47 protein-coding genes and 4 pseudogenes (1 of these 51 cut by a window edge) are annotated in these 56,827 nt (G+C 73.9%); 28 read left to right on the top strand and 23 right to left on the bottom strand.

The genetic code is table 11. The features are described from left to right. Positions 1 to 107: 107 nt before the first annotated feature. Positions 108 to 1,529 carry a cytochrome P450 gene (locus tag ACSMXW_RS23060; protein WP_485798968.1) on the bottom strand — a complete coding sequence of 474 codons (1,422 nt, stop codon included), beginning with the start codon at positions 1,527 to 1,529 and terminating at the stop codon, positions 108 to 110. Positions 1,530 to 2,337: 808 nt separating this feature from the next. On the opposite strand from ACSMXW_RS23060, the gene ACSMXW_RS23055 reads away from it, so the two are divergent. Continuing rightward, positions 2,338 to 3,567 (top strand): serine hydrolase domain-containing protein, encoded by a 1,230-nt coding sequence (locus ACSMXW_RS23055; RefSeq protein ID WP_485798966.1) that lies wholly within the window; start codon positions 2,338 to 2,340, stop codon positions 3,565 to 3,567. Between the two features lie 290 nt (positions 3,568 to 3,857). Beyond that, on the top strand, positions 3,858 to 4,520 hold the full coding sequence (gene msrA, locus ACSMXW_RS23050) for a peptide-methionine (S)-S-oxide reductase MsrA (protein ID WP_485798964.1): 663 nt from the start codon (positions 3,858 to 3,860) through the stop codon (positions 4,518 to 4,520). 236 nt (positions 4,521 to 4,756) lie between these two features. On the opposite strand, the gene ACSMXW_RS23045 is transcribed toward msrA, so the two are convergent. Both ACSMXW_RS23045 and ACSMXW_RS23040 read right to left on the bottom strand, forming a co-directional pair. Next, a complete protein-coding gene (locus ACSMXW_RS23045) occupies positions 4,757 to 5,296 on the bottom strand; it encodes an SRPBCC family protein (protein WP_485798962.1) in 540 nt (179 codons plus the stop codon). Between the two features lie 242 nt (positions 5,297 to 5,538). Further along, a pseudogene (locus ACSMXW_RS23040) lies at positions 5,539 to 5,847 on the bottom strand (ArsR/SmtB family transcription factor); the annotation flags it as partial. 161 nt (positions 5,848 to 6,008) lie between these two features. Between ACSMXW_RS23040 and ACSMXW_RS23035 the strand changes: the two are divergent. Further along, positions 6,009 to 6,656 (top strand): ClpP family protease, encoded by a 648-nt coding sequence (locus tag ACSMXW_RS23035; RefSeq protein WP_485798960.1) that lies wholly within the window; start codon positions 6,009 to 6,011, stop codon positions 6,654 to 6,656. A gap of 1 nt (position 6,657) precedes the next feature. Beyond that, positions 6,658 to 7,254, top strand: coding sequence for a ClpP family protease (locus ACSMXW_RS23030; RefSeq protein WP_485798958.1), 597 nt, complete (start codon positions 6,658 to 6,660; stop codon positions 7,252 to 7,254). A 204-nt stretch (positions 7,255 to 7,458) separates the two neighbouring features. Here ACSMXW_RS23030 and ACSMXW_RS23025 read toward each other — a convergent pair whose 3' ends face one another. After that, entirely contained in the window at positions 7,459 to 8,055 is a 597-nt protein-coding gene (locus ACSMXW_RS23025; protein ID WP_485798956.1) for a helix-turn-helix domain-containing protein, read from the bottom strand. Between the two features lie 162 nt (positions 8,056 to 8,217). Further along, a pseudogene (locus ACSMXW_RS23020) lies at positions 8,218 to 8,556 on the bottom strand (DUF1330 domain-containing protein); the annotation flags it as partial. Between the two features lie 129 nt (positions 8,557 to 8,685). Here ACSMXW_RS23020 and ACSMXW_RS23015 point away from each other — a divergent pair. Then, positions 8,686 to 9,024, top strand: a complete 339-nt coding sequence (locus ACSMXW_RS23015; protein WP_485798954.1) for a hypothetical protein — start codon at positions 8,686 to 8,688, stop codon at positions 9,022 to 9,024. A gap of 10 nt (positions 9,025 to 9,034) precedes the next feature. On the opposite strand, the gene ACSMXW_RS23010 is transcribed toward ACSMXW_RS23015, so the two are convergent. After that, a complete protein-coding gene (locus ACSMXW_RS23010; RefSeq protein ID WP_485798953.1) occupies positions 9,035 to 10,291 on the bottom strand; it encodes a L,D-transpeptidase in 1,257 nt (418 codons plus the stop codon). A gap of 358 nt (positions 10,292 to 10,649) precedes the next feature. After that, complete coding sequence (locus ACSMXW_RS23005) at positions 10,650 to 11,057, bottom strand: hypothetical protein (protein ID WP_485798952.1); 408 nt, start codon at positions 11,055 to 11,057, stop codon at positions 10,650 to 10,652. A gap of 109 nt (positions 11,058 to 11,166) precedes the next feature. Between ACSMXW_RS23005 and ACSMXW_RS23000 the strand changes: the two genes are divergently transcribed. Then, positions 11,167 to 11,517, top strand: coding sequence for a hypothetical protein (locus ACSMXW_RS23000; RefSeq protein WP_485798950.1), 351 nt, complete (start codon positions 11,167 to 11,169; stop codon positions 11,515 to 11,517). 376 nt (positions 11,518 to 11,893) lie between these two features. On the opposite strand, the gene hutH is transcribed toward ACSMXW_RS23000, so the two are convergent. The 5 genes from hutH to ACSMXW_RS22975 all read right to left on the bottom strand — a co-directional run bounded on the left by hutH (position 11,894) and on the right by ACSMXW_RS22975 (position 19,031). Further along, on the bottom strand, positions 11,894 to 13,432 hold the full coding sequence (hutH, locus tag ACSMXW_RS22995) for a histidine ammonia-lyase (RefSeq protein ID WP_485808235.1): 1,539 nt from the start codon (positions 13,430 to 13,432) through the stop codon (positions 11,894 to 11,896). A gap of 408 nt (positions 13,433 to 13,840) precedes the next feature. Then, positions 13,841 to 15,061, bottom strand: a complete 1,221-nt coding sequence (locus tag ACSMXW_RS22990; protein ID WP_485798948.1) for a GGDEF domain-containing protein — start codon at positions 15,059 to 15,061, stop codon at positions 13,841 to 13,843. A gap of 116 nt (positions 15,062 to 15,177) precedes the next feature. Continuing rightward, positions 15,178 to 15,975, bottom strand: coding sequence for an enoyl-CoA hydratase/isomerase family protein (locus ACSMXW_RS22985; RefSeq protein WP_485798946.1), 798 nt, complete (start codon positions 15,973 to 15,975; stop codon positions 15,178 to 15,180). Positions 15,976 to 16,231: 256 nt separating this feature from the next. Further along, complete coding sequence (locus tag ACSMXW_RS22980) at positions 16,232 to 17,317, bottom strand: adenylate/guanylate cyclase domain-containing protein (protein WP_485808234.1); 1,086 nt, start codon at positions 17,315 to 17,317, stop codon at positions 16,232 to 16,234. Positions 17,318 to 18,083: 766 nt separating this feature from the next. Further along, positions 18,084 to 19,031, bottom strand: coding sequence for a biotin--[acetyl-CoA-carboxylase] ligase (locus tag ACSMXW_RS22975; RefSeq protein ID WP_485798944.1), 948 nt, complete (start codon positions 19,029 to 19,031; stop codon positions 18,084 to 18,086). Between the two features lie 320 nt (positions 19,032 to 19,351). On the opposite strand from ACSMXW_RS22975, the gene ACSMXW_RS22970 reads away from it, so the two are divergent. The 4 genes from ACSMXW_RS22970 (at position 19,352) to ACSMXW_RS22955 (ending at position 22,598) form a co-directional block, all read left to right on the top strand. After that, entirely contained in the window at positions 19,352 to 21,094 is a 1,743-nt protein-coding gene (locus tag ACSMXW_RS22970) for an acyl-CoA carboxylase subunit beta (RefSeq protein WP_485798943.1), read from the top strand. Positions 21,095 to 21,122: 28 nt separating this feature from the next. Further along, the gene (locus ACSMXW_RS22965; RefSeq protein WP_485808232.1) at positions 21,123 to 21,377 is read left to right on the top strand and encodes an acyl-CoA carboxylase epsilon subunit; all 255 of its coding nucleotides are present in this window, start codon (positions 21,123 to 21,125) and stop codon (positions 21,375 to 21,377) included. Between the two features lie 99 nt (positions 21,378 to 21,476). Continuing rightward, entirely contained in the window at positions 21,477 to 21,599 is a 123-nt protein-coding gene (mmpB, locus tag ACSMXW_RS22960) for a morphogenic membrane protein MmpB (protein ID WP_485798941.1), read from the top strand. A 387-nt stretch (positions 21,600 to 21,986) separates the two neighbouring features. Beyond that, positions 21,987 to 22,598, top strand: coding sequence for a Maf family protein (locus tag ACSMXW_RS22955; protein WP_485798939.1), 612 nt, complete (start codon positions 21,987 to 21,989; stop codon positions 22,596 to 22,598). On the opposite strand, the gene ACSMXW_RS22950 is transcribed toward ACSMXW_RS22955, so the two are convergent. Then, the gene (locus ACSMXW_RS22950; protein ID WP_485798938.1) at positions 22,579 to 23,055 is read right to left on the bottom strand and encodes a hypothetical protein; all 477 of its coding nucleotides are present in this window, start codon (positions 23,053 to 23,055) and stop codon (positions 22,579 to 22,581) included. The two genes, ACSMXW_RS22955 and ACSMXW_RS22950, sit on opposite strands and share 20 nt — an antisense overlap. A gap of 656 nt (positions 23,056 to 23,711) precedes the next feature. On the opposite strand from ACSMXW_RS22950, the gene ACSMXW_RS22945 reads away from it, so the two are divergent. Then, positions 23,712 to 25,487 (top strand): acetyl/propionyl/methylcrotonyl-CoA carboxylase subunit alpha, encoded by a 1,776-nt coding sequence (locus tag ACSMXW_RS22945; RefSeq protein ID WP_485798937.1) that lies wholly within the window; start codon positions 23,712 to 23,714, stop codon positions 25,485 to 25,487. A 398-nt stretch (positions 25,488 to 25,885) separates the two neighbouring features. After that, a complete protein-coding gene (locus ACSMXW_RS22940) occupies positions 25,886 to 26,440 on the top strand; it encodes a TetR/AcrR family transcriptional regulator (RefSeq protein ID WP_485808231.1) in 555 nt (184 codons plus the stop codon). A 404-nt stretch (positions 26,441 to 26,844) separates the two neighbouring features. Here ACSMXW_RS22940 and ACSMXW_RS22935 read toward each other — a convergent pair whose 3' ends face one another. After that, the gene (locus ACSMXW_RS22935) at positions 26,845 to 27,819 is read right to left on the bottom strand and encodes a DeoR/GlpR family DNA-binding transcription regulator (RefSeq protein WP_485798935.1); all 975 of its coding nucleotides are present in this window, start codon (positions 27,817 to 27,819) and stop codon (positions 26,845 to 26,847) included. A gap of 172 nt (positions 27,820 to 27,991) precedes the next feature. Beyond that, positions 27,992 to 29,440, bottom strand: coding sequence for an NAD(P)H-quinone dehydrogenase (locus ACSMXW_RS22930; protein ID WP_485798933.1), 1,449 nt, complete (start codon positions 29,438 to 29,440; stop codon positions 27,992 to 27,994). 413 nt (positions 29,441 to 29,853) lie between these two features. Here ACSMXW_RS22930 and ACSMXW_RS22925 point away from each other — a divergent pair, with 413 nt between their 5' ends. The 4 genes from ACSMXW_RS22925 (at position 29,854) to ACSMXW_RS22910 (ending at position 35,571) form a co-directional block, all read left to right on the top strand. Further along, on the top strand, positions 29,854 to 30,291 hold the full coding sequence (locus ACSMXW_RS22925; RefSeq protein ID WP_485798931.1) for a gamma-glutamylcyclotransferase family protein: 438 nt from the start codon (positions 29,854 to 29,856) through the stop codon (positions 30,289 to 30,291). 364 nt (positions 30,292 to 30,655) lie between these two features. Further along, entirely contained in the window at positions 30,656 to 31,480 is an 825-nt protein-coding gene (locus ACSMXW_RS22920; protein WP_485798929.1) for a purine-nucleoside phosphorylase, read from the top strand. 284 nt (positions 31,481 to 31,764) lie between these two features. Next, a complete protein-coding gene (locus ACSMXW_RS22915; RefSeq protein WP_485798927.1) occupies positions 31,765 to 33,507 on the top strand; it encodes a phospho-sugar mutase in 1,743 nt (580 codons plus the stop codon). A 678-nt stretch (positions 33,508 to 34,185) separates the two neighbouring features. After that, the gene (locus tag ACSMXW_RS22910) at positions 34,186 to 35,571 is read left to right on the top strand and encodes a hypothetical protein (protein ID WP_485798925.1); all 1,386 of its coding nucleotides are present in this window, start codon (positions 34,186 to 34,188) and stop codon (positions 35,569 to 35,571) included. 181 nt (positions 35,572 to 35,752) lie between these two features. On the opposite strand, the gene ACSMXW_RS22905 is transcribed toward ACSMXW_RS22910, so the two are convergent. Further along, positions 35,753 to 36,745, bottom strand: a complete 993-nt coding sequence (locus ACSMXW_RS22905; RefSeq protein ID WP_485798923.1) for a PH domain-containing protein — start codon at positions 36,743 to 36,745, stop codon at positions 35,753 to 35,755. A 765-nt stretch (positions 36,746 to 37,510) separates the two neighbouring features. Between ACSMXW_RS22905 and deoC the strand changes: the two genes are divergently transcribed. The 4 genes from deoC to ACSMXW_RS22885 all read left to right on the top strand — a co-directional run bounded on the left by deoC (position 37,511) and on the right by ACSMXW_RS22885 (position 42,140). Continuing rightward, positions 37,511 to 38,521: a deoxyribose-phosphate aldolase gene (gene deoC, locus ACSMXW_RS22900; RefSeq protein WP_485808229.1), complete on the top strand. Its 1,011-nt coding sequence runs from the start codon at positions 37,511 to 37,513 to the stop codon at positions 38,519 to 38,521. A 5-nt stretch (positions 38,522 to 38,526) separates the two neighbouring features. Then, on the top strand, positions 38,527 to 40,149 hold the full coding sequence (locus ACSMXW_RS22895; protein WP_485798921.1) for an aldehyde dehydrogenase family protein: 1,623 nt from the start codon (positions 38,527 to 38,529) through the stop codon (positions 40,147 to 40,149). Further along, complete coding sequence (locus tag ACSMXW_RS22890; protein WP_485798919.1) at positions 40,142 to 41,185, top strand: aldehyde dehydrogenase family protein; 1,044 nt, start codon at positions 40,142 to 40,144, stop codon at positions 41,183 to 41,185. Before ACSMXW_RS22895 ends, ACSMXW_RS22890 begins: the two co-directional genes overlap by 8 nt. A 322-nt stretch (positions 41,186 to 41,507) precedes the next feature. Continuing rightward, the gene (locus tag ACSMXW_RS22885) at positions 41,508 to 42,140 is read left to right on the top strand and encodes a uridine kinase family protein (protein WP_485798917.1); all 633 of its coding nucleotides are present in this window, start codon (positions 41,508 to 41,510) and stop codon (positions 42,138 to 42,140) included. A gap of 292 nt (positions 42,141 to 42,432) precedes the next feature. Here ACSMXW_RS22885 and ACSMXW_RS22880 read toward each other — a convergent pair whose 3' ends face one another. Next, complete coding sequence (locus ACSMXW_RS22880; RefSeq protein ID WP_485798916.1) at positions 42,433 to 43,161, bottom strand: SigE family RNA polymerase sigma factor; 729 nt, start codon at positions 43,159 to 43,161, stop codon at positions 42,433 to 42,435. Positions 43,162 to 43,557: 396 nt separating this feature from the next. Here ACSMXW_RS22880 and afsQ1 point away from each other — a divergent pair, with 396 nt between their 5' ends. The 5 genes and pseudogenes from afsQ1 (at position 43,558) to ACSMXW_RS22855 (ending at position 48,071) form a co-directional block, all read left to right on the top strand. Beyond that, positions 43,558 to 44,235: a two-component system response regulator AfsQ1 gene (afsQ1, locus tag ACSMXW_RS22875; protein WP_255955886.1), complete on the top strand. Its 678-nt coding sequence runs from the start codon at positions 43,558 to 43,560 to the stop codon at positions 44,233 to 44,235. After that, a pseudogene (locus ACSMXW_RS22870) lies at positions 44,232 to 45,911 on the top strand (ATP-binding protein); the annotation flags it as partial. The gene afsQ1 and the pseudogene ACSMXW_RS22870, both read left to right, overlap by 4 nt. A gap of 260 nt (positions 45,912 to 46,171) precedes the next feature. Continuing rightward, entirely contained in the window at positions 46,172 to 46,804 is a 633-nt protein-coding gene (locus ACSMXW_RS22865) for a hypothetical protein (RefSeq protein ID WP_485798914.1), read from the top strand. 232 nt (positions 46,805 to 47,036) lie between these two features. Next, positions 47,037 to 47,558, top strand: a pseudogene (locus tag ACSMXW_RS22860) (VanZ family protein); the annotation flags it as partial. 312 nt (positions 47,559 to 47,870) lie between these two features. Beyond that, entirely contained in the window at positions 47,871 to 48,071 is a 201-nt protein-coding gene (locus ACSMXW_RS22855) for a PspC domain-containing protein (RefSeq protein ID WP_485798912.1), read from the top strand. A 95-nt stretch (positions 48,072 to 48,166) separates the two neighbouring features. Here the strand turns inward: ACSMXW_RS22855 and ACSMXW_RS22850 are convergent, their stop codons facing one another. After that, positions 48,167 to 48,463, bottom strand: coding sequence for an ATP-binding protein (locus tag ACSMXW_RS22850; RefSeq protein ID WP_485798910.1), 297 nt, complete (start codon positions 48,461 to 48,463; stop codon positions 48,167 to 48,169). A gap of 146 nt (positions 48,464 to 48,609) precedes the next feature. Further along, on the bottom strand, positions 48,610 to 49,782 hold the full coding sequence (locus ACSMXW_RS22845; protein WP_485798908.1) for an adenosine deaminase: 1,173 nt from the start codon (positions 49,780 to 49,782) through the stop codon (positions 48,610 to 48,612). Between the two features lie 111 nt (positions 49,783 to 49,893). Between ACSMXW_RS22845 and ACSMXW_RS22840 the strand changes: the two genes are divergently transcribed. Next, positions 49,894 to 50,667: a prolyl oligopeptidase family serine peptidase gene (locus tag ACSMXW_RS22840; RefSeq protein WP_485798907.1), complete on the top strand. Its 774-nt coding sequence runs from the start codon at positions 49,894 to 49,896 to the stop codon at positions 50,665 to 50,667. 246 nt (positions 50,668 to 50,913) lie between these two features. Here the strand turns inward: ACSMXW_RS22840 and ACSMXW_RS22835 are convergent, their stop codons facing one another. Continuing rightward, entirely contained in the window at positions 50,914 to 51,867 is a 954-nt protein-coding gene (locus ACSMXW_RS22835) for a LysR family transcriptional regulator (protein ID WP_485798905.1), read from the bottom strand. Between the two features lie 302 nt (positions 51,868 to 52,169). Here ACSMXW_RS22835 and ACSMXW_RS22830 point away from each other — a divergent pair, with 302 nt between their 5' ends. Together ACSMXW_RS22830 and ACSMXW_RS22825 are read left to right on the top strand one after the other, a co-directional pair. Then, positions 52,170 to 53,510: an MFS transporter gene (locus ACSMXW_RS22830; protein ID WP_485808228.1), complete on the top strand. Its 1,341-nt coding sequence runs from the start codon at positions 52,170 to 52,172 to the stop codon at positions 53,508 to 53,510. Between the two features lie 261 nt (positions 53,511 to 53,771). Then, positions 53,772 to 54,782 carry a sigma-70 family RNA polymerase sigma factor gene (locus tag ACSMXW_RS22825; protein WP_485798903.1) on the top strand — a complete coding sequence of 337 codons (1,011 nt, stop codon included), beginning with the start codon at positions 53,772 to 53,774 and terminating at the stop codon, positions 54,780 to 54,782. Here the strand turns inward: ACSMXW_RS22825 and ACSMXW_RS22820 are convergent. The 3 genes from ACSMXW_RS22820 to ACSMXW_RS22810 form a co-directional block, all read right to left on the bottom strand. Then, on the bottom strand, positions 54,675 to 55,061 hold the full coding sequence (locus ACSMXW_RS22820) for an STAS domain-containing protein (protein ID WP_485798901.1): 387 nt from the start codon (positions 55,059 to 55,061) through the stop codon (positions 54,675 to 54,677). The two genes, ACSMXW_RS22825 and ACSMXW_RS22820, sit on opposite strands and share 108 nt — an antisense overlap. A gap of 40 nt (positions 55,062 to 55,101) precedes the next feature. Then, the gene (locus ACSMXW_RS22815; RefSeq protein ID WP_485798900.1) at positions 55,102 to 55,698 is read right to left on the bottom strand and encodes a Uma2 family endonuclease; all 597 of its coding nucleotides are present in this window, start codon (positions 55,696 to 55,698) and stop codon (positions 55,102 to 55,104) included. Positions 55,699 to 55,794: 96 nt separating this feature from the next. After that, a protein-coding gene (locus ACSMXW_RS22810; RefSeq protein WP_485798898.1) for a thymidine phosphorylase crosses the window boundary here: on the bottom strand, positions 55,795 to 56,827 show its 3' portion. Its footprint extends 266 nt past the window's final position; the window shows 1,033 of its 1,299 coding nt (coding positions 267-1,299); the start codon falls outside the window, past its right edge — the gene reads right to left on this strand; its stop codon occupies positions 55,795 to 55,797.

Raw genomic sequence — 56,827 nt, 5'->3', positions numbered from 1 at the left:
GACGCGCTCCGCGGTCCTTGAGGGACGCGCTCCGCACTCCTTGGGAGAGGGACTGGAACGGAGGGGGCGCCGGACGAGTGGATTCACCGAGACCGGCCGGTGGAACGTCATCCGGCGGCGGGTGCCGGTGCCTCCCGGCCGGCGCCGGTGACCGCCGGGACCGGCCGTCGCCGCAGCCGCATCGGCAGTGCCCGCGGCGCCAGCACGCTGCGCGGTGCGGTCCGCACCCTGCCGGGCACCGGCACGAGGTCCCAGCGCGCGGCGATGGACGCCAGGGCCAGCGTCGCCTCGGTGAGGCCGAAGCCCTCACCCACGCACCGCGTCGGGCCCGAGCCGAACGCCAGGAAGCTGCCGCGGGGCACGCCCGGCGCGCCGTCCGCGCCGCGCCGCCACCGGTCGGGCAGGAAGCGGTCCGGGTCGGGGTGCAGGTCGGCGCGGTGGTGCACGACATAGGGGCTGTAGACGACCATGCTGCCCGCGGGGATGCGCCGCCCGGCCAGCTCGGTGTCCCGTACCGCCGTGCGGGGCAGCACCCAGGCCGGCGGGACCACGCGCAGCGTCTCGCGCACCACGCGTGCGGTGTGCTCAAGACGGGGCAGGTCCTCGAAGGACGCCGTCCGGCCGGCGAGCACGGCGTCCGCCTCCGCGTGCAGCCCGGCCCGCACCTCGGGCGCGCCGGCCAGCAGGTGCAGCGACCAGGTCAGCGCGGCCGAGGTGGTCTCGGCGCCCGCGAGGACGAGGACGGCGACCTGGTCGTGCAGTTCCTGCTCGGTCAGCGCCCCGCCCTGCTCGTCACGGGCGGCGAGCAGCGCGGACAGCAGGTCGTGTCCGTCCGTCCCGGTGCGCCGGCGCTCGGCGATGATCCGGCTCACCTCGCTGCGCCAGTGCCGCAGCGCGCGGACGTACCGGCGGTTGGCGGGCAGGGGCAGCTTCTCGACGCCCGGCAGCAGCGCGCGGCTGTACGAGCCGCGCAGGAACACGTCCAGGCAGTCCCGCAGGGTCGTGGCGGACGCCGCGTCGAGCCCGCGCGAGAAGAGGGTGCGCACGGCGACGGCGGTGGTCAGCGAGAACATCTCCCGCACCACGTCCACGACCCGGCCGTCCGTCCAGCCGTCGAGCGCCGCGGCGATCTCCTGCCGCATCAGGGGTGCGTACCCGCGCACCCGGTCCTGCCGGAACGCCGGCTGCAGCATCGGACGCTGCCGGACGTGGTCGGCGTGCACGCAGGTCGCCAGGCCGTTGCCCATCGCCGTCCGGATCCGCTCGAACACCGGCCCGACGCGGTCGAACGTCTCCTGGTCCGCCAGCACCTGCCGCGCCAGGTCTGGCCGGCAGAGCAGGAAGGCGCGGCGTCCGCCGAGCCGGATCTCCACCACGTCGCCATGGTCCGGGAGCCCGCCGAGGAAGGCGAGCGGACGGGCGTAGAGCTGCGGAAGGTGCCCCAGCAGCGGCCATGCGCCCGGGGCGCGTCCGTACCGCACCCCGCCCGCCGGTACCCCACCCGTCGGTACCGCGCCGCACGCCGTCATACGACTCCCCTCTGGCTCCGCAGGGCTCCTGTGGCTCCGCGGGGCTCCTGTGGCTCCGCAGGGCTCCTGTGGCTCCGTCGGGCTCCCGTTGCTCCGTCGGCTGCCGCCACCCCGGCAACGGTGGCCGCCCGCCGCCTCGGCCTCAGTATCCGGTCCGCCCGCCCCACGGCCCAGAGGCCCGGCGGCCGAACAGTCGGCTTCCGGCCACACGAAAGGCCCGGGGCGAAGACCCGGGCCGGGGACCTGGAGAGGACGGGAGGAGCGGGAAAGCCAGGAAAACCAGGAAAGCGGGATGGCACGGAGCGGATGACACAGCACAAACGGCCTCCGGAAGGCTGCGATCCGCACTTTCGTGCTTCTCACAACTCCACCGGAAGCCGCCTTGGCCGGTGCCGCGACATCGGTTCCGCCGAGGGAACCTCCGCCGTTTACCCGGTCTGATATCCAGGATTGCCCCGATTTGTCCTCTAGTCAAGTGAGGGTCACATGCCGCCCTGGATGCCGCGCAGGGTGCCGTCCAGCAGGCCGGGACTGGTCCCGGGGCCACGTCTTACAGTTGCCCGCAAGCGGTACGTGAAGACCCCCTGGCGTGCCGCCCGGCGCGGGGGCCGCATGCGGCGGGTTCCGGCCCCCGATGACCAGCGCACCGCAGGCACTCCGGCGGCCCCCTGCCCGCCGCCCTTCTTCCCGTCCCCCACCCGCAGGGATACCGTCCGGACGGTATGACCGGCGCCACCGCTTCGGCGTAGGGAGCGAACACGCGACCGGTTCTGCGTACGGAACGAGCAGAGGTACGGAGGAGGAGACCATGGGTGATTTCGGTGTGGAGGCGGACCCCGGTGAGCTGGGGTTCGATGCGGGGCGGCTGGAGCGGATGGACGGCTTCTTCCGGCGGTACGTGGACGACGGGCGGCTGCCGGGGTGGCTGGTGGCGGTCAGCCGGGCGGGCCGGATCGTCCACCTGTCGTCGTACGGGCACCGCGACGTGGCCTCGGGACGCCCGGTGGAGGCGGACACGCTGTGGCGCTGGTACTCGATGACCAAGCCCGTCACCTCGGTGGCGGCGATGATGCTGCACGAGGAGGGCGCCTTCCAGCTCACCGACCCGGTCAGCCGCTTCATCCCGTCGTTCGCGGACCTCAGGGTCTTCAAGGACGGCAGCGACCTGAAGCCGGTGACCGAGCCGGTGACCGAGCCCGTCGCCATCTGGCACCTGCTCACCCACACCGCGGGCCTCACCTACGGCTTCCTGCGGGCTCACCCCGTCGACGCCATGCTGCGCGCCCGCGGCTTCGAGTGGGGCGTGCCCGCGGAGTACGACCTGGCCAGGTCCGTGGACTCGTGGGCGAGGATCCCGCTGCTCTTCCAGCCAGGCAGCGAGTGGAACTACTCGCTCGCCACCGATGTGCTGGGCCGGGTGATAGAGGTGGTCTCGGGACAGCGCCTCGACGAGTTCTTCCGCACCCGGATCTTCGAGCCCCTCGGAATGACCGAGACCGGCTTCCACATCCCGGAGGGCGCCGAGGAGCGGCTGGCGACGCTCTACGTGCCCGGCGCAGGCGGCATCACCGCCACCGGCGCGCCCGCCCGGAGCCTCACCGAGACGCCCCGCCATCTGTCCGGGGGCGGCGGCCTGCTCGGGCCGGCCCGCGACTACCACCGGTTCAGCCAGATGCTGCTGGGGCGCGGCGCCTGTGACGGAGTGCGGCTGCTCGGCTCCCGCACGGTCGACTTCATGACCCGCAACCACCTGCCCGGCGGGGCCGACCTGGAGTCCTTCGGGCGGCGGCTGTTCAGCGAGGTGCCCTTCGAGGGGACGGGCTTCGGGCTCGGCTTCTCCGTCGTGGAGAACCCGGTGGCCCTGCACGGTCTTGCGTCCAGGGGCGAGTACGGCTGGGGCGGCGCGGCGAGCACGGTGTTCTGGGTCGACCCGGCCGAGGAGCTGACGGTCATGTTCTTCACCCAGCTTCTGCCGTCCAGCACCTATCCGATACGCACCCAGCTCAGGACCCTCGTCCAGCAGGCGCTGGTGGACTGAGGGCGGCGGCCGGCCCGGAACGGGGGTGCGGGCCGGGGGACCGGGGCGGGGCCCGGAGCGGGTCCGGGGCGGGGTCCGGCGCGGGACCCCGCCCCGGGCACCGCAGCCGGACGGGGGCCTGGCCGGGCCGGGTTCGAGGGCCTGGCCGGGATGGGACGGCGCGGGGCGACAGGGGGACGACGGGACGGTGGCACGTCCGGGCGGGGTACCGCCGGGGCGGCGGTGTCCGGAGAATGGGGGTGGGGCGTGGGAGGCCGCGCCCGGCCGGTGCGGGGAGCGGAGGGAGCGTCATGGTGTTCGCGCGGAGTCGGGAGTTGCGCATGCCCACGCCGGAGGAGGCGCCGCCGGGGCGGGCCGCCCTGGCCTACCAGGTCCCCGAGCGCCACACCGTGCTGGGCACCCCGCTCCTGGGCCCCTACCCGGAGGGCTTCGAGGTCGCCGGGTTCGCCCTGGGCTGCTTCTGGGGCGGGGAGCGCGCGTTCTGGCAGATCGCCGGCGTGTGGACGACCCTGACGGGGTTTCAGGGCGGTTTCACCCCGCACCCGGTGGACGACGAGGTGCGCACCGGCCTGACCGGGCACGCGGAGACGGTGCGGGTGGTCTTCGACCCGGCGAAGGTGGGCTACGGCGACCTGCTGCGCGTCTTCTGGGAGTCGCACGACCCCACCCAGGGCTTCCGCCAGGGCAATGACGTCGGCACCCACGTCAGGTCGATCCTCTTCACCCACTCCCCCGCGCAGCAGGCGGCGGCCGAGGAGTCCCGCCGCCGTTACCAGCAGGCCCTGTCCGCGGCGGGGTACGGCAGGATCACCACCGAGATCCTGCCCGCCGGTGACCACCCGTTCTACCCGGCCCAGGCCCTGCACCAGCAGTACCTGGACAAGAACCCCTGGGGCTACTGCGGCGCGGGCGGCACGGGAGTCGGGCTGACCGGCCCCTCGGCCGCGCACTGAGGCGCCGCGCGCCCGACGGGAGTACGACCCGACACCCGCCCGACACGGGCGGTCCTCGCCCGCCCCACGAGAGCACGACCCGGGCCCGCCCGGCGGCCACCGCCCTCCCGGTAGCCGGACCGGTGGCCGCGCCCGTCCTGGGCCGTCTCCGTCCGGTGGCCGTGTCCTGTCCGGTGGCCGAGCCCTGTCCGGTGGCCGAGCCCTGTCCGGTGGCCGGGCGGCGGGGACGGGCCCGCCTAGGTGTTCTGTCCCGGGACGGGCGCCCCCGACGGCAGGCCGGCGGCCACGTACTCCTCGTAGGACTTCTCCCAGGGTGCGGTCACGCCGCTGGGCGGGCCCTGCGACGAGCCGCCCGACGCGCGGGCGTCGAGTGCGCGGAGGCAGACGTCCCAGCCGGCGGCGTTGCGCGCCGCGGCGTTCCGGGCCTCCAGGACGTCGGTGAGCGTGAAGCGGGTGCGCCGGTCGCCGAGCGGCTCCAGGTCGAAGCGGAGTTCGTCGCCGCCCCAGGTGAACGAGAGGTGGCGGGGCGGATCGACGGCGAGCACGCGCCCCGTCGTGCGCACCTCGGGCATGTGCGGGTCACCGGAGAAGGTGATCGTCCCGCCCGGCGCGAGGTCGAGGGTGACCTCGGGGGAGGGGAACCAGTGGGCCAGCTCCGCCGGCTCGGTGACCAGGGACCACACCCTGGCGATCGGGTGGTCGTAGACGCGCTCGGAGCGGACCGCGGGGCGGCCGTCGTCGAGTTCGAGGTAGCTGCCCGGGTTGATGGTGGTCATGACTGATCAGCGCCTTTCTCTTCCCTGACGGTGCCCTGGCGCGCGCGGGCCTCGGCGGCCGGGCGACGACCCCGCGGCGGGGTGCGGTCCCCGGCGGTGGCGGAGCGGCCCGCGCCGTCCACCCCGGCACCGTCCACCCCCGCACCGTCCACCCCCGCACCGTCCACGCCCGCGCCGTCCGCCTCGGCCTCCGCCCCCGCCCCCGCCCCGGCTTCCGTCGCCCCGGCCGCGTCCGTCGCCGCCACCGCGTCCAGCCGCCGTCCGAGCGCGTCCAGACCGGCGTTCCACAGGCGGCGGTAGGGCGCCAGCCAGGCGTCCAGCTCGGCCATGGGGGCGGGCTCGATGACGTAGAGCCTGCGCTGCGCGTCCGGCCGGACGCGTACGAGACCGGCGTCCCGCAGCACCCGCAGGTGCTTGGACGCGCTGGGCTGGCTCAGCCCGCACGCCTCCGCCAGCTCACCGACCGGGTAGGGCCCGGTCAGCAGCCGGCCGAGGATCGCGCGCCGGTTCGGATCGGCGAGTGCGCTCCACACCACGGTGTCCGTGTCCATGAGACCAATATGCCTCAGCAGGAATATAACCGTCAAGGAATACATCCCTCTGCCCAGAGCGAATCTGCCCCCGGCCGAGATCCCTGCCCTCCCCGCCCGGCCCGGCCGACAGTGGAGGACGACGGCCGCGGCGTTCGAGCCGCGCACACCCGAGGAGGCCCATGTACTCGCTCAGCACCCACCGGGAACCGCGTGCGGAGGACGGCGACACGCCGCCGTCCCGCTTCGACGACGTCCTCGCCGAGCAGTTGCTCGCGCAGCGCATCGTCCTCCTGGGCACCCAGGTGGACGAGGTCTCGGCCAACCGGGTCTGCGCCCAGATCCTGCTGCTCTCCGCGGAGGATCCGCGCAGCGACATCAGCCTGTTCATCAACAGCCCGGGCGGCACGGTGCACGCGGGGCTCGCCATCTACGACACCATGCAGCTCATCCCGAACGACGTCTCGACGCTCGCCATGGGATTCGCGGCGAGCATGGGCCAGTTCCTGCTCACGGCGGGCACCCCGGGCAAGCGGTACGCGCTGCCACACGCGCGGATCATGATGCACCAGCCGTCCGCGGGCATCGGCGGCACCACCGCGGACATCGCGATCCAGGCCGAGAACCTGGAGTTCACGAAGAAGACCATCGAGGGGCTCAACGCCGAGCACACCGGCCAGAGCAAGGAGACCATCACCCGCGACGGGGACCGCGACCGCTGGTTCACCGCCGAGCAGGCGAAGGAGTACGGGATGGTGGACCACGTGGTCGCCAGGCTCGACGACGTACGGCCCGCCACCTCGCGCCGACGCCTCGGACTGGGGAGCTGACATGGGCCAGTACACGATCCCGAACGTGGTCGAACGCACTCCGCACGGCGAGCGCTCCTACGACGTCTTCAGCCGGCTGCTGACAGAGCGGATCATCTTCCTCGGCACCGAGATCGACGACGGCGTGGCCAACGTGATCATCGCCCAGCTGCTCCATCTGGAGTCGGACAGCCCCGAGCGGGAGATCTCCCTCTACATCAACTCACCCGGCGGCTCGTACACCTCGCTCATGGCGATCTACGACACCATGACGTTCGTCCGGGCGCCCATCCACACGTACTGCGTGGGGCAGGCGGCGGCGACCGCGGCGGTGCTGCTGGCCGGCGGGGACAAGGGGCGGCGCTTCGTCCTGGAGCACGCCAGGGTGCTGCTGGGCCAGCCCGCGAGCGGCGGGCGCCAGGGGATGGTGTCGGACCTCGCCCTGCAGGCCAAGGAGATGCTCCGGATCCGTTCTCAGGTGGAGGAGGTGCTGGCACGCCACTCGGGCCACGACGTCGCGACGCTCCGCGCCGACATGGACCGCGACAAGTTCTTCACGGCCCGGGAGGCGGTGGCGTACGGGCTCGCGGACGAGGTCCTGAGCCGACGGGTTCTCTAGGGCGTGTCGTTGGATCACCGGATCGTTGGTCTGATGATCCAACGACACGCCCTGGCCCCGACGTGCCGGGTCTCCGGCTCCGACGTGCGGGCGCGCCCCGAAAGGGCCGAACCGCGCGGCCGACCACGACGAGACCCGTCACGTCGCCACCGCTCCGAAGGGGCGCTCTCCGCCGTCTCCCGGCCGCCGGCCGGGAGACGGGCGTCAGGCGGCGATGGACAAGCGGACCTCGCCGGGCCTCGCGCCCGCGTCCGGCCCCGGGCGGAGGGCACCGTCGAGCCGGTGACGGGAGGTCACCCGGAGGGCCGCGGGGGACGCGGACGCCGTCGGGGCGGTACCGGGGGCGGCCCGGCGGCGTGGAGCCGGCCGCGCCAACTCGCCCTGGACCAGCGCGAGCAGATCCGCCAGGCCGAGCCCCAGCGCACGGGCGGCGGCCGCGAGGATCTCGGACGACGCCTCCTTGCGACCGCGCTCCAGCTCGGAGAGGTACGGCATCGAGATCCGCGCCGCCTCGGCCACGTCCTTCAAGGTGCGTTTCTGCGCGAGCCGCTGACGGCGCAGGACATCGCCCACGACGTCCCTCCACAGCGGCTCCCTGCCGGGCAGACCCGGCTCACCGCCGCGCTCGCCGTTTGTGCCACCCGCGCCACCCGTGCCGCCCGGCCGGGCGGGCCCCGGCGCGGCGGGCGGGCGCACCACCGGACCCACCGGGCGCAGGGATCCGGCCGGCTGGCCGGTACGGGCCGGGTGCACCGGGCGGAACGGGATGACACGGGCTCGGTTCGGCACGTCGTTGCTCACGTTCTCAGGTTAGGAGGGTTGCGCCGGACGGGAAGCCGACGGCGTTCTGCCACCCGCGAAATCCCCGGCCGGACCCGGTCCCGGCGCACGGCCTGAGCCGGTCCCGGCGCACGGCCCGAGCCGGTCCCGGTCCCCAGCCGGGCCGGCCCCGTCCGGCGTTGAGGAAGCCGCCGCCCGCCTCCGGGCCGCCGTGGCGGAGGCGTCGTAGTCCGCCGGCACCCCGTCCACGAGGATCGCCTGCCCCGGCACGTGGTCCGTGCGCAGTGGCAGGATCTCCTGGTAGGCCGGGGAGTCGTACCACTCCCGCGCCACGGTGATGTCCGGGAAGGCGATGATGACGATCGTGCCGGGCCACGGGCCCTCCTTCACCTCCACCGTCGCCCCGTGCACGAGGAAGCGGCCCCCGTACGGGTCGAGGGTGGACTGGATCAGCTCCAAGTAGCGGAAGACGTCCTCGTGGGGGTCGGCCGGGTGCAGGTGGGCTATGGCGTAGGCGGTCATCGTGTTCTCCTCCTTGTCGGTCGATGGCCCGATCCTGCGCCCGGGCCGCCCGGCGCGTCGATTACGTCCGGGGTAAGGGCGCACGCCTCCTCGGACGGAGGACCCGGCGGGCACGACCGTGCGGCGTCGGTGCGCACGCTCCACGAGGGCCTGGCCGAGGTGATCGAGCCGGACCGAGCGGCGCTGCGGATCGCTCCGGACAAGCCGGCCGCGATGTTCCTCGGCATGGTCTTCATGCATCTGCGGGACGCCGCACCCGAGCCGGTACAGGGCCCGGCCGAACGGGTGGACGTCCTGCTGCGCGGGGCCGCCCCCGCGGGGACCGGGGCGGGCGAAGGCTCCGCGGCAGGCGAAGGCTCCGCGGCAGGCGAGGGTGACAGGGCATGGAAGCCGCCGGTGGCAGGACATGAAAGGGTGCCGTGTCCGGAATGTCCCCGGACACGGCACCCTGATCGCTCGCGCCGCTGAGCGCCGCCGCTCAGATCGCGGAGCCCGCCTTCCACTGGGCCCAGTCCAGGTTCCAGCCGTTGAGGCCGTTGTCCGGCTGGATGGTCTTGTCGCCGGTGTTGGAGACGACGACCACGTCACCGACCAGCGAGTGGGCGTAGAACCAGGCCGCCGGGGTGTTCGGGTCGTTCGCCCCCTTCTTGTCCTGCAGGCCCACGCAGCCGTGGCTGGTGTTGACGCTGCCGAAGACCGACGGGGCGCCCCAGTAGTTGCCGTGGATGAAGGTGCCCGAGCTGGACAGGCGCATGGCGTGCGGCACGTCCTTGATGTCGTACTCGCCCTTGCCGTCGTCGTCGGTGAAGCCGACCGTCGCGCCGTTCATCCGGGTCTCCTTGAACTTCTCGGAGATCACCATCTGGCCCTGGTACGTCTTGTGCTCGGGCGCGCCCGCGGAGATCGGGATGGTCTTGATGACCTTGCCGTTCTGGGTGACCTTCATCATCTTCGTCTTGGCGTCGACGAAGGAGACCTGGTTGCGGCCGATGTGGAACTGGACCGTCTTCTGCTGCACGCCGTAGACGCCGTTGGCGCCCTCGACGCCGTCCAGCGCCAGCTTGAAGGTGACCGTGGAGCCCGCCTGCCAGTAGTTCTGCGGGCGGAAGTCGAGACGGTTGGCGCCGAACCAGTGTCCGACGACCTCCTGACCGCTGCTGGAGGTGACGGTGATCCCCTTCTGCACCGCGGCCTTGTTGGTGATCGCCTTGTCGAAGTTGAACGACACGGGCATGCCGACGCCGACGGTGGAGCCGGCCTCGGGCGTGAAGTTGCCGATGAAGCTGTTGGCCGGGGAGACGGTGGTGAAGGACGCGTTCTCGTGGGCGGCGCGGCCCTCGGAGTCCTGGGCGGTGGCGGTGACCTTGTACGTCGTCGCCCGCTCGAGCTGGCCGCTCGGCTTCCAGCTGGTCTTGTCCGGCGATATCTGGCCGGCGACCTCGGTACCGCTCGCGGTCTTCATCGAGACGCTGGTGAGGGTGCCTTTCTTGACCGTCACCTGCGCGGCGTTGTTGATACTGGCGTTGTCCGAGCCGTCTTTCGGGGAAATAGTGATCTGGGCCTGCGAGGCCTTCTTGGCGGCCGCCTCGTCGACCTGTGCCTGCGACTTCCCGCCGCCGTCTCCTGCGGCCTTTCCGTCGTCGCCTTTCGAGTCATTGCAGGCGGAGAGCACCAGCACCCCTCCGAGCAGCGCGGCCACCGCCATGAGGCGCCTGCGCCGCTTGCTGTCCGTCATCACACGCATCTCCATCGTCGCCGAATGCCGAAAGAAGCAAGACGTCCCCGTAACCGTCAACAACGCCTCGTCTGCTTCATCCCGTTCCATTTCCGGCAGATTTGTGGCGCGCACCACTGATGTGGCGCGATCGTCAAGCTGTGCCTGGTGAGACGTCGGAAACCGGAGAGCGGTTGCGGTCCGGGAGTGTGATGTGCGCCCGGCCGCCGGAGTGCGATCCGCGCGGGACGTGATCGCCCGGCCGGCATCCCCGGCCGGAACCCTCGGCCCAGTTCCGTCGGCCGGATTCCACCGGCCGGATGCCGTGCCGCTCTCACGTCCGCTCGGCCCGGCCGTCCGGCACCGCCGCCCGAGTCCGCTAGTCCCCTCCGGTCTCGTCGTCTTCTCGGCCATCATCCACGCCCAGGCGCCAATCAGGCGAATCCGGATCGTAGTCGATCTCCTCACTGCTCCACGAGGCCTGTGCGAGGTCGACTCCGGGAACGTCGCCGACCAGGTCGAACGGATCGACGAGATAGGCCAGCGCCTCCGCCTCGTCCTGCTGCACGGCGGTGATCGCGTGGATGCGTTCCTCGGCGGACATGCCGTGCGTGTCCACCGCGGAGCCGCCGCCGTCGTCCGGGCCCGGGGCGCCGCCGGCTGCGGATTCCGCGGCGTCCTCCTCGATGCGCTGCAGGGCGGCGCCGGTGAGGGCGACGGAGTCCTCGATCTCGACCACCAGATCAACCCGCAGCCGGACAAAGCGTGATGTCTCAGAAGTGCCCATAGGACGGAGGGTACGACTCATTCCCCCCGCGGCTTTCCTGCGACCCGCCCCTTTCATTAGCATCGGTCACACGGTCAATTCGCCAGCGTCACAAGGGGATCGATATTCCGTGTCCGCCGCCCGCCGTTCGCTGCTGACCGCCACCGTGGCGGCGGTCCTGCTGGGTGCGCTGTGGTTCGTCCCCACGGCGCACGCGACAGCCGACGAGGCGGTCCCCGCGGGGTCCGCCGCGGCGCGCTCCGCACCGGCCACGCCGACCGCGGCACGGTCGTCCGCCACGGAGCCCTCCGCCGTGTACCGGGGCGGCGCGGCCCGCCTGGCCGACACCGGCGGCGTCGACACCACGCCGTACCTCATGGCCGGCACGGCCTTCCTCGGCCTGGGCGCGGCGTTCATCGTGTATTCGGTCCGCCGGGACCATGCGGAGTACGAGGTGGCCGCGGAGCCGGCGGACCTGTGACGCAGCCGCCCGGACACCCGGTCCCGCCCGGGACCCCGGGGTGCGGCGGCCCACTGCGGGGCTCGTCGCGACCGGTCGCTCCCCCACCGCCGTGAGAGCGCGGGAGGTACCCCCACCCCGCGCCCCTGAGGTCCGGCGCAGGGGCGCGGCCCGAGCGGCCCGAGCAGGAAGGGGCGCGGGGAACTGCGCGACCGGCCATCGCGACCGGCCACCCACCAGCCGGCGGCCCGGAACAAACCGAAAAGGCCCCCTTTGGACGGCGACGTCCCGCGAGCCCGCGCCGTGACCGGTCGCTCCCCCACCGCCCTGGGAGCGCGGGAGGTACCCCCACCGCGCCCCGTCGTGGGCCGTGGCGCCACCGCGCGCAGGGGGCCGGTCAGGCGAGGGGACCCGTCACCGTCTCGGCCGCGGCGACAAGCTCACCGTCGCGGACGAACCGTTCCGCCGCCGCCAGATCCGGCGCGAGGAACCGGTCCGGGCCGGGCCCCTGGATCCCGGCCTCCCGTACCGCCTCGATCACCGCCCGCGTCGCGGGCGCCGGCCGCAGCCCCTTGCGGAGCTCCACCGCCCGGGCCGCCGCGAACATCTCGATCGCCAGCACCCGCGCGAGGTTCCCCACCGCGGTCCGCAGCTTCCGCGCCGCCGACCACCCCATCGAGACGTGGTCCTCCTGCAGCGCGGAGGACGGGATGGAGTCCACGGACGCCGGCACGGCCAGCCGCTTCATCTCGCTGACCAGGGCCGCCTGGGTGTACTGGGCGATCATCAGCCCGGAGTCCACCCCGGGGTCGTCGGCGAGGAACGCGGGCAGCCCGTGGGAGCGGTTCTTGTCGAGCAGCCGGTCGGTGCGGCGCTCGGCGATGGACGCGAGGTCGGCGGCGGCGACGGCGAGGAAGTCCAGCACGTAGCCGATCGGCGCGCCGTGGAAGTTGCCGTTGGACTCCACCCGCCCGTCGCTGAGCACCACCGGATTGTCCACGGCCGCCGCCAGCTCGCGGCCGGCCACCAGCCGGGCGTGCGCGAGGGTGTCCCGGCCGGCGCCCGCCACCTGCGGCGCACACCGCACCGAGTACGCGTCCTGCACCCGCGGCGCGTCCCCCATGTGGTGTCCGGTGAGGCCGGATCCGGTGAGCACGGCGAGCATGTTGGCCGCGGCGGCCGCCTGCCCGGGATGCGGGCGGATCGCGTGCAGCTCGGGCGCGAGGACCTTCTCGGTGCCGAGCAGCGCCTCCAGGCTGAGGGCTGCGGTGATGTCGGCGGACTTGTACAGCGTCTCCAGGTCGTCGATGGCCATCAGCAGCATGCCGAGCATGCCGTCCGTGCCGTTCAGGAGCGCCAGGCCCTCCTTCTCGCGCAGCTCGACGGGGCTGATGCCGTGTTCGGCCAGCAGCTCGGCCGCGGGCCGCACGGCGCCGTCGGGCCCCTCCGCCTCGCCCTCGCCCATCAGGGTCAGGGCGCAGTGGCTGAGCGGCGCGAGGTCGCCGGAGCAGCCCAGGGAGCCGTACTCGTGCACGACCGGGGTGATGCCCGCGTTGAGCACGTCGGCCATGGTCCGCGCGACCTCCGGCCGGACACCGGTGCGGCCCGAGCAGAGCGTCTTCAGGCGCAGGAACATCAGCGCCCTGACCACCTCGCGCTCCACCCGCGGGCCCATGCCCGCCGCGTGCGAGCGGACGATGTTGCGCTGGAGCGCGGCGCGCAGGCCGGGGCCGATGTGGCGGGTGGCGAGGGCGCCGAAGCCGGTGGACACGCCGTACACCGGGTCGGGCTTGGCGGCGAGCGCGTCGATGACTTCCCGGGCGTCGGCCAGGGCGGCGAGCGCCGCGGCCGACAGCTCCGTCCTGGCGCCGCGCCGGGCGACCGCCAGGACGTCCTCGGCGCGGGTCCCGGTGGGCTCCACCACCACGGTATGCATAGTCATATTCAGGAGACTACGCATTGAATCAACTGCTGTCACGGGCGGGGCACGGTACGGATCCTTACGCCGTCCGGTCCCGCTCCGGCCCCGCTCCAGCCCCGGGTGGGTCGTCCGGCCGGGGCCCGGGGAGGCCTCCACCCGCCGGGTCGGGAGCCGCCCGAGGAAGGCGTCCCGGTGGTCCACTGCGGCCGTATCGCGGCCCACTCCGGCTGTCTCGCGGCCCACTGCAGCCGTATCGCGGCCCACTCCGGCTGTCTCGCGGCCCACTGCGGCCGTATCGCGGCCCACTCCGGCTGTCTCGCGGCCCACTGCAGCCGTGTCGCGGCCGGCCGCGCCCACGCGGCGGAGCCATACGACGCACCTGTCCCGCGCCGCCGCTCCCGCGCGGCCGGCGACCGGCCGCCCCTACCGTCGCCCCGTTCCGCCGGGGGACCCGCGGCCGCGGATGCGGCGGCGTTCGCCGGGTGGCGGAGCGGGGGCGTCGGCGAGGCGGACCACCGGGTCGTCGGGGCCCTCGCGGCCGGCCACCACCGGCCCCGTGGCGCGGGCCGCCTTGGCGCGGTACTGGGCGGCGTCGGCCAGCCGGAACAGCCGCCGCGAGGAGCGCAGCGGGCCGATCGGGTGGCCGGTCGACGCCACCCCGCACGCCACGCCCTCCCCGAGCCTGAGCTGACCCGCACGCCGGCACAGCTCGCCGGCGACACGCACCACGTCGTCCGCGGACGGCCCCACCGCGAGCAGGCAGAACTCGTCCCCGCCGAGCCGCGCCGCGAGCGTGCCGGGCAGCATGGCGCCGCACAGCGAGAGCACCGAGCCGAAGCGTTCCAGCAGCCGGTCCCCGACCGCGTGGCCCTGGGTGTCGTTGACCCGTTTCAGGCCGTTCAGATCGCAGACGACCAGGCTCACCACGGCCTTGTCGGTGCGGTGCGCCTCGATCGCCTCGTCGAGCCGCATGTCGACGGCCCGCCGGTTGGCGAGGCCGGTGAGCGCATCGGTGAAGGCCAGCCGGCGCGCCTCCTCCAGCTGCTCCGTCTGCGCGAGACCGGCCGCCACCACGCTGGCCAGCACGGTGGCGAAGTCCGCGTCGGACCGGTCGAAGACCGGCGCCCCGGCAGGACGGGCCACATACAGCTCGCCCCAGGCCCGCCCGTGCAGCACGATCGGCGCCACCACACAGCACCCGCGGCCCCGGCGGCGCAGCGCGGCGGCCCGGCCCCGGCTGCCGCCCGGCGCCCCGGCCGCGGCCCGCGCGCCCGCCCGCCCGTGCACGGCGTCCGGCGCGGGGCCCGCCGCGCCCTCCGCCACCGCCACCCAGGCGCGGGACTCCCGGGACTCCCCGCCGCCCGCCCAGCGCTCGTGCAGCAGCTCGGTGATCTCCGGGAACTGGTGCACCGGATACGCCTCGTCCTCGGGGAACTCCTCCTCACCCGGCGCGCGCTCGCCGGTGTTCACCAGCACCCGGAGCCGGCCCAGTTCGCGCTCCCAGACGGACAGCGCGGCGAAGCTGCCGCCCAGCGCACGGCGGGCGCCCTCCGCCGCCGCGCTCCAGGTCTCCCGTGGAGTGTGCACGGCCGCCATGCCCCGGGCCAGCTCCACCACGGCCCGCAGCCGCGCTTCCTCAGCCATCGTCCCAGGCTATGAAGGTTTGCCACATTTTGAGATATTCATACGGCGATCAGGTTCTCTGCCCCGCCACCGCTTGCCGTCCGCCCCAGGGCCTGCCGGGCCCCCAGACCGTCCGCCTACTCCCCCGGCCACTGCGGGGCGCGCTTCTCGTTGAACGCGGCGACGCCCTCCGCACGGTCCCCGGAGAACGCCACCGCGCGCCAGGCCGCGTCCTCCACCTCCAGGCCCGTCCGCAGGTCGAGACCGTGACCGAGGCGCAGCGCCCGCTTGGCGGCGCGCAGTCCCACGGGCGAGTGACCGGCGATCCGCGCGGCCAGGTCCAGGGCCTCCGCACGGTCCTCGCCCTCGTCCACGAGCCGGTCCACGAGCCCCAGCGCCTGGGCCTCGGCGGCCGCCACCCGGCGCGCGGAGAAGATCAGCTCGGCGGCGCGCGCCGCCCCGACGCGGCGCGGCAGCAACTGGGTGCCGCCGCCGCCCGGGATCACCCCGACGGACACCTCCGGAAGGCCCACCACGGCGGTGGGGTCGGCCACGATCAGGTCGCAGGAGAGCGCCAGCTCGAAGCCGCCGCCCAGGGCGTAGCCGTGCACCGCCGCGATGGTGGGCATGGGCAGCTCCAGGACGCCGGTGTAGGCGCCGCGGGCCAGCGGGCGCTGGCGCAGCAGCTCGGCGTCGGTGAGGGAGTTGCGCTCCTTCAGGTCGGCGCCGACGCAGAACGCCCGCTCGTGGCTGGAGGTGAGGACGACGGCCCGCACGTCGCGGTCGGCGCCGAGGTCCGCACAGGCCTCGGCGATCGCCAGCGCCATGGCCGTGGAGACGGCGTTCATGGCCCCCGGCCGGTCCAGCACCAGCTCGGCGACGTACTCGTGCCGCCGGACCCGGACGACGTCGTGGTAACTGCTCGTTGCGTTCATCGCGCTCTCCTAGGACGACCTGGCCGATGTGCCCCGCACCGTACGCGGCCACGCCCCGGCTGCGTGCACCAAGGCCCGCACCCGACGGACAGGGCCCGCACCCGACGGAGGGGCCGCTCCGGAAGGGGCGCGGGGAACCGCGCACCACCCCGACGAGCCCGCAGCCGGCCCCCGACAAGCCCGCAGTCGACCCCCGGCGGACAGCCGCGGACAGCCGCCGAGCCCCCGGCCGGAACGGCCGGGCGCGGCCCGCCCGCTACCCCCGCCGGGCGAGCAACCAGGGCTCCACGACCCCCAGCCCCCGCACCGGTCGCTGCCACATCGGCTGAAGCGCGAACCGGTAGGAGGGCGGCTCCTCGCCCTCCTTCTCCGCGGCGGCCAAGGCCTGCGCGGCATCCGCCTCGGAGGCCGGCGCCGCGCCGGTCCTGGTCAGCTCCGCGGCGAGCGCGCCGTCCACGAGGACGGCGTCCCGCGGCGCTATCGAGGTGAGCCGGCTCGCCAGGTTCACCGTGGTGCCGAAGACATCGCCCATCCGGGTGGTGACCGTGCCGAAGGCCATGCCGACGCGCAGCTCGGGCATCGTCTCGTCGTTGGCCATGGTCTCTATCAGGCGCAGCGCGATCTCCGCCGCGATGGCGGGGTCGTCCGTCGCGAACAGCACCTCGTCGCCGAGCGTCTTGATCAGCCGGCCGCCGTGCGCGGCCACCAGGTCGGCGGCGGTGGTCTCGAAGGCCTCCACCAGCTCGCCGAGTTCCTCCTCCTCCATCCGGCGGGTCAGCCGGGTGAAGCCGACGAGGTCGGCGAAGCCGACGGCCAGCCGGCGGTCGACCATCTCCTCGTCGTCCGCGGCCTGCACGACCCGGCCGGTGGCGGCGGCGAGCTGCCGCCGCCAGACGTACACCAGGAACTCCTCCAGCTCCGGCAGCAACAGCTCGACCAGCGGATAGGTGACCTCGGTGCGGGTCATGCCCGGCTCCGGGGGCTCGGTCAGGCCCTCCAGGAAGGAGTCGATCTGCCACTCGGCGAGACGCGCCGTGGTCTGGCCTGTGGAGCGGGCCACCTGCACCGCCATGGCCTCGCTCAGCAGCCCCGCCTCCACCAGGCCCGCGAGCCGCCGCAGCGCCAGTACGTCGGCCTCCGTGAGGGCCTTGGCCTGCCCGATGTCGGCGAAGCCCATGGCGCGCCAGAACCGGGAGGCCAGCTCCATGGAGACGCCCGCGCTGCGCGCCGCCTGGAACGGCGTGTAGCGGCGCTCGGCGCCCAGGATCAGCTGTTCGAGACGGAGGGCGAGCGGGTCACCGGCCTCCTCCTCGGGGTCTCCGGGGCGGTCGCCGCGGTCCACGCGGTCGCCGCGGTCCACGCGGTCGCCGCGGTCCACGCGGTCGTCTCGGTCCCTACGGTCGTCTCGGTCACCGCGGCCGGCGGCGGGCTCGCGATCGTGGCCGGGCTCGGGATCGGGATCACGGCCGCCCGGGTCCCCGTGCCCCTGGGCCTCACGGCGGTACCCGTCGGACTCGCCGGCCCGGTCGGACTCACGGAGCCGGTCGGACTCACGGAGCCGGTCGGACTCAGGGGACCCGTAGGACTCGTACGAGCCGTCCGCCTCATACGACCCGTCCGCCTCGTAGGACTCGTGGGACTCGTGGGACCGGTGGGGCTCGTGGGGCCGCTCGGGCTCGTGGGCGTGCCCGTGAGCCCCGGGTTCGTCGGGCTCACGGCCGAGCCCGTCGGGCTCATGGCGGTGTGCGGCGCCCGGCTCCGCGCCGGGGCCGGGCTCACCGGGGGTGCGGGGTGTGCCCGTGCCGGAGCCAGGGTCGTCGACGGTCACGCCTGCTGCCCTTCCGATCTGCCGCGGTCAGGTATCGACCGGCCCCAACTCTACTGAGCCGTTGCTCGGCGAGCTGGCCAGACCCGTGGTCCGACCTGCTCTTTCCGGCCGGGGCGCCAGGGGCGGTGACATCGGCGGCCATGCCGCCCGGCCGGTGTCGCGGTCCCGGGAACACACAGTACGTCAGGTGTGGGCTGGCTCACTCCCCCGCGACGGGCCGGGGCGCCCGGAGGAGGCCGCCGGGCGCCCCGGCGGAGCTGCCCGGCCGGCCGCGCGCCGGTCATGCCCCGCCGCCCGCCCCGCCGTCCTCCGTGCCGCCCTCCGCGGCCGGCCGCAGGTGCACGATGTCGCCGGCCCCGACCGGCTGCTGCACCCCGTCGGCGGTGGCCAGCACCAGCCGCCCGTCGCCGTCCAGGGCCACCGCCTCCCCGGTCAGGGAGCGGTCGCCGGGCAGCTCGGCCCTGACCCTGCGGCCCAGCGTGGCGCAGCCCGCCGCGTACGTCTCCTGGAGGCCGGAGGCGGCCGGATCGCCGTCCGCGTCCGTCCACGCCTCGTACCAGGTCTCCAGGGAGCGCAGGACGGCGCGCAGCAGCGGATCGCGGTCGGTGACGGTGGCGCCCGCGAGCGCGAGCGAGCCCGCGGTGGGCACCGGGAGCTCAGGGGCGCGCAGCGTCACGTTCAGCCCGATCCCGAGCACCACCGCGCCCCGCGCGCCCTCGGTGTCCGTCCCCGCCGCGCCACCCGCGCCGTCCTCCCGGGCTGCGCCGCCGGCGCGCTCCGCGAGGATGCCGCCCGCCTTGCGCTCCTGTCCGTCCACGGTGACCAGGAGGTCGTTGGGCCATTTGAGTGCCGTGTCGACGCCTGCGGTGCGGGAGACGGCGGTGGCGGTCGCGACGCCCGCGAGCAGCGGCAGCCAGCCCCACCGCGCCACCGGCACGTCCGGCTTCAGCAGCACCGAGAAGAACAGGCCGGAACGGGGCGGCGCGCTCCAGCGCCGGTCCAGGCGGCCGCGGCCCGCGGTCTGCTCCTCGGCGACCAGGACGGCGCCCTCGGCGAGGCGGTCGGCGCGGCCGGCCAGGTCGGTGTTGGTGGACCCGGTGGACGCGACGACGTCCAGGGCGCTCCACAGGGTGCCCGGCCGCACCAGGGCGCGTCGCAGCGAGGAGGCGTTGAGGGGCGGCCGGTCCAGGTCGGACCAGGGGCTGTCGTGGGCTTCCGGCGGCGTCATGCGGCCACCCTAGGGGGCTTCCGTGCGGGGTCCGGCCTACGGGCCGGGGGCACCGTGCCGGTGTGGCCAACGCCGCACTGCCGAACCGAATCCGCGCCGATACCCTACGAGTCGGTAGCCGGAGTTGATCGACGTGCCGTACGCGCGGTGTACGGCGGCCGGAGTAACGTCCGGAGCACCCCGTCCGCACCGACCCGGAAGGCAGGCCGCCAGCGCACGAGCCCGTCCCGTCGCCGTGATTCCCGCCCCCACCCCCCCACTGTCCAGCCACAGGCCCAGCCCACCCCCATGTCCCCGTCAGGCAGGGAGCCGTACCCCCGATGTCCGAGCCGGAAGAGCCCCGTCCGATCTCCCCCGAGACCGCAGGGTCCGCACAGGCCGCAGCGTCCGCGGAGGCCGCACAGCCCGCACAGCCCGCGGAAGGCACAGAAGCCGCAGAAGCCGCGCAGGCCGCCGGGCCGGCCGCGGCAGAGCCGGCCGCGGAGCCGGCGCCCGATGTCCACACCACCGCGGGGAAGCTCGCCGATCTGCAGCTCCGCATCGAGGAGGCGGTGCACGCGGGCTCGGCGCGGGCCGTGGAGAAGCAGCACGCCAAGGGCAAGCTGACGGCGCGTGAGCGGATCCTGCTGCTGCTCGACGAGGGCTCGTTCGTGGAGCTGGACGAGTTCGCCCGGCACCGCTCCACGGACTTCGGCATGGAGAAGAACCGCCCCTACGGGGACGGCGTCGTCACCGGTTACGGCACGGTCGACGGCCGCCCGGTCGCGGTGTTCTCGCAGGACTTCACGGTGTTCGGCGGGGCGCTCGGCGAGGTGTTCGGGCAGAAGATCATCAAGGTGATGGACTTCGCGCTGAAGACCGGCTGTCCGGTGATCGGGATCAACGACTCGGGCGGCGCGCGCATCCAGGAGGGCGTCAGCGCGCTCGGCATGTACGGCGAGATCTTCCGCAGGAACACCCACGCGTCCGGTGTGATCCCGCAGATCTCGCTGGTCGTCGGCCCGTGCGCGGGCGGCGCGGTCTACTCGCCGGCGATCACCGACTTCACGGTCATGGTCGACCAGACCTCGCACATGTTCATCACCGGGCCCGACGTCATCAAGACGGTGACGGGCGAGGACGTCGGCTTCGAGGAACTGGGCGGCGCGCGCACCCACAACACCGCCTCCGGCGTCGCGCACCACATGGCGAGCGACGAGAAGGACGCCATCGAGTACATCAAGTCGCTGCTGTCCTACCTGCCCTCGAACAACCTGAGCGAGCCGCCCGCCTACCCGGAGGAGGCGAGCCTCGCGGTCGGCGACGAGGACCGGGAGCTGGACTCGGTCGTCCCGGACAGCGCCGGCCAGCCGTACGACATGCACACGGTCATCGAGCACGTCCTGGACGACGCGGACTTCTTCGAGACGCAGGCGATGTTCGCGCCGAACATCCTCACCGGCTTCGGCCGGGTGGAGGGCCATCCGGTGGGCGTGGTGGCCAACCAGCCGCTGCAGTTCGCGGGCTGCCTGGACATCAACGCCAGCGAGAAGGCCGCGCGCTTCGTGCGGACCTGCGACGCGTTCAACGTGCCCGTGCTGACCTTCGTCGACGTGCCCGGCTTCCTGCCCGGCGTGGAGCAGGAGCACACCGGCATCATCCGGCGCGGCGCCAAGCTGATCTACGCCTACGCGGAGGCGACGGTTCCGCTGATCACGGTGATCACCCGGAAGGCGTTCGGCGGTGCGTACGACGTGATGGGCTCCAAGCACCTGGGCGCGGACCTGAACCTGGCCTGGCCGACCGCGCAGATCGCGGTGATGGGGGCGCAGGGCGCGGTGAACATCCTGCACCGGCGCACCATCGCCGCGGCCCCCGAGGTGGAGCGGCCCGCGCTGCGCGAGAAGCTGGTCCAGGAGTACGAGGACAGCCTGCTGAACCCGTACACGGCCGCGGAGCGCGGCTACATCGACGCGGTGATCATGCCGGCCGACACCCGCAGCCATATCGTCCGCGGGCTGCGTCAGCTGCGCACCAAACGGGAATCCCTTCCTCCGAAGAAGCACGGCAACATTCCGCTGTGAGCCGTTGTCCAGCCGCAAGGAGTCGTCGGTGATCAAGGTGGTACGGGGCAATCCGACCCCGGAGGAGCTGGCCGCCGCGGTGGCGGTGGTGAGGGCGAGGGCCGCAGCCCTCGCCCAGGCGCCGGCCCAGGCGCCGGCCCCGGCCGCGGGCTGGCCGGGTGACCGGTCCGCGCCGGGCGCGGGCGGCGCGCCGGCCGCCTGGGCGGACCCCGCCCGGGTGGCCCGGACCCGCCTGCCCGCACCGGGCCCGCGGGCCTGGGGCCGCACGTTCTGGCCGGCGTGAGGCCCGCCCACGCCCCCGGCGCGCGCGTGGGCGGCCGCGCGCGTACTTGAGTACGCGTACTCAGGCGCCCCGGCGGCCCGGCGCCGCAGGATCGACCGCATGCTGTGGTCAGACCCCGAGGACGAACCACCCGAGGAACTCCGCACCGCCCAGACCAAGCTCAGACGCCTGGGCCTGCTGCTGGCACTGGCCAGCGTCCTGGTGATGCTCGCGCTCTGGTAGACACACGGGGCACTGAGGGGGAGGAGATCGAGGACGAGCCCCGAGGGCGGTTCCCTCAGACGGCCCGCAGACAAGAACGAACCAGACCCGCCACAACCAAGCCCGTCCGGCGATTGAGGACGAGCCCGGAGGGCGATCCGCCCAGACGGCCCGCACACAAGAACCAACCAGACCCGCCACAACCAAGCCCGTCCGGCGATTGAGGACGAGCCCACAGGGCGATCCCTCCCCGGACAACCCGCGCGCTGCAAACGAAGGCGCCACCACCGACCCCGCCCTCACCCGACCACACCCTCACCCGGCCCCGTCTCACCCGACCACACCCTCACCCGGGGCCACACATACCGACCCGGCGCCGGACCACCCGGCGCCGATACGCTGGCCGCCATGAGTGATCCGCGCCGCCCCCTGGTTCTCGCCTCCCAGTCCCCCGCCCGCCTCGGCCTGCTCCGCCAGGCGGGCCTCGCCCCCGACGTGATCGTCAGCGGGGTGGACGAGGACGCCGTCTCCGCCCCCACCCCCGCCGACCTGGCCCTCGCACTCGCCGAGGCCAAGGCGTCCGTGGTCGCCGCACGCCCCGAGCTGACCAGGAGCGGCGCACTGGTGGTGGGCTGCGACTCCGTGCTCGACCTGGACGGCCAGGCCCTCGGCAAGCCCGCGGACGCGGAGGAGGCCACGGCCCGCTGGAAGGCGATGCGCGGGCGCACCGGCACCCTCCAGACCGGCCACTGCGTCTACGACGCGGCGACCGGCCGGCACGCCTCGGCCGTGGCCTCCACGGTGGTGCACTTCGGGGAGCCCAGCGACACGGAGATCGCGGCCTACGTCGCCTCCGGCGAGCCGCTGAACGTCGCGGGCGCCTTCACCCTGGACGGCCGCTCGGCACCGTTCATCGAGGGCATCGAGGGCGACCACGGCAACGTCATCGGGATCAGCCTGCCGCTGCTCCGCCGTCTGCTGGGCGAACTGGGCGTGGCGATCACGGACTTGTGGGCGTAGCCCCGCCGGTCCGCTTCAGCCACGCGGGCCGCCTCAGCCCGCCGGGCCACCAGGGCCGGTCCGCGCCCCGCTCGTCGTAGGCGATCAGGCTGAGCACGATCAGCCCCAGCACCACCATCATCAGGAGGAACGCGAGCCACCCGGCCAGGCCCACGGCGAGGGCGCCCAGCAGGCCGTGCACCACCGCGGCGCTGATCAGCAGGATCCGCCAGAAGCCGGACGGGCCCCGGTCGCGGACGGCGGCGCGCAGCAGGACGGCGGCGTTGAACAGGAGGTAGAGACCGGCGACTCCGCCGGCGATCCAGGTGGAGACGGTCATCGCGCGGGGGGCGAGCCCGGCCAGGGACATGTCCTGGCGGTCCACGACCAGACCGAGGAACCAGTTCAGCAGCCCCACGCCGATCGCTTCGAGTACGAGCACGATCGCCGCCACCAGCGCCACCGGTCTGCGTGCCACGGCGCCCACCCACTTTCGCTGCCGTCACCACGTCGGAGGTACCCCCGAGGGCCGGCGAGGCGGCCGGGGAGGTCCGGAACACCGCGCAGGCTACTCATGGGTACACACCCCGGCAAGGCCCGGGGACGGGTCTCGCCGGGGCACGGGCGAACGGACGGGCGCCGCCTCGCCGCACCCGGGAGGACACGCGCGCTCAGCACCGCTGTGCGGGAGGGGCGAGGGTGCTCCGTGTGACGGCGCCCAGCGGCATCGCCTGGCTCGGGGCCGGCGACCGGGTGGAGAGTGGTGACAGAAAACCCGTGTGCCGTAGTAGGGAACCCACAAAGAAACCCAATCAGCCGCAGCACGCTCTCACAGAGACCCAAGGCCCCTTCGACGGCTAAGGTTCCTCACAGGGAGCCTCCTACCAGGCGGAACAAGGGATTTCGCGGTAGGGGCGACGAGCGCTGCACGCTGCGTGTGGGGAACCTCACCCTTGGGAACAGGTCGAAAGCCCGTGTCGGCAGTCCCTAAAATCGGGGTGTTGCAGCGACGTCTTCGGCACGATGATCTGCCGGGCACCCGCTCGGGTGCACTGAGCCGGGGGTCCGGGGGATGTACCCCGGCAACGGGGTCCGGGGGTGTACCCCGGAATACAGAGCAAGGAGGGAGCCATCGTGCGTAAGGTGTTGATCGCCAACCGTGGTGAGATCGCGGTCCGTGTGGCCCGGGCGTGTCGGGACGCGGGTATCGCGAGTGTGGCCGTCTACGCCGATCCGGACCGCGACGCACTCCACGTCCGCGCCGCCGACGAAGCCTTCGCCCTGGGCGGCGACACCCCCGCCACCAGCTACCTGGACATCACCAAAGTCCTCAGCGCCGCCAAAGACTCCCACGCCGACGCCATCCACCCCGGCTACGGCTTCCTCTCCGAGAACGCCGACTTCGCCCAGGCCGTCCTCGACGCCGGCCTCATCTGGATCGGCCCACCCCCCACCGCCATCCGCGACCTCGGCGACAAAGTCGCCGCCCGCCACATCGCCCAACGCGCCGGCGCCCCCCTCGTCGCCGGCACCCCCGACCCCGTCACCGGCGCCGACGAAGTCCTCGCCTTCGCCGAAGAACACGGCCTGCCCATCGCCATCAAAGCCGCCTTCGGCGGCGGCGGCCGCGGCCTCAAAGTCGCCCGCACCCTCGACGAAGTCCCCCACCTCTACGAATCAGCCGTCCGCGAAGCAGTAGCCGCCTTCGGCCGCGGCGAATGCTTCGTCGAGCGCTACCTCGACCAACCCCGACACGTCGAAACCCAGTGCCTCGCCGACCAGCACGGCAACGTCGTCGTCGTCTCCACCCGCGACTGCTCCCTCCAACGCCGCCACCAAAAACTCGTCGAAGAAGCCCCCGCACCCTTCCTCACCGACGAACAGAACCGACAACTCCACACCGCCTCCAAAGCCATCCTCAAAGAAGCCGGCTACGTCGGCGCCGGCACCGTCGAATTCCTCGTCGGCAACGACGGCACCATCTCCTTCCTCGAAGTCAACACCCGCCTCCAGGTCGAACACCCCGTCACCGAAGAAGTCACCGGCATCGACCTCGTCCGCGAAATGTTCCGCATCGCCGACGGCGAAGTCCTCGGCTACGACGACCCACCCACACGCGGACACGCCCTCGAATTCCGCATCAACGGCGAAGACCCCGGCCGAAACTTCCTCCCCGCCCCCGGCACCGTCACCACCTTCACCCCACCCACCGGCCCCGGCGTCCGCCTCGACGCAGGCGTGGAAACCGGCAGCGTGATCGGCCCCGCCTGGGACTCCCTCCTCGCCAAACTCATCATCACCGGCGCCACCCGCGAACAAGCCCTCCAACGCGCCGCCCGCGCCCTCGACGAATTCCACATCGACGGCATGGCCACCGCCCTGCCCTTCCACCGCGCCGTCGTCCGCGACCCCGCCTTCGCCCCCGAACTCACCGGCTCCAAAGACCCCTTCACCATCCACACCCGCTGGATCGAAACCAGCTTCAACAACACCATCACCCCCTTCACCACCCCCACCGAAACCCCCGATACAGAAGACGACACCGGACGCGAAACAGTCGTCGTCGAAGTCGGCGGAAAACGCCTGGAAGTATCCCTACCCGCCAGCCTCGGCATGTCCCTCGCCCGCACCGGCCTCGCCGCCGGAGCCCGCCCCAAACGACGAGCAGTCCGCAAATCCGGACCCGCCACCTCCGGCGACACCCTCACCTCCCCCATGCAGGGCACCATCGTCAAAATCGCCGTCGAAGAAGGCCAGGAAGTCAAAGAAGGCGACCTCATCGTCGTCCTCGAAGCCATGAAAATGGAACAACCCCTCAACGCCCACCGCTCCGGCACCATCAAAAACCTCACCGCCGAAATCGGCGCCTCCCTCACCTCCGGCGCCACCATCTGCGAAATCAAGGACTGAGCCGGTCAGGTGTCAGGGCCTGTCCCCGAGGGCGGCCCGCGAGCCGGGGCCCGGTCGAGTGCGACTCGACCGGGCCCCGGGTCGTTCGGGAGGAGTCCCTCGGGTTGCCTGATGGGGCGTAACGGCCCCGCCGCGCCGGGTTACCGTGGAGGCGCACCCGCGCAGGGGGGTGGGCGCGTTGCGGGCCCGTTTCCCTGCGTCGTTCGCGTGTGCCCCGTCCCCGAGCACCGATGAGGACCCCAGCGGTGAGCAATCAGGTCCGCGAGCAGGACGCCGGTCATGGCGTCGCCGCGCGTATTCCGCCGGCTTCCGGCACCCCGGCCGGGCGGCCGGCCGGCCCCGTGCCCGCCTCCGCCCCCGGCCTGCGCCCCGCCTCAGCTCCCGGGCGGCGCGGTCCCATGCGGGCCGATGCGCGGCGCAACTACCAGCGGCTGCTCACCGCGGCCCGGGCGGCGTTCGCCGAGCACGGCACGGACACTCCGCTGGAGGACGTCGCGCGCCGCGCGGGCGTGGGCATCGGCACGCTGTACCGGCACTTCCCGAACCGGCACGCGCTGATGAGCGCGGTCTTCGAGGACGCGGTCGCCGATCTGCTGGCCCGCTCGCACGCGCTGCTCGACGCCCCGCGGCCGTGCCGGGCGCTGGTCGCGTGGTTGCGTGCCATCATCACGCACGCGAGCGAGTACCGGGGCCTGTCACACGCCCTCATGTCGGCCTCGCACGACGACAGTTCCGCGCTGCGGCGGTGCAGCAACCCGATGCGGTCGGCGGGGCAGGCGCTGCTGGTGCGGGCGCAGCGGGCGGGCGCGGTGCACGAGGACGTCTCCATCGGAGATCTGCTCCAGCTCACCAACGCGATCGCCCTCGCCGCCGAGGAAACCCCGGACGACCCCGGCCTCGCCGACCGCCTCCTCACCCTCACCCTCCGGGGCCTGACGACAGACCCCTGCTGACCCGCCCCAAGGGGGGCGCGAGGCACCGCGCGAACAACCCGACCGCACCCGCACCCGCACCCGCACCCGCACCCGCACCCGGCAACGAACCCCGGGAGCCACGCCGATGCCCAGGACAGGAGCGCGGGGAACTGCGCGAACAACCCCCACCGCACCCGCACCGGGCAACGAACCCCCACCGGACACAACCAGCCCCCCCAAAAAGGGGCGCGGGGAACTGCGCAAACAACCACACCCCACCCGCACCCGGCAACGAACCCCCACCGGACACAACCAGCCCCCCAAAAAAGGGGCGCGGGGAACTGCGCAAACAACCACACCCCACCCGCACCCGGCGACCGCCTCCACCCCCACACGGCGCCCCCCGAGAAGCAGGGCCCCCGGCCGGGGCGAGCCCCGGCCGATCAGCGGCGCCGCAGGTCCGCCACCCGGGCCCGCTCACCCCCCGGAGGCTCCCCACCGATCACAGGCGGAGCACTCCGCAGCGGCGCCCCCGACCCGGGCACCTGCCGCCGCGGCCCGGGCAGCGAGACGTCCCGCCGCGGCGGACGGGCCGCCGCAGCGGACGGCGGGGGCGCCGGCGCCGACTCCGACTCCGCGGCCCCCGCGACAGTGATCTGCACCCCCTGATCGGCCAGCGCCTGAAGCTCGGTCGCGGCCCGATCGTCATGCGCGGGCGGATCATCCGTGACCAGACGGGTGATCACATCGGTCGGAACGGTCTGGAACATGGTGTCCGTACCGAGCTTGGTGTGGTCGGCGAGGACCACGACCTCACCCGCGGCCTGCACCAGGGCACGGTCGACGCTGGCGGAGAGCATGTTCGACGTGGACAGTCCGCGCTCAGCGGTCAGACCGCTGCCGGACAGGAACGCCCGCGACACCCGCAGCCCCTGGAGGGACTGCTCGGCACCGCTGCCCACGAGGGCGTAGTTGGAACCGCGCAGGGTGCCGCCGGTCATCACGACCTCCACGCGGTTGGCGTGCGCGAGGGCCTGCGCCACCAGCAGGGAATTGGTGACGACGGTCAGGCCGGGCACCCGGGCGAGTCTGCGGGCGAGCTCCTGGGTGGTGGTGCCGGCACCCACCACGATGGCCTCGCCCTCGTCGACCAGGCCCGCGGCGAGATCGGCGATGGCCGTCTTCTCCGCGGTGGCCAGATGCGACTTCTGGGGGAACCCGGACTCGCGGGTGAACCCGCCGGGCAGGACCGCGCCACCGTGCCGGCGGTCGAGCAGCCCTTCGGCCTCCAGGGCGCGCACATCCCGCCGAACGGTCACTTCGGAGGTCTGGACGACACGGGCGAGCTCCCGGAGCGACACTGCTCCATTGGCCCGCACCATTTCAAGAATCAATTGGCGACGTTCTGCAGCGAACACGAAACTGACAGTAACCCGGCGACCGTCTGCTTTCAGCAGTTTCCGCCGAATAACAGAAGTTGTTCGCAACGTGCACCACGGAGTGGTATAAGCGTCTGGCACATTCACACAGTGCACACGCGGGGCGCACACACCGGCGGCTCGGGCGCCCCCGGGCGCCCCTTTCACGTGGTCAGCCGCCGTCCCCGGTCTTCCGGGTGTGCAGCTGCCGCGCCACCTCGGCGATCGACCCGGACAGCGACGGGTAGACGGTGAAGGTGTTGGCGATCTGTTCGACGGTCAGATTGTTGTCCACCGCGAGCGAGATCGGGTGGATGAGCTCGGACGCGCGCGGGGCGACGACGACGCCCCCGACCACGATGCCGGTGCCCGGCCGGGAGAAGATCTTGACGAAGCCGTCCCTGATGCCCTGCATCTTCGCGCGGGGGTTGCGCAGCAGCGGCAGCTTGACGGACCGGGCGTCGATCCGGCCGGCGTCGACGTCGGCCTGGCTGTAGCCGACGGTGGCGATCTCGGGGTCGGTGAAGACGTTCGACGACACCGTCTTCAGGTCCAGCGGCGCGACGGCGTCGCCCAGGAAGTGGTACATGGCTATCCGGCCCTGCATGGCGGCGACGGAGGCGAGGGCGAAGACGCCCGTGACGTCGCCCGCGGCGTACACGCCGGGCGCGGAGGTGCGGGAGACCTTGTCGGTCCAGATGTGCCCGGACTCCTCGAGCCGGACCCCGGCCTCCTCCAGGCCCATCCCTGCGGTGTTGGGGACGGCGCCGACGGCCATCAGGCAGTGCGTGCCGGAGATCACCCGGCCGTCCTGGAGCGTGACCTCCACGCGGTCGCCCACCCGCTTGGCGGACTGGGCCCGGGAGCGGGCCATCACGTTCATGCCGCGGCGCCGGAAGACGTCCTCCAGGACCGCGGCGGCGTCCGGGTCCTCGCCGGGCAGCACCCGGTCGCGGCTGGAGACCAGCGTGACCCTGGAGCCCAGTGCCTGGTAGGCACCGGCGAACTCGGCGCCGGTGACGCCGGAGCCGACCACGATCAGTTCCCGCGGCAGCTCGTCCAGGTCGTACACCTGCGTCCAGTTGAGGATCCGCTCGCCGTCCGGGCGGGCGTCCGGCAGCTCGCGGGGGTGGCCGCCGGTGGCGATCAGCACGGCGTCCGCGTGCAGGGTCTCCTCGGTGCCGTCGGCCACCCGGACGATCACCCGGCGCGAACCGTCGATGGCCTGCTGCCCGTCGAGGCGTGCGCGCCCGCGCTTGACGCGTGCGCCCGCGCGGGTGACGGCGGCCGCGATGTCGTGCGACTGGGCGAGCGCCAGGCGCTTGACCCGGCGGTTGACCTTGCCGAGGTCCACTCCGACGACCCGCGCCGCCTGCTCCAGGGGCGGGGTGTCGTCGGCGACTATGATCCCCAGCTCTTCGTAGGAGGAGTCGAAGGTGGTCATCACCTCGGCGGTGGCGATCAGGGTCTTCGACGGCACGCAGTCCGTGAGCACGGAGGCGCCGCCCAGGCCGTCGCAGTCGACCACGGTCACCTCCGCGCCGAGCTGCGCGGCCACCAGGGCCGCCTCGTATCCGCCGGGTCCGCCACCGATGATCACGATCCGAGTCACGTACCCCATTGTTCCGCACTCCCCGCCGCACCTCGCCCCGGGGCCCTTCCCCGCCCGGCTCCGGGGGGCGGCGCGGCCCGCCCTGGGCCTGTTCCGCCTCACGCGGAGCCGGCCGCCACGCCCCGGGGCCGTGCCGCGCCTCACGCGGGGCCCGGCCGCCACGCGGCGGGTCACTCCGCCTCGCCCGGGAACCACCCGGTCCCACCCGGTCCCGCCCGGTCCCGCCCAGAGACCGTCCCGCCTCGCCCCCGGGGCGATCCCACCCTCCCCGGGAGGCCTTCCCGCCCGGCCGGTGGCGTCCAGCCTCGCCGCCGTGGCCGTCCGCGTGCTCCCGCGGGAGCCACCGCGGGCGGGGCCGCTCGCCGGAACGGCCCATCTCCCGCACGGGGGCCGGGTGGCCACGCTGCCGTACCCTCGTCGCTATGTCGCTCTACGCCGCGTACGCGGGCAATCTCGATGCGCGGCTGATGTCCCGCCGCGCTCCGCACTCACCGATGCGCGCCACCGGCTGGCTGAACGGCTGGCGGCTGACCTTCGGAGGCGAGCACATGGGCTGGGAGGGAGCGCTGGCCACCATCGTGGAGGCCCCGGGATGTCAGGTCTTCGTCGCGCTGTACGACATCGCGCCGCCGGACGAGGACTCGATGGACCGCTGGGAGGGAGTCGGGCTCGACATATACCGCCGCACGAGGGTGCGCGTGCACACGTTGGACGGCGAGGAGCCGGCCTGGACGTATGTGCTCAACGGCTACGAGGGCGGGCTGCCCTCGGCCCGCTACCTGGGTGAGCTCGCGGACGCGGCGGAGTCGGCGGGGGCGCCGTACGACTACGTGATGGAGCTGCGCAAACGGCCCTGCTGAGCGTTGTCCACCCCGTCACGGGTGGCCTGGCGGCCACCGGCACCCCGCCAGGAGCGCGCGGAAACCACGCGCGCACCCCACCACCGGCCGGCGGCCCGAACACGACGGCGACAGGCGCCTTCGGACGGCGACAGGCGCCTTCGGAGGGCGACAGCCCCCTTCGGACGGCGGGGCCCCCTTCGGACGGTGACGACCCGACCGTCTCACCGTCGCCGGTCGCGCAGTTCCCCGCGCCCCTGCCAGGTGGCCGGGTCGCGCAGTTCCCCCCGCCACCACCAGGTGGCCGGAAGCCGCTGGAAACGGGGCGGGCCTCGATCCGTCCCGCATCTACGCGCGTAGGCCCCGACCGGCTACCCTCAACCACGTGAACGCATCTCTTCTCCCAGACGACATCCAGAGCGACCCCCACGCCGCCGCCGACGCCGCCGCCGCGCGCCTGCGCGGGCTGACCGGTGCCGACACCCACGACGTCGCCCTCGTGATGGGCTCTGGATGGGCTCCGGCGGTCGACGCCCTCGGCACCGCCGAGCACGAGTTCGCCGTCACCGAACTGCCGGGCTTTCCGCCGCCGACGGTCGAGGGCCACGTGGGCACGGTCCGTTCGTACCGCATCGGCGAGAAGCGGGCCATGATCTTCCTGGGCCGCACCCACTACTACGAGGGCCGCGGCGTGGCGGCCGTCGCGCACGGCGTGCGGACCGCCGCGGCGGCCGGCTGCAAGACCGTCGTCCTGACCAACGGCTGCGGCGGGCTCCGCGAGGGCATGTACCCGGGCCAGCCCGTGCTGATCAGCGACCACATCAACCTCACCGCCACCTCCCCCATCGTCGGCGCCACCTTCGTCGACCTCACCGACCTCTACTCCCCGCGGCTGCGCGCCCTCTGCAAGGAGATAGACCCCTCGCTGACGGAGGGCGTGTACGCGCAGTTCCCCGGGCCGCACTACGAGACCCCCGCCGAGGTGCGGATGGCGCGCGCGATCGGCGCCGACCTGGTGGGCATGTCGACGGCCCTGGAGGCCATCGCCGCGCGCGAGGCGGGCGTCGAGGTGCTGGGCATCTCGCTGGTCACCAACCTGGCCGCGGGGATGACCGGCGAACCGCTGAACCACGAGGAGGTCCTGCAGGCCGGACGGGACGCGGCGACGCGGATGGGCGGCCTGCTGGCACAGGTGCTGCCGCGCATCTGAGACCGCACGCCGGCACCGCACTCGACGCACCCTCCGGGACCGCACGCCGGGAGCACGCGCCCGGCGTGTGACGGCGCCCCGCAGGGGAACGGGGCCTGGCATCGGGGGCGTTGGCGCCTCCCTACGCGGCGCGCACGGGCGGTGAGCGCCCGCGGGCCGCGGCCCCGGCCGCAACCGGCTCCGTCGCATACGGCACCCTGCGTGTGCCGAAGAGAATGCGTCGGAGCCGGTCACACGTACCGCCGTACCGCCGGTCATACGTACATACGAGAGGCTGAGAACTGGTGCAGGACGAACTCATCGCACGGGCCGAGGCCTGGCTGGCCGAGGACCCGGACCCGGTCACCCGCAAGGAGCTGGCCGAGCTGATCGGGGCCGGGGACCGCGACGAGCTGGCCGCGCGGTTCGCGGGCACGCTCCAGTTCGGCACCGCGGGGCTCCGCGGCGAACTCGGCGCGGGGCCCATGCGGATGAACCGCGCGGTCGTGATCCGCGCGGCCGCCGGCCTGGCCCGCTACCTCACCGCCCGGCAGCAGGACGGCGACCCCGGTCTCGTCGTGATCGGATACGACGCCCGGCACATGTCCGCCGAGTTCGCCCGGGACACCGCGGCCGTGCTGACCGGCGCGGGCCTGCGCGCCGCGGTCCTGCCCCGCCCGCTGCCCACGCCCGTACTCGCCTTCGCCATCCGGCACCTCGGTGCCGTCGCCGGCGTGGAGGTCACCGCCAGCCACAATCCGCCCCGCGACAACGGCTACAAGGTCTACCTGGGCGACGGCGCCCAGATCGTGCCCCCGGTGGACGGCGAGATCGCGGCCGAGATCGCGGCGGTCGGGGCGCTGGCGGAGGTGCCGCGGCCGGACGGCGGGTGGCGGACACTCGGCGACGAGGTCCTCGGGGCGTATCTCGACCGGGCGGGCACCGTGCCGGCCGAGGACTCGCCGCGGAACGTCCGGATCGTGTACACGCCGATGCACGGCGTCGGCGGGGAGACCCTGCGGGCCGCCTTCGAACGCACCGGCTTCCCCGCTCCCGTGCCGGTCCCCGAACAGGCCGAGCCGGACCCCGACTTCCCCACCGTCGCGTTCCCCAACCCCGAGGAGCCCGGCGCGATGGACCTCGCCTTCGCCACCGCGCGCGCCCTGGCCGCCGGGGCGGGCCCGGACGCCGGCGCCCCCGACCTGATCATCGCGAACGACCCCGACGCGGACCGCTGTGCCGTCGCGGTGCCCGACGCCTCCGCCGCGGCCGGCTGGCGCATGCTCCGCGGCGACGAGGTGGGCGCCCTCCTCGCGGCCCACCTGGTCCGCCGGGGCGCGGGCGGGGACGCGAGCGCGGTCGCGTCGGCCGGCCCCCGGGACACCTTCGCCGCGTCGATCGTCTCGTCCTCGCTGCTCGGCCGGATCGCCGCGGCCGCCGGCCTGCGGCACGAGGAGACGCTCACCGGCTTCAAGTGGCTCGCCCGGGTGCCGGGCCTGCGCTACGGCTACGAGGAGGCCCTGGGCTACTGCGTCGACCCCGAGGGCGTCCGCGACAAGGACGGCATCACCGCCGCGCTGCTGGTGGCCGAGCTGGCCGCGCAGCTGAAGGAGGAGGGCAGGACGCTGCCGGACCTGCTGGACGACCTGGCGGTCGAGCACGGCCTGCACGCCACCGACCAGCTCTCGGTCCGCGTCGACGACCTGTCCGTCATCGCGGACGCGATGCGCCGGCTGCGCGCGCACCCCCCGACCCGGCTGGCGGGCCTGTCCGTGCGCGCGGCCGAGGACCTGGCGGAGGGCGGTGCGGGGCTGCCGCCCACGGACGGCCTGCGCTACACCCTGGACGGCGACGGCGACTACCGCGCCCGCGTCATCGTCCGCCCGAGCGGTACGGAGCCCAAGCTGAAGTGCTACCTGGAGGTCGTGGTGCCGATCGCCTCCCGAGCGGACCTCCCGGCGGCCCGCGCCACGGCGGCGGAACGCCTCTCCGCCCTCAAGCGCGACCTGGCCTCCACCGCGGGCCTCCCGGCTCCAGCGGAGGCCTGAGCCCGGCGGCCGGCGCGGAGCCCTGCGTCCAGCGCGACGCCCTCCGCCCCGCGCTGGCGACGCTGAGCCCGGTACCCGGCGGACGGCGGCCCGCATTCGCCCCGCCGGGTGATTTCCACGCGGCAGTCGACGCAGCGGGCCCTACGGGGGCGGCGGGCGGAGGAACCGTTCACCGGTAGCCCTGCCCCCGTCCCCGGAGCTGCCGCAGTGTCCACACCCACGCCCCCGGCGCCTCCCGAACCGACGCCTCACCAACCGGCCTCTCGCGAGTCCGCGCCGCACGAACCGACGCCTCCCTCATCGACGTCCGCCGGTCGTGGGCCCGCGGATCCGCTGCCCGCCGGTCCGCTGCCCGCTGCTCCGGCACCGCCCGCCCCCGCGGGCGCTGTCGCCGCGCACGCCCTACGCGCGCCCCTCGCTCCGGCGCGCACCGCACGTGGCGCGGCGGCGGCCGATGCGCCAGGCGCACCGTCCACCGCACGCACCGTCGCCCGGCGCCACCCGGCCGCCGTCTCCACGCACCAGCAGTCAGCCCTCTCGACGCACCCGCCCTCCGAGGCCGTCTCCGCGCGCCCGGCGTCCGAGGCCGGCCCGCGGCTCGGCGGACTGCTGCCCGCACTGGTGCCGGGCGGGCTGCCGGGCGGGCTGCCGGGCGCCCGGCGCAGGCGCCCCGCACGGATGGGACCGCCGCGTCAGCGCCACCGCCGACCGGGGTACTCGCCGCCGACGGCACCGGCGGGCGCGCCGGGCGGACGCAGTACGCCGGCGGGACGGCCGGCCGGCGGGCGCGGGCGCGTCGGCAGGGCGCTGCGGCCGGCGGCGCCGGCGCTCTGCTGCTATGCCGGGGTGCGCCTGCTGGGTCTGCTGGTCCTGATGACGTGGGCGCACCGGCGGCGCCTGGACGTCTGGCCGATGCTCGGCACGGAGTGGGACTCCGTGTGGTACCTGCGCATCGCGGAGCACGGCTACGCGCCGTGGCTCGGCCTCGTCCGGCAGGCACGGGACCTGGCCTTCTTCCCGCTCTACCCGCTGCTGGTGAAGGCGCTGGCCGCGGTCGTGCCGGGGCCGGCGGCAGCGGTGGGGGTCGCGCTCGCGGTGGCGGCCTCGTTCCTCGCCGCGTGGGGCGTCTTCGCCGTCGGCGACCGGCTGCACGGCCGCCGGGCGGGCCTCCTGCTCACCCTCCTCTGGGCGGCCCTGCCCACCGGCCTGGTGCAGTGGATGGGCTACACCGAATCCCTCTTCACTGCCCTCGCGGCCTGGTCCCTGTACGCGGTCCTCACCGGCCGCTGGCTGTGGGCCGGCACCCTGTCGGCCCTGGCCGGCCTGACCCGCCCCACGGGGGTGGCCCTGGCCACCGCGGTCGCCGTGACGGGCCTGGCCACCCTGTGGCGCCAGTGGCGGACGACGCCCGGGGCAACGGACGAAGCACGCCCCAGGGCAACGGACGAGGCCGCGCCCGCGGTGCGGGGCGGGGCGGAGGCCGGGGCGGCGAGCAGGGCGGCGGCACGGGCTGCGGGCGCAGTGAGGGCCGGGGTCCGCGGGGCGGGGCGGTTGCGTGGCTGCTCGCCGCGTGTGCTCGTCGGGGTCCTGCTCGCCCCGGCGGGCTGGGTCGGCTTCCTCGCCTGGGTGGGGGTGCGCGCCGGCCGGTGGGACGGCTACTTCGCCGTCCAGCGGCTGTGGCACAACCAGTGGGACGGCGGCGAGGAGACCTGGCGGTGGGTCCGCGAGCTGTTCTCGCACGACCCCACGCCCCAGCTCCACCTGATTCTCGTGACGGTCACCCTGCTGGTCTCCGCGGTGCTCTTCCTGCTCTCCGTGGCGGACCGGCAGCCGCTTCCCCTGCTCGTCTTCACGGGGCTGCTGCTGATCATCACGCTGGGCAGCGGCGGTGTCTACCCGCCCCGCGGACGGTTCCTGCTCCCCGCGTTCCCGCTGCTGCTCCCCGTGGCCCTGCTCCTGGCGCGCGCCCGCCCGCGCCAGATGATCCTCGTCACAACGGCGGCGGTCTGCGCCTCGGCCTACTGGGGCGCCTACATGCTGCTGGTCTGGCGCGGCGCCCCGTGAGCCCGGGACACCGCCGCGGCCGGTGCCGGCGGTCGACCTGTGACCGCATCCGGTTCACCGCTCCACCGGGGGCCGCACCCCAGGAGGGGCCCTGGAAACCGGGCGCCCGGCCCCGACGCGCCGTCGGCCGGCCACCGGGCCACGTCCCCGCACGGTCTCGTCAGCGTCGTGACGGCCGCCGTCACCCCACCGCGAGCAGGACCACGAGCAGGATCAGCCCCGCGAGGGCGGGGGCCAGCACCTCGTAGGACCAGCGGACCTCCGGCTCGCCCTGCGCGGCGGCGTCGTCCGCCCAGGTCCCGGCGAGTTCACGCAGGTCGTCCATGGTGCGGTCGGTCGGGGCGCGGGTCGGGTCCACGTCGCCGGACCGGGTGCGCACGGGCTCCGCGGCGCCGCCGAAGGCACCGGCGAGCCCTCGGGGACGGCCGCCACCGAAGGGGCCTCCAGCACGCTGTCCCGACTCCCCCGCGGTGGCCTTCAACCGTTCCCGGCCGGCCTTCTTGCGGGCGCGCAGCGAGACGGGTATCGCCCACAGCTGGTACTTGGCGCCGCTCTGGTCCAGCACCTCGTTGGAGTAACCGGAGCGCAGGGCGGAGACGGCGCCCCAGGGCAGGGTGATGATGCGGAACGGGTTGCGGACCCGCAGCCGCTCCTCGTTCGCGTACACGGCGGGCCGCAGGGTGAACGCGGTCACCAGCGGCACCAGCAGCAGCATCGTCGCCAGCGCCAGCCAGGGGGTGCGGCCCTGCCCGCTGACCAGCGCGTCGATCCCCAGCCAGGCCACCAGCGCCAGGAGCAGGACGCCGCCGGCCATGCCGCCGCCGGAGCGGTACACACGGTCCGGGGAGGGCTCGCGCTCGGGCACGGCCACCGGCTCCCCGGGATCCGGCACGCCCCCTACGGATGCCTCTGCCCCGACCACCTGAGCCCCTTCCGGCACGTCGGCCACCGGATCCCCCTCCGGCACCCCGGCCACAGGGCCCTCCTCCGGTACGTCGGCCGCCGAGGCCACCTGGTCCCCCTCGGCCACCTGCGCCGGGGCCGCCGGGGCCTCCTCGGCGGTTCCGGCCACGTCCGCCGAGCCCGGCACGTCCTCCGGCACACCGCCGGCACGGTCATCGTCACCGGCGGGCACGGCAGCCGAGTCGGCACCGTCCTCCGGTGCCTCGCTCACGCCCGCAACGTCCGCATCGCGCGCATCCGCGTCGGGCGCGTCATCCGCACGCGACGCGTCCTCTTCCTGCTGTGCACGCCGCGGTCCCGGCTCGGAGGTCGTCATACCGCGATTCTGCCTGACGCCCGCCGTCCGCCTGAATCACGCCCTGGTCACACCTCACGGGCACGGGCGGCACCCCGGAAACGGCCCCTTCCGCGTCAGTACCGATCGCGCAGCTCTCATCACGACCGTTCGCGCAGTTCCCCGCGCCCCTGATCCACACCTGCCCCTCCTCCCGGCGACCTTCTACAGGTCCGTCGTGGTCTCTCGCGCAGTTCCCCGCGCCCCTGAACAGCACCTGCCCCCTCCTCCCGGCGGCCCGCTACAGCCCCGTCGTGGCTGGTCGCGCAGTTCCCCGCGCCCCTGGGCAGGCCGGGGCTGCCCCTGGGCCCACGTGCACCGCAAAAGGGGCGCGGGGAACTGCGCGAACGAGCCCCACCAGCCGGCACAGGGAACCCAACCGCAAGGACCCCGGCGAGATCCCAAAAGGGGCGCGGGGAACTGCGCGAACAAGCCCCACCAGCCGGCACAGGGAACCCAACCGCAAGGACCCCGGCGAGATCCCAAAAGGGGCGCGGGGAACTGCGCGAACGAGCCCCACCGGGCGGCACACGGGAACGAACCCAGGGGCGGGGCGTTGGGGGGCGGCGCCCCCGGAACGCAGTCACCGAACCCGCTCCCCTGTACCGCCGCTACGCGTGTAGATATGCTCCCCTCGTGACCATGCCCACCACCGCACACGACACCACCCCGGACGCGGCCCCGCCCGCGCCCGTACCGTCCGCCGCCCCACCCGCCCTTACCCCGTTCGCCGACGCCACCGCGTCCAACCGTGCCCTGACCCGCTTCCTGCACGGCCTCCCGGGGGTCGATCCGGTCGGGCTGGAGGCGCGTGCCGCGGCCCTCGGCACCCGGTCGATCAAGACCACGGCCAAGGCGTACGCCATCGACCTGGCCATCTCCATGATCGATCTGACCACCCTGGAGGGCGCGGACACCCCGGGCAAGGTCCGCTCGCTCGGCGCCAAGGGCGCGCACCCGGACCCCACCGACCGTGGCACGCCGCGGGTCGCCGCGGTCTGCGTGTACCCGGACATGGTGGCCACCGCCAAGGAGGCCGTCGCCGGCACCGGCATCAAGGTCGCCTCCGTCGCCACCGCCTTCCCCGCGGGCCGCGCCGCGCTCGACGTGAAGCTGGCGGACGTGCGCTCCGCGGTCTCCGCGGGCGCCGACGAAGTGGACATGGTCATCGACCGGGGCGCCTTCCTGGCCGGCCACTACCTGAAGGTGTACGACGAGATCCGCGCCGTGAAGGAGGCGAGCGGCGCCGCGCGGCTGAAGGTCATCTTCGAGACCGGCGAGCTGTCCACGTACGACAACATCCGCCGCGCATCCTGGCTGGGCATGCTCGCGGGCGCCGACTTCATCAAGACCTCCACCGGCAAGGTCGCGGTGAACGCCACCCCGGCGAACACCCTGCTGATGCTCGAGGCGGTACGCGACTTCCGGGCGCAGACCGGGGTACAGGTCGGCGTGAAGCCGGCCGGCGGGATCCGCACGTCCAAGGACGCGATCAAGTTCCTGGTGCTGGTGAACGAGACCGCGGGCGAGGACTGGCTGCACCCCGCCTGGTTCCGCTTCGGCGCCTCCTCGCTGCTGAACGACCTGCTGATGCAGCGCCAGAAGCTGAAGACCGGACGGTACTCCGGCCCCGACTACGTGACGGTGGACTGACGCTCATGACCACGAACCAAGCCAAGGGCAAGCAGAAGCGGCAGCCGGCCACCGGCACGTCCGGTGCCGGTGCCGCGAAGGGAGCGGGCGCCGCCGGATCCGGCCGCGCCGCGCGCGCCGGCGCGCCCACGGCGCACCCCACCACGCCCCCGTCACCGTCATCGCCATCAGCGGCGTCATCACCGTCCTCGCCCTCGTCCGCCTTCGCCTACGCCCCGGCCCCCGAGTCCCGTTCGATCGTCGAGATCGCCCCGTCGTACGGCCTGTTCGTCGACGGCGAGTTCACCGAGGCCGCGGACGGCCGGGTCTTCAAGACGGTCAACCCGGCCACGGAGGAGGTGCTCTCCGAGGTGGCGCGGGCCGGTGCCGCGGACGTGGACCGCGCGGTCGGGGCCGCCCGCCGGGCGTTCCCGGGCTGGTCCGCGCTGCCGGGCGCCGAGCGGGCCAAGTACCTCTTCCGGATCGCCCGGATCATCCAGGAGCGCTCGCGCGAACTGGCCGTGCTGGAGACGCTGGACAACGGCAAGCCGATCAGGGAGACCCGCGACGCCGACCTGCCGCTGGTCGCCGCGCACTTCTTCTACTACGCCGGCTGGGCGGACAAGCTGCAGCACGCGGGCTTCGGGCCCGACCCGCGCCCGCTGGGCGTCGCGGGCCAGGTCATCCCGTGGAACTTCCCGTTGATGATGCTGGCCTGGAAGATCGCCCCGGCCCTGGCCACCGGCAACACGGTGGTCCTGAAGCCGGCCGAGACGACCCCGCTGTCGGCGCTGTTCTTCGCGGACGTCTGCCGCCAGGCGGGCCTGCCCAGGGGCGTCGTCAACATCCTGCCCGGCTACGGCGACACGGGCGCGGCGCTGGTCGCGCACCCGGACGTGGACAAGGTCGCGTTCACCGGCTCGACCGCCGTCGGCAAGGAGATCGCCCGGGCGCTCGCCGGCACACGCAAGAAGCTCACCCTGGAGCTGGGCGGCAAGGGCGCCAACATCGTCTTCGACGACGCGCCCGTCGACCAGGCCGTGGAGGGCATCGTCGGCGGCATCTTCTTCAACCAGGGGCAGGTCTGCTGCGCGGGCTCCCGGCTGCTGGTGCAGGAGTCGATCGCCGAGGAGCTGCTCGACTCCCTCAAGCGGCGGCTCGCGACGCTGCGTCTCGGCGACCCGCTGGACAAGAACACCGACATCGGCGCGATCAACTCCGCCGAGCAGCTGGCCCGGATCACCGCGCTCGCGGAGACCGGCGAGGCGGAGGGCGCCGAGCGCTGGACGGCACCCTGCGAACTCCCCTCGACGGGCTACTGGTTCGCGCCCACCCTCTTCACCGACGTCACCCAGGCGCACACCATCGCCCGTGACGAGATCTTCGGCCCGGTGCTCTCGGTGCTGACGTTCCGCACCCCGGACGAGGCCGTCGCCAAGGCCAACAACACCCAGTACGGCCTCTCCGCGGGCGTCTGGACCGAGAAGGGCTCCCGGATCCTGGCCGTCGCGAACAGGCTGCGCGCGGGCGTCGTCTGGTCCAACACATTCAACAAGTTCGATCCGACCTCGCCGTTCGGCGGCTACAAGGAGTCGGGTTTCGGCCGCGAGGGCGGCCGGCACGGTCTGGAGGCCTACCTCGATGTCTGAGACCTCTGCCACGTCCGGGACCCCCGCGGCGTCCGAGACCTCCGCGCTGTCCAGGACCCCTGCGGCGTCCGGGGCTTCGGCGCCCTCTGCGGCGCCTGCCGGGACGCGTCTCGGTGTCCTGAAGACCTACAAGCTGTACGTCGGGGGCAGGTTCCCCCGCAGCGAGAGCGGCCGGGTGTACGAGGTGACGGACTCCAAGGGCGGCTGGCTGGCGAACGCGCCGCGCGCCTCCCGCAAGGACGCCAGGGACGCGGTGGTGGCGGCCCGCAAGGCGTTCGGCGGCTGGTCGGGCGCGACGGCGTACAACCGCGGCCAGATCCTGTACCGCATTGCGGAGATGCTGGAGGGCCGCCGCGAGCAGTTCGTGCGCGAGGTCGCCGACGCGGAGGGCCCCTCGGGGGCCGGGGCCGCCGCCCAGGTGGACGCGGCGATCGACCGCTGGGTCTGGTACGCGGGCTGGACCGACAAGGTGGCCCAGGTGGTGGGCGGCGGCAACCCGGTCGCGGGCCCCTACTTCAACCTCTCCACGCCGGAGCCGACCGGCGTGGTGGCCGTGCTCGCCCCGCAGCGCTCGGCGTTCCTCGGGCTGGTGTCGGTACTGGCACCGGTGATCGCCACCGGGAACACCGCCGTGCTGGTCGCCAGCGAACGCGCCCCGCTGCCCGCCCTGTCGCTCAGCGAGGTGCTGGCCACCTCCGACCTGCCGGGCGGGGTCGTCAACGTCCTGTCCGGCCGTACGGCGGAGATCGCCGCACCGCTCGCCGCGCACCAGGACGTCAACGCGATCGACCTGACGGGCGCGGACGCCGAACTGGCCAGGGAGTTGGAGACGGCGGCCGCGGACAACCTCAAGCGGGTGCTGCGTCCACAGCCTGTGGACGGCCCCGCCGGCCCCGCCGGCCCGGGCGGCCCGGGCGGCTCCGGCGAGCCGGACTGGACCGCCGACCCCGGGACCGCGCGCCTGACGGCGTTCCTGGAGACGAAGACGGTGTGGCACCCCACGGGCGCGCTCGGCGTGTCCGGCAGCTCCTACTGACGCCGCCCGGACTGTTCCTGACGACGGCTCCGGTGGCTCCGGCGGCTCCGGCCGACGGCCCCCCGCGGTTCCGCCGACGGTGTGCCGGCGGTTCTCGCCGCCGGACACCGTCAGTTCGCATGACCGTGCACCGCGGCTCGCCCGCCCGTCCCGCCCGTCCCGGCCGCCCGGCCCCCGAACCGCCGCGGGGGGCCTGGGCCGCCGACCCTCCGGGGCGCCCCGTGACCGTCGCCGTACCCACCGTGTGCGTTCGGTGCGCCGGCGCACAGAACGCGGCCCGCGGGGTCGGCCTGGCGGCCCCGATGACGCACACTGGACTCTCGTGACCTCGTATTCCCCCATACCGGCCCGGGTCGTGCTGCTGTGCGGTCCCTCGGGCTCAGGAAAGTCGTCGTTCGCCGCGCGCAGCGGCCTGCCCGTGCTCTGCCTGGACGACTTCTACAAGGAGGGGGACGATCCGACGCTGCCGCTGGTGCCGGGCTCGTCGGACATCGACTGGGACTCGCCCGCGTCCTGGGACGCGGCGGCGGCCGTCGCCGCGATCGACGAGCTGTGCCGCACCGGGCGCACCCGGGTGCCGGTGTACGACATCGCGAGCAGCGCCCGGGTGGGCGGGGAGACGCTGGACCTGGAGGGCGCCCGGCTGTTCGTCGCGGAGGGCGTCTTCGCCGCGGACATCCTGGCCGAGTGCCGGACGCTCGGGGTGCTCGCGGACGCGCTCTGCCTGCGGGGCCGGCCGTCGACGACGTTCCGGCGCCGGCTGCTGCGGGACCTGCGGGAGGGCCGGAAGTCCACGGCCTTCCTGCTGCGCAGGGGGTGGCGGCTGATGCGCGCGGAGCGCTCCATCGTGGCCCGTCAGACGGCCCTGGGCGCCCATCCGTGCGACGGCGAGGAGGCCATGGCGCGGGTGACGGCCGCGGCGGCGGACGGCGAGGTGCGGACGGCGTCGGCCTGAGCCGGCCCGTCAGACCACCGGCCCGAGCCGGCCGAGTTCGACCGCCCGCCCGACTCGGACCGTTCAACACCGGCCCGACTCCGCCTGTCACGGGGGCGGCCCGGGACAGCACGCGGGACCGGACGGACCCCCCGGCCCTCCGGTCCCGCGCTTCCCCCGGTTGTTACTTCCCCCCGGGTCTCCCCGTGGCTCCCCCGAACCCCGGGGATCCCCCCGCGAGGTGCCACCGCTCCCCCCGGACCGGCGGTCCCCCGTCTTTCCTCCCCCGTCGTCCGGCCCTCAGGCCGGGCCTTCAGGCGACCAGTTCGCCGAAGGACTCCTCCTGGTCACGGCCGAGGCTCAGCACCTCGTCGTCGCGCAGCCGGCGCAGCGAGCGCCAGATGCTGGACTTCACCGTGCCCACGCTGATGCCGAGGATGTCCGCGATCTCCGGGTCCGTGCGGCCCTCGTAGTAGCGCAGGACCAGCATGGTGCGCTGGAGTTCGGGCAGCCGCGCCAGCGCCTGCCACAGCACCGCACGGAGTTCCGTGCCGCGCATCGCGTCGGTGTCGCCCGCGGTCTCGGGCAGTTCCTCGGTCGGGTACTCGTTGAGCTTGCGCCGCCGCCACGCGCTGATGTGCAGGTTGGTCATGGTGCGGCGGAGGTAGCCGCCGACGGCGGCCTTGTCGCTGATCCTGTCCCAGGCCCTGTACGTCGAGAAGAGGGCGCTCTGCAGCAGGTCCTCCGCCTCGAAGCGGTCTCCGGTCAGGTGGTAGGCGGTGGCGTACAGGGAGGCGCGGCGCTCCTGGACGTAGGCGGTGAACGCCGCTTCGGCGTCCGGGGCCTCCTGTCCGGTGCTCCGCTCCCGCCGCTCCTCCCCGTACGCGTCGACCACCGTCATACAACCGGTGTGCTGACGCCCGATGCCGCGGGCGCACCCCCGTCCGCCGCCGGGCTTCTCGTGTTTTCCGGCGCTCCTCTGCACGGCATCGTGCAGACGCGTGACAACCGCGCTCGTCGCGGTGCTGTGCAGCGTGTTCATCTCGCGCCCCCCGTCGGTGGAGTTCCGGTCTCTTGCGATGTCCAAAAGACTGCCGCCGCGACTTCATGGCGGTGTCCGCCGACTGTCACAGGCCTGTCACAGGCGGGGGTGGGAGCCACCGTCTCCGGAACGCAACCGATAGTGACCCCGAAGACCAAGAGAAGGGAAGGAAAGTAAATAGGTGAACATATACCTTCTTTACTAACTAACTAGAGGAAGCATCGCGAATGGGGCGTGCCAGGGTGGGCCCGGCCCCGTCCCCCGATCGCCGCGAGGACCTCCGGGGATTGCGTCCTCGCAGGTCAGAGGCCCGTCATGGGTGAGTCATGGGTGGGTCCTGGGTGGGAGTGGCCCAACGGTCGAAACCCCGCGGCCCCATAGGTCAGAATGACGTCTGTGCCTTCCCTGTTGCTGATCGAGGATGACGACGCCATCCGCACGGCCCTGGAGCTGTCGCTGACGCGCCAGGGGCACCGTGTGGCCACCGCTGCCACCGGCGAGGACGGTCTGAAGCTGCTGCGCGAGCAACGGCCGGATCTGATCGTGCTGGATGTGATGCTGCCCGGAATCGACGGGTTCGAGGTGTGCCGTCGCATCCGGCGTACCGACCAGCTCCCGATCATCCTGCTCACCGCGCGCAGCGACGACATCGACGTCGTCGTGGGCCTCGAGTCGGGCGCCGACGACTACGTCGTCAAGCCCGTCCAGGGCAGGGTGCTCGACGCCCGGATCCGGGCGGTGCTGCGGCGCGGCGAGCGGGAGGCGAACGACTCGGCGACGTTCGGGAACCTGGTCATCGACCGCGCCGCCATGACGGTCACCAAGAACGGCGAGGACCTCCAGCTCACCCCGACCGAGCTGCGCCTGCTGCTGGAGCTCAGCCGCCGGCCCGGGCAGGCGCTGTCCCGGCAGCAGTTGCTGCGGCTGGTGTGGGAGCACGACTACCTGGGCGACTCGCGCCTGGTCGACGCGTGTGTGCAGCGGCTGCGCGCGAAGGTGGAGGACGTGCCGTCCTCGCCCACCCTGATCCGCACGGTGCGGGGGGTCGGCTACCGGCTGGACACTCCTCAGTGACCGATCTGCAGGACCGGGCCCGGGCCGCCGAGGACACCGGGCAGGACGCCCCCGAGGGGCCGGACGGCGCACGGCGGAAGGCACGCCGCACCCGGCGCAGCCGGCGCCGCAGCGGCAGCCTGCGGCTGCGGCTCGTCGTCGTCTTCGGCCTGGTGGCGCTCACCGCCGCGGTGTCGGCCTCCGGCATCGCGTACTGGCTCAACCGCGAGGCGGTACTGACCCGCACGCAGGACGCCGCGCTGGGCGACTTCCAGCAGGAGATGCAGACCCGCGCCGCCGTCCTGCGGCCGGGCCCCACGCAGGACGAGCTCCAGCACACCGCCGGCGTCATGGCCGACAGCAGCCAGCACTTCAGCGTGCTGCTGGTCGCCCAGGACGAGCACGGCAGGCAGATCGTGGGCGACTCCGACCTGGACGGCTTCACACTCCGGGACGTGCCGGCGGCACTGCGCAAGGCCGTGAACGAGCAGCAGGCCGTCGGCTCGCACAACAAGTACCCGTACCACATGTACTGGCAGCGGATCGTGGTGCACGACACCCCGTACCTGGTGGGCGGTGCGAAGGTGATCGGCGGCGGGCCCACCGGGTACGTGTTCAAGTCCCTGGAGCCGGAGGCCAAGGACCTCGACTCGCTGGCCTGGTCGCTGGGGATCGCCACCGCCCTGGCGCTGGTCGTCGCCGCGCTGCTCGCCCAGGCCGCCGCGACGACCGTGCTCAAGCCCGTGCACCGGCTCGGGGTCGCCGCGCGCCGCCTCGGCGAGGGCAAGCTCGACACCCGGCTGCGGGTGTCCGGCACCGACGAGCTCGCGGAGCTGTCGCGGACGTTCAACCGCACCGCGGAGGCCCTGGAGAAGCGGGTCGCCGACATGAGCGCGCGCGACGAGGCCTCGCGCCGCTTCGTCGCCGACATGTCCCACGAGCTGCGCACCCCGCTGACCGCGATCACCGCCGTCACGGAGGTGCTCGAGGAGGAGCTGGACGCCGAGAGCGGCGGCATCGACCCGATGATCGAGCCCGCGGTCCGGCTGGTCGTCAGCGAGACCCGGCGGCTGAACGACCTGGTGGAGAACCTGATGGAGGTCACCCGCTTCGACGCGGGCACCGCCCGCCTGGTGCTGGACGACGTCGACGTCGCCGACCAGATCACCGCCTGCATCGACGCCCGCGCCTGGCTGGACGCCGTCGATCTCGACGCGGAGCGCGGCATCGTGGCCCGGCTCGACCCGCGCCGCCTCGATGTGATCCTCGCCAACCTGATCGGCAACGCCCTGAAGCACGGCGGATCCCCGGTGCGGATCGCGGTGCGCACCGAGCGGCGCCCCGCCGGAGAGCGCGCCGGCGACGGGCGGCCGTACGGCGGCGAGCAGCGGGACGCCGCGATCTCCCGCGGCACCGGCGGCGCGGGCGAGGGCGGCACGGGGCACGCGCGCAGCGCGGAGGACGTCGTCATCGCGGTGCGGGACCACGGTCCGGGCATCCCGGAAGAGGTCCTGCCGCATGTCTTCGACCGGTTCTACAAGGCCAGCGCCTCCCGGCCGCGCTCGGACGGCAGCGGGCTCGGCCTGTCCATCGCCCTGGAGAACGCCCACATCCACGGCGGCGAGATCACCGCGGGCAACGCACCCGAGGGCGGCGCCGTCTTCACCCTGCGCCTGCCCCGGTACACGGTCCCGCCGGACACCACGGTCAAGACGGACAAGACAGGCAACACGCATAAGGCAGATCAGACAGACGGGACGGGCCGGCCGGAGGACCCGGAGGGCGGCGCCGAGGGCGCGCGGGGCGGTTCCGGCGCCGGCCGCGCGGACCAGGAGGCCGGTGCGCGCGACGCGGCACGGGCGGACAGCGACCCGGCACGGGCGGACACCGGGACGCAGGCCGGCACCGGGACGCAGGCGGACACCGGGACGCAGGCGGACACCGAAGGGGGCAGGCGATGAGGGCGGTCCGCACCGGCCGGAGAGCCGGCCGCACAGGCGGCCGGGCCGTGGCGGGCATCGCGGCACTGCTCGCGCTGCTGACCGGCTGCGGCATCCGGGCCACGGAGGTGCCGACGGACTTCGGTCCCGCACCGTCCCGGGCGCCCTGCGCGGTGTCGGGGCGGAGCGTGACGGCGGGCACGGCGCGGGGCATCCCGGTCCAGGTCTTCCTGGTGTGCAGCTCCCAGCTGGTCACGGTGGACCGCAGCGTGCGGATACCGGCCGGCCTCGCCGACGACCGGGTGCGGGTGGCGCAGACGCTCCTCGGCGAGCTGCGGAAGCGCCCGCCGACCCCGGAGCGGCAGGCCGGCTACACCACGGACGTCCAGGCCGGCACGACCGTCGGCGGCGGGCGCAAGGGGGATCCGGACGCGACGCTGCGGCTCGGTACGCCGCCGGATGAGCTGACCTCGTACGCGCTGGCGCAGATCGTCTGCACGCTGGCGAACTCCGCCGCGGCGGCGGACGACGGCTCCGTCGTCCTCGGCGGTCCCGACGGGGCTCCCCCCAAGCGGTACACGTGCACACCGGAGGTCCGCTCCCGCCCCGGCACCACGGCTCCGCCGACGGCGCCGGTGAGCGAGCGCTGACGCTCGCACCCTTGTGGTGCTGCGCCCCGGAAGGGGCGCGGGGAATCGCGCGCGCAACCACAGCGAAGCCGAAGACCGCCACCGTCCCAAGGGGGCTGTCTCTGCCGTCCCCGGACCACCGGGCGGTGGATGGCTGGTCGCGCAGTTCCCCGCGCCCCTTCCCGGGCGCGCCCTGCAAGGGGGTGGGGGCGGGTGCGGAACCGTCGGTACCCCTCGCCGCGTCCTCCGCTACGTGCAGCGTCAACCGTCCCGCGGCGTCACCACACCGACCCGCTACCGTGCGGCAGGAGCCATCCTCCTCGCCGCGCATCTCCTGGTCGTCGCCTGGATCACGCTGCGGCCGCTGGACGTGCCCTGGGTGAGCCCCGCCAATCTGCACCTGCTCGCCGGGATCAAGGCGGACCTGGCGCTCGGCCCCCGCGTGGCCACCCGGCGGATCGGCGGGGGCCTGCTGCTGCTCGCCCCGCTGGGGGTGCTGCTACCGCTGACCGGCGGCCGGCTGGCGGTCTCGCCGCTCGGCTCGCTGGTCCGTACGGTCGCCGCGGCCACGCTGCTCTCGCTCGGCATCGAGCTGCTCCGCACCGGGGTGCCCGGCCAGGTCGCCGATGTCGACGCGCTGCTGCTCAATCCGCTCGGCGTGGCCCTGGTGCACCTCGCCGTGGTGCCCGCCGCCAGGGCCAGGCTGCGCCGCAGGGCGGGCCTCGCGGCGCCGCGGCCCGGCCGCCACGAGCTTCACGAGGAGGCCCCCGGCCGTCCTGAGGAGACCTCCTGGAGGATCTCCGGCGGCCGCACCGGGAGCGGCTTTACCGAGAGTGGCTTCACCGAGAGCAGCCTTACCGAGAGTGGCCTTACCGAGAGTGATACCGCCGAGGGCGGCCCCACCGGGAGTCGCCCCGCCGAGGGTCGCCCCGAGGACGCCTCTCAGGGGCCGACCCCGACGATTCCGAGGGTTCGGATAGCCCCGTAGAGCGACGGCACGACGGGCCCCGCGGCCCTAGCGTGGAAGTCGGAGAGGCCGGCCGTACGGGGCCGCCTCAAGCGCACGACTTCCGCGAAGGAGTACCTGATGACCTCCCTGGCCCGCCCCACCCACGGACGGATGATCGGCGGGGTGTGCGCGGCGCTGGCCCAGCGCTTCGGCACCTCCGCGCGCACCATGCGCATCCTCTTCCTGGTCTCCTGCCTGCTGCCGGGACCGCAGTTCCTGCTCTACCTCGCGCTGTGGATCCTGCTGCCCGGCGAGAAGCACGTCCGCCAGGCCTGGTGAGCCGCGCGGACGGGGTGCCAGGCGCCGTCCCGTGAGGACGGCACCGGGCACCCCGTCCCGTGGGGCGCGGTGCGCCGACGCGCGCGCCGTGCCGGTCAGAGCGGCAGGGCGCCCGCAGGCGTCAGGGTGTGCACCCGGTCGGTCGGCAGGCCGCCGAGCAGCTGGCGGGCCTGGCGGACCGGCCCGGTGCCGCCGACGACCTTCTGCGCGGACTGGACGGTCGGGTTGAGGGTGGTCCCGAGGGAGTTCGGCGCACTCGGCAGCTGCTGGGTCGCCATGCCCAGTGCGGCGGCCGGGTCCGGCACGGCCGCCTGGGCCGCGCCCGTTCCCGCGGCGGCGAAGACGGCGCCGAGCGCGGCGGCACCGAGAGTCTTGACGGTGGACTGCTTCATGGTCACGTGCGTCCTTCGACAGGGGCTTGAGCGGTCCCCGAACGTATCCGGACCCACCCAAGTCCGCAATCACCGGAACAACCGCTTATTTCCGTTTCTTCTGCTCGGCGGGTGCCCGTCGGGGCGGCCGGACGGACGGCGCGGGATCAGCCGCGGGACCCCGCGGTGGCGCTGGTGGCGGCCGCGTCACGGAACAGCCAGTCGGACTTCAGCTCGGCGAACCCCGGCTTGATGACGTCATTGATCATGGCCAGTCGTTCATCGAAAGGAATGAACGCCGACTTCATGGCATTGACGGTGAACCACTGCAGGTCGTCGAGCGTGTATCCGAAGGTCTCGACCAGGTGCTCGAACTCACGGCTGACGCTGGTGCCGCCCATCAGCCGGTTGTCGGTGTTGACGGTGACCCGGAAGTGCAGCTTGCGGAGCAGCCCGATGGGGTGCTCGGCGTAGGAGGCGGCGGCGCCGGTCTGGATGTTGGACGTCGGGCACATCTCCAGCGGGATCCGCTTGTCGCGGACGTAGGAGGCCAGACGGCCGAGCCGCACCCGGCCGTCGTCGCCGGTCTCGATGTCGTCGATGATGCGCACCCCGTGCCCGAGCCGGTCCGCGCCGCACCACTGGAGCGCCTGCCAGATGGACGGCAGGCCGAAGGCCTCGCCGGCGTGGATGGTGAAGTGGTTGTTCTCCCGCTTGAGGTACTCGAACGCGTCGAGGTGGCGGGTGGGCGGGTAGCCCGCCTCCGCGCCGGCGATGTCGAAGCCGACCACGCCCGCGTCCCGGTAGTGGTTGGCAAGCTCGGCGATCTCCAGGGCGCGGGCCGCGTGCCGCATCGCGGTCAGCAGCGCGCCGACCCGGATGCGCAGGCCCCGCTCGCGGGCGCGCCGCTCGCCCTCGCGGAAGCCCGCGTTGACCGCCTCGACGACCTCGCTCAGGGCGAGGCCCGCCTCCAGGTGCTGCTCGGGGGCGTACCGCACCTCCGCGTAGACCACCCCGTCCTCGGCCAGGTCCTCGGCGCACTCGGCGGCCACCCGGGCCAGCGCGTCGGCGGACTGCATCACGCCGACGGTGTGCGAGAACGTCTCCAGGTACCGCTCCAGGGACCCGGAGTCGGCGGCGGCCCGGAACCACTCGCCGAGCCTGCCGGCGTCCGTCTCCGGCAGGCCCCGGTATCCGGCGGCGTCGGCGAGCTCCACGACGGTGCCCGGGCGCAGCCCGCCGTCCAGGTGGTCGTGGAGCAGCACCTTGGGGGCGCGGCGGATCTCGTGCGCGGTGGGAGCGGTGGGGATGGCATGGTTCTGGATGGGCTTGCTGGTCATCTTTCGCACTCTATCTCCTACGCGCGTAGACAAGCCCCCGCACCGGGTCGATACGTAACAGTGATCGCGCGGACGGGTGGCGTACGCCACCGCTTCTGACACTGTTCTGCCATGGCACAGCAAGCGACGCCGGTGCGCGCGGCCAGGCTGGGGAGGGCGGTCGGCTCCGAGCCGACGAGGGTGGGAGGCGTGGTACTGCTGCTGCCGCGCGGCACCGAGGTCTCCGCACGCCGGCCCGCGCCGCTGACCACGGCATCCCTGCGCGCCCTGGGGCGCGCCCTCGTCCACGCCGGCCGCCCCGACGGCCTGGCCGCGCACGTCGTGCACTACCGCTACCGGGGCTGGAACGGCGCCCAGGCCCAGCTCGCCCACGACGCCTCCTGGGCCGCCGACGAGGCCGTGCGGCGCTACGGGGACGTGCCCGTCTGCCTGGTGGGCACCGGCATGGGCGGGCGGGCCGCGCTGCACGCGGGCGGGCACGATGCCGTCAACTCGATGGTGGCACTGGCCCCTTGGCTGCCCGAGGACGACGTCGCCGCCTCGCCCGAGCCGGTCAAGCAGCTCGCCGGGCGGCATGTGCTGATCGTGCACGGCACCAACGACGAACGGACGGACCCCGAGCTGTCGTTCCGGCTGGCCGCACGCGCGAAGAAGGCCAATCGGGACGTGTGCCGCTTCGAGGTGCACTCCGACGGGCACGGGCTGCGCCAGTACCGTTCCGAAGTCACCGCGCTGGCCACGGACTTCGTGCTGGGCGCACTCTTCGGGCACCCGTTCTCGCGCCCGGTGCAGGACGCGCTCGCGGCGCCACCGCCCCTCGGGCTGCGGATGCCGCTGGCGTCGGGGTTCCGCGGGTCGCCCCGGCGGGCGGCCCGGGCCCGCTGAGGCGGGGCGGGCCGGGAGTCCGCTTGGCGGGGCGGACCGGGAGTCCGCTGAGGCCGGGTGAGTCGGGAGTCCGCTGAGGCCGGGTGGGGCGAGGGGCTGTCGAGGCCGGGTGGGGCGAGGGGCTGTCGAGGTCGTGCGCCGAGGGCCCCTGAGACGGGGTGGGTCAAGGGGCCCCGAGGCCGGGTGGGGCGAGAGCTCCCGATCGAAAGCCCGCTGCGACGGGCGGGTTGCAGGCCGGACGGCCCCTCAGCGGGGCAGCAGACGGTCCCTGCGAGACAGCAGGAAGCGCTTGAAGGCGGCCACCGGGGGCGTGTCCTCACGGCCCTCCAGCCAGGCCACGCCGATCTCGCGGGCCGCGCGCGGGGCGGTGACGGTCAGTTCGACCACGCCGGGGCGGGGCACCGGGGGCGGCGGCAGCAGTGCGACGCCGAGCCCGGCCGCGACCAGGCCGCGCAACGTCTCGGTCTCCTCCCCCTCGAACGCGATCCGGGGCCGGAACCCCGCCGCCCGGCACAGGTCGTCCGCGATGCGCCGCATCCCGTAGCCGGGCTCCAGCGTCACGAAGGCCTCGTCCGCGGCCTCGGCGAGCCTGACCCGCCGGCGGCCGGCGAGCCGGTGGTCGTCGGGCACCACCAGGTGCAGCCGCTGCTCGTCGAGCCGGCGGGCGACGAGGCCGGGGGCGGTCGGCACCGGCGAGGTGAGGCAGAGGTCGAGCTCGCCGGCGCGCAGCCGCTCCAGCATGGCCTCGCCGTAGTTCTGCACCAGGCTGAAGCGGATGCCCGGGTGGTCCGCGCGGAAGGCGCGGATCAGGCCGGGGACGGTCTCGGAGCCCATGGTGTGCAGGAAACCGAAGGCGACCTTGCCCGTGGCCGGGTCGGCGTCGGCGCGTACCGCCTCCGCTGCGCGCTCCACCTCCCCGAGCGCACGCTCCACGGACGCCAGGAAGGTGCGTCCCGCCGGGGTGAGCGAGAGCGCACGGCCGCGCCGGGCGAACAGGTCGACGCCCAGGTCCCGTTCGAGGCGCGCGAGGGCGCGGGAGAGCGTGGACTGCGGGACCTGCATCTCCTGCGCGGCACGCGTGACGTGCTCCCTGCGTGCCACCCCCGCGAACTGCGCCAGCCGGGGCGCCAGCAGGCTCACGATATCTTCCGGATCACCTGTGGAGGAATTCCGCACGGATGACCTCGCCTCATGCGTCATAGGATCGATTGAAGCAGTTTCATGCATTGGACGCATCAACCGGGCGGTCGTACGTTCGAGGCATGCCTGCTGATGATTCCGGTGCGCCGGCCGCCGGCGCCTCCGCTTCCGACGGCCGGGAACCCGCCGGCGACCACCGCGAACCCGGACCCGGACCCGCCCCCGAGCCCGGCACCGGTTCCGACTCCGGCCCTGGCCCCGACTCCGGCCCCGACTCCGGCCCCGGCTCCGGCCCGGGTTCCGACTCCGGCGCGGCGGACGGTGACGACCGGCTCGCGCCCGGCGGGCCCGGCTACCGCAGGATGAGCGTGGCGCTGTTCCTGGCGGGTGTCGCGACGTTCGCGCTCCTCTACTCCACGCAGGCGCTGCTGCCGGTGGTCTCCGCCGACTTCGGGGCCAGTGCGAGCGCGGCGAGCTGGACGGTCTCGGCGGCGACCGGCGGGCTGGCGCTGAGCGTGCTGCCGCTGAGCGCGCTGTCGGAACGGTGGGGCCGGCGGGCGGTGATGACCGGCTCGCTGGCCGTCGCGGTGGCGCTGGGGCTGCTGGTGCCTCTCGCGCCGTCGGTCGGGGCGCTGGTCGCGCTGCGGGGCGCCCAGGGCGCGGCGCTGGCGGGGCTCCCGGCGTCCGCGATGGCGTACCTCGCCGAGGAGGTCAGGCCGCAGGCGCTGGTCGCCGCGGTCGGGCTGTTCGTCGCGGGCAACAGCATCGGCGGCATGAGCGGCCGCATCATCTCGGGCTGGATCGCCCAGGCGGTCGGCTGGCGGTGGGCGGTCGGCGCGATCGGGCTGATCGCGGTGGTGTGCGCGGTGCTGTTCCGTGCGCTGCTGCCCGCGCCGCGGCGAGGGCGCGGGGCCGGGGCTGCCGCGAGCGGGGCTGCGGGGGATCGCGCGAGCGGGGCTGCGGGGGATCGCGCGAGCGGGGCTGCGGGGGATCGCGCGAGCGGTCGGGAGGCGGCCGGCGGCGCGGGGGCGCTGGTGCGTGCCGTGCGCGACCACCTGGCGAACCCGCTGCTGCGGCGGCTGTACGCCATCGGCGCGCTGTTCATGATGGTCTTCGGCGGCTCGTACACCGTTATCGGGTACCGCCTGAGTGCCGCGCCGTTCTCACTCCCGCAGGGCATCATCGGGTCCGTCTTCCTGGTCTACCTCGTCGGCACGGTCTCCTCGGCGACGGCCGGGCGGCTGGTGGACCGGCTGGGCCGGCGCGGCGCGCTCTACCTGGCCGCCGGCACCACCGCCGCCGGTCTGCTGGTGTCGCTGGCGAACGGGCTGGTGCCGGTCCTGCTGGGCCTGGTCCTGATCACGGCCGGCTTCTTCGCGGGCCATGCGGTGGCGTCCTCCGCGGTCAGCAGGACGGCGCAGCACGGCCGCGCCCAGGCCTCCGCGCTGTACCAGTCGGGGTACTACATCGGCTCCAGCGCGGGCAGCGCCCTCGGCGCGGTCGCCTTCCGGGCGTCCGGCTGGCCCGGCATGGTGGCGCTCGGGCTGCTGGCCGTCGCCGGCGTCGTCCTGATCACACTGCGCGGCACAAGGGCTGCGCGCCGGGGGCGGGCGGCGACCGCGGCCGAGGACGGGGCCGACGGCGGAACCGCCGGAACGGGGGCCGGGGCCGCCCGCCGCTCACCCTCCGCCGCCCGCTCCTGACCGCGCGTACGGCGACTCGCCCGATCCCCGCCTTCCGCGTCACCATCGAAGGACAAGGGGAACGCACAGGTACGGCGGACCGGCGAAGGGCACGACAAGGGGCGGACGAACAACCCGTTCGCACCTCTTTGCACGGGTATGTCGCAGGCCGAGGGCCGTTGTCAGTGGGCTGCTGTAGCTTCCGCAGTACGGGAGTCAGGGGCACCGCGGACCCGCGGCGCAGCACGGGCTCACACACGCGAAAGGTCACAGGGGTGGGCGATGAGCGACACGACGGCGACGACGGCGGATGCGACAGACCTCGACAGGCGCCTTGAGCAGTACCGTACGGAGCTGACCGGCTACTGCTACCGCATGCTGGGCTCGTCCTTCGAGGCGGAGGACGCGGTGCAGGACACCATGGTGCGCGCCTGGCGTGCCTACGACCGCTTCGAGGGCCGCTCCTCCCTGCGCTCCTGGCTCTACCGCATCGCGAACAACGTCTGCCTCGACCATCTGAGCGCAGGGAACCGAAGGGCCCGCCCCATGGACCTGACCGAGCCCCAGGCCGCCGCGTCCGCGGTGCTCAGGGAGCGCCCGGAGCCGACCTGGCTGGAGCCCGTGCCGGACGGCCGGGTGCTGCCCGCCGCCGCGGACCCGGCCCAGGCGGCGGTGGCCCGCGAGTCGGTGCGGCTGGCGTTCGTGGCGGCGCTGCAGCACCTGCCGCCGAAGCAGCGCTCCGTGCTGATCCTGCGGGAGGTGCTGGCCTGGCGGGCCAGCGAGGTCGCGGAGCTGCTGGACACCTCGGTCGCGTCGGTGAACAGCGCCCTGCAGCGCGCCCGCGCCACCCTCGCCGCGGCCCGGGTCAAGGACACCGAGCCCCTCAAACCGATGGACGAGGAGCAGCAGAGGCTCCTGGAGCGCTATGTGCGGGCCTTCGAGGGCTACGACATGGAGCAGCTGACCGCGCTGCTCCACGAGGACGCCGTGCTGTCCATGCCGCCCTACGACCTCTGGCTGCGGGGCCCGCGCGAGATCGAGGCGTGGATGCTCGGCAAGGGCGCGGGCTGCCGGCACTCCCGCCTGCTGCCCACGGTGGCGAACGGCACGCCGGCCTTCGGCCAGTACCGCCCGGGCGCGAGCGGGTCCGGGCACGACGCCTGGGCGTTGCAGGTCGTCGAGGTGTCAGGGGGGCGGATCACCGGCCTCACCTCGTTCCTGGACACCGCACGGCTGTTCCCCGCCTTCGGGCTCCCGCTCCATCTCGAGGCGGAGGCCGACGAGGGCCAGTAGCCCACCCAGCCCGGGGGCGGGGTTCCGGATCCGGATCCGGCCCCCGGCGCGCCGCGCGGCCAGCTCCAGCCGTGCCAGCACCTCGACGGCCCCCAGCCCGGTCCCCCCGAGCGCCCCCGCATCACACACGACCACCCCGCCACCCGCCTCCGCCACACGGGCACGCACGACGGCACAGAGCCGTGCCAGGTCCTCCGGCCCGGCATGGGCGGGCAGGACGAGCGGGTCCGAGGCGAGGGCATCCACACCGGGTAGACCGGGCAGGGGCCCGGACCTCATCGGTTCCCGCCCCCGATTCGGCCCGAGGAGCCGTCAACTCTCAGGCGTCCGCGGGGAACACGCTCGTGTCGAGGTCGAGCCCGAAGGGCTCCGGGAGCTTGATCGTGTCGCCGAACTTCCCTGCCGTCAGTACGCGATAGACGTCGCCCTTGGGCTCCCCGTACAGCGTGACGGTGGGGCCCCCCGGGGCCCAGGCGTCGATGAGCAGGTACAGGGGGATGCCGGCGGAGGCGTAGGCGGCGGCCTTGGTGATGCGGTCGGTACTGGCGTTGGACCTGGAGGTGATCTCCACTACCAGTTCGGCGGCGGTGGCGGGGATGTGATTGCCACCTTCAGCGCGCAGCGCAGTGCGTGGCGCCACGAGCAGATCCGGCACGTAAAGCCCGTCCCTGTAAGGCAGAGCGGTGCCCTGCGTCTGGTACACGCCCCAATCCTCGGGAATCACCTGGTAAAGACGGCGCTGTACGCAGTCGGCGATGTCATTGTGGGCGTTGGACGGCGGTGGTGTCACGGTGACGATCCCCTCGATGATCTCCACCGTGCAGCCCTCGGGTGCGTCCGTCTCCTCCCAGATACGGACCAGGTCCTCCCACTCGTGACCGTGGGCCGTCGAGTGGTCGACAGTGAGTGCGCTCAAGGCGGTTCTCCAATCAGTGCGTCACCGACTACAGCATGCCGAACGGCAGCACAGCCGGTCCACTGAACACGTTCACCCGAAAGGCATATAGCAGGATCAGGCAATCCGTTCCCGCACGATCGGGGCCTTCGGCACCTCCGTGCCCAGGGGTGCGATGTCGTAGGCCGTGGTGAGGGCCTCGGTGGCGTAGTCGAAGCGGTCGGGGGTGTCGGTGTGGAGGGTCAGCAGGGGGGCGCCCTTGGTGACCTGGTCGCCGGGCTTGGCGTGGAGTTCGATGCCCGCGGCGGCCTGGACCGGGTCCTCCTTGCGGGCCCGGCCCGCGCCCAGGCGCCAGGCGGCGACGCCGACGTCGTACGCGTCGAGCCGGGTCAGCACCCCGGTGGCGGGCGCGGTGACGATGTGCTGGGCGCGGGAGGTGGGCAGCGGGGCGTCCGGGTCGCCGCCCTGCGCGCTGATCATGCGGCGCCAGGCGTCCATCGCGGAGCCGTCGGCCAGGGCCTTCGCGGGGTCGGCGTCCCCGAGGCCGGCCGCGTCCAGCATCTCGCGGGCCAGTGCGAGGGTGAGTTCGACGACGTCCGCGGGGCCGCCGCCGGCCAGCACCTCCAGGGACTCGCGGACTTCGAGGGCGTTCCCCGCGGTCAGCCCCAGCGGGGTGGACATGTCGGTGAGCAGGGCGACCGTCCGCACCCCGTGGTCGGTGCCGAGGCCGACCATCGTTCTGGCGAGTTCGCGGGCGTCCTCGACGGTCTTCATGAACGCGCCCGTGCCGACCTTCACGTCGAGCACCAGGGAGCCCGTGCCCTCCGCGATCTTCTTCGACATGATCGACGAGGCGATCAGCGGGATCGACTCCACGGTGCCGGTGACGTCCCGCAGCGCGTACAGCTTGCGGTCGGCGGGCGCGAGGCCGTCACCGGCCGCGCAGACCACGCAGCCGGCGGAGCGGAGGACGTCCAGCATCTCGGCGTTGGTCAGGCGGGCGCGCCAGCCCGGGATGGACTCCAGCTTGTCGAGGGTGCCGCCGGTGTGGCCCAGGCCGCGGCCGGAGAGCTGCGGGACGGTGGCTCCGCAGGCGGCCACGAGCGGGGCGAGGGGGAGGGTGATCTTGTCGCCGACGCCGCCGGTGGAG

The organism is Streptomyces sp. DSM 116793 (assembly GCF_057320905.1).
The sequence above is the reverse complement of the archived record's forward strand: the minus strand, read 5'-3'. Positions and strand labels throughout refer to the sequence as shown.

Excerpts from the sequence above, each read along its gene's own strand:
- ACSMXW_RS23060 (WP_485798968.1), bottom strand. The coding sequence starts at position 1,529 with ATGACGGCGTGCGGCGCGGTACCGACGGGTGGGGTACCGGCGGGCGGG.
- ACSMXW_RS23055 (WP_485798966.1), top strand. The coding sequence starts at position 2,338 with ATGGGTGATTTCGGTGTGGAGGCGGACCCCGGTGAGCTGGGGTTCGAT.
- msrA (WP_485798964.1), top strand. The coding sequence starts at position 3,858 with ATGGTGTTCGCGCGGAGTCGGGAGTTGCGCATGCCCACGCCGGAGGAG.
- ACSMXW_RS23045 (WP_485798962.1), bottom strand. The coding sequence starts at position 5,296 with ATGACCACCATCAACCCGGGCAGCTACCTCGAACTCGACGACGGCCGC.
- ACSMXW_RS23035 (WP_485798960.1), top strand. The coding sequence starts at position 6,009 with ATGTACTCGCTCAGCACCCACCGGGAACCGCGTGCGGAGGACGGCGAC.
- ACSMXW_RS23030 (WP_485798958.1), top strand. The coding sequence starts at position 6,658 with ATGGGCCAGTACACGATCCCGAACGTGGTCGAACGCACTCCGCACGGC.
- ACSMXW_RS23010 (WP_485798953.1), bottom strand. The coding sequence starts at position 10,291 with ATGACGGACAGCAAGCGGCGCAGGCGCCTCATGGCGGTGGCCGCGCTG.
- ACSMXW_RS23005 (WP_485798952.1), bottom strand. The coding sequence starts at position 11,057 with ATGGGCACTTCTGAGACATCACGCTTTGTCCGGCTGCGGGTTGATCTG.
- hutH (WP_485808235.1), bottom strand. The coding sequence starts at position 13,432 with ATGCATACCGTGGTGGTGGAGCCCACCGGGACCCGCGCCGAGGACGTC.
- ACSMXW_RS22990 (WP_485798948.1), bottom strand. The coding sequence starts at position 15,061 with ATGGCTGAGGAAGCGCGGCTGCGGGCCGTGGTGGAGCTGGCCCGGGGC.
- ACSMXW_RS22985 (WP_485798946.1), bottom strand. The coding sequence starts at position 15,975 with ATGAACGCAACGAGCAGTTACCACGACGTCGTCCGGGTCCGGCGGCAC.
- ACSMXW_RS22975 (WP_485798944.1), bottom strand. The coding sequence starts at position 19,031 with ATGACGCCGCCGGAAGCCCACGACAGCCCCTGGTCCGACCTGGACCGG.
- ACSMXW_RS22970 (WP_485798943.1), top strand. The coding sequence starts at position 19,352 with ATGTCCGAGCCGGAAGAGCCCCGTCCGATCTCCCCCGAGACCGCAGGG.
- mmpB (WP_485798941.1), top strand. The coding sequence starts at position 21,477 with ATGCTGTGGTCAGACCCCGAGGACGAACCACCCGAGGAACTCCGCACC.
- ACSMXW_RS22955 (WP_485798939.1), top strand. The coding sequence starts at position 21,987 with ATGAGTGATCCGCGCCGCCCCCTGGTTCTCGCCTCCCAGTCCCCCGCC.
- ACSMXW_RS22940 (WP_485808231.1), top strand. The coding sequence starts at position 25,886 with ATGCGGGCCGATGCGCGGCGCAACTACCAGCGGCTGCTCACCGCGGCC.
- ACSMXW_RS22930 (WP_485798933.1), bottom strand. The coding sequence starts at position 29,440 with ATGGGGTACGTGACTCGGATCGTGATCATCGGTGGCGGACCCGGCGGA.
- ACSMXW_RS22925 (WP_485798931.1), top strand. The coding sequence starts at position 29,854 with ATGTCGCTCTACGCCGCGTACGCGGGCAATCTCGATGCGCGGCTGATG.
- ACSMXW_RS22910 (WP_485798925.1), top strand. The coding sequence starts at position 34,186 with ATGGGACCGCCGCGTCAGCGCCACCGCCGACCGGGGTACTCGCCGCCG.
- deoC (WP_485808229.1), top strand. The coding sequence starts at position 37,511 with ATGCCCACCACCGCACACGACACCACCCCGGACGCGGCCCCGCCCGCG.
- ACSMXW_RS22895 (WP_485798921.1), top strand. The coding sequence starts at position 38,527 with ATGACCACGAACCAAGCCAAGGGCAAGCAGAAGCGGCAGCCGGCCACC.
- ACSMXW_RS22890 (WP_485798919.1), top strand. The coding sequence starts at position 40,142 with ATGTCTGAGACCTCTGCCACGTCCGGGACCCCCGCGGCGTCCGAGACC.
- ACSMXW_RS22880 (WP_485798916.1), bottom strand. The coding sequence starts at position 43,161 with ATGAACACGCTGCACAGCACCGCGACGAGCGCGGTTGTCACGCGTCTG.
- ACSMXW_RS22865 (WP_485798914.1), top strand. The coding sequence starts at position 46,172 with ATGAGGGCGGTCCGCACCGGCCGGAGAGCCGGCCGCACAGGCGGCCGG.
- ACSMXW_RS22855 (WP_485798912.1), top strand. The coding sequence starts at position 47,871 with ATGACCTCCCTGGCCCGCCCCACCCACGGACGGATGATCGGCGGGGTG.
- ACSMXW_RS22850 (WP_485798910.1), bottom strand. The coding sequence starts at position 48,463 with ATGAAGCAGTCCACCGTCAAGACTCTCGGTGCCGCCGCGCTCGGCGCC.
- ACSMXW_RS22845 (WP_485798908.1), bottom strand. The coding sequence starts at position 49,782 with ATGACCAGCAAGCCCATCCAGAACCATGCCATCCCCACCGCTCCCACC.
- ACSMXW_RS22840 (WP_485798907.1), top strand. The coding sequence starts at position 49,894 with ATGGCACAGCAAGCGACGCCGGTGCGCGCGGCCAGGCTGGGGAGGGCG.
- ACSMXW_RS22835 (WP_485798905.1), bottom strand. The coding sequence starts at position 51,867 with ATGACGCATGAGGCGAGGTCATCCGTGCGGAATTCCTCCACAGGTGAT.
- ACSMXW_RS22830 (WP_485808228.1), top strand. The coding sequence starts at position 52,170 with ATGAGCGTGGCGCTGTTCCTGGCGGGTGTCGCGACGTTCGCGCTCCTC.
- ACSMXW_RS22825 (WP_485798903.1), top strand. The coding sequence starts at position 53,772 with ATGAGCGACACGACGGCGACGACGGCGGATGCGACAGACCTCGACAGG.
- ACSMXW_RS22820 (WP_485798901.1), bottom strand. The coding sequence starts at position 55,061 with ATGAGGTCCGGGCCCCTGCCCGGTCTACCCGGTGTGGATGCCCTCGCC.